Origin of the sequence: Dietzia sp. PP-33, assembly GCF_033790845.1 — a bacterium.
GTDB lineage: Bacteria > Actinomycetota > Actinomycetes > Mycobacteriales > Mycobacteriaceae > Dietzia.
Genome location: NZ_JAMYEI010000008.1, coordinates 114,667 through 170,097 on the forward strand (window position 1 = coordinate 114,667; position 55,431 = coordinate 170,097).

Consider the following 55,431-nt stretch of genomic DNA (forward strand, 5'->3'; position numbering starts at 1 on the left):
GTCTCCTTCCACTTCTCTCCGACGTCGGGCTCATCGACGATGAACACCGGGGCGATGTCCCCGAGGGGGACGTCGTTGTCCTGGTAGTAGTTCCACCACGATTCGCTGACGACAAGCAGGTCAGGGTCGTGGCTCGCGACCTCTTCGAGGTCGGGCTCCGTGCGTGTTCCCGACAGGTGGGCAACATCGTCGGCAAGCGCATCCACGATCGGCCCGCCCTCATCTGAGAAATCACTGGCGGCGATCGGCCATTCAGCCAGAAGCGCGAACTCCAGTCCGGTGCGTGAGTCCAGGACGACGACTCTGTCGGGGTCGGCCGGGAGCTGCGCGCGGTACCCCTCGAACTCGAAGTCGATGGTGTTCTGGCCGTCGGCTCCGCCGGAAGTGGACGCGTCGCCGGTGCTACAGGCGGAGAGTCCGAGGGCGAATGCGGCGGCGAGGAGGGCACCGGCGGTGCGGCTCGTCACTGTTCCCATATGGTTCTTGTCTCCTGTGGTTCGTGGATGATCTTCGAGTCGTCCGCACCGGTCGAGATGCTCGGTACTCCGGCCACCGCCGACGATCAGATCGGGATCCATCGCCGCGGTGTTTTAGTTCTGGACAGCCTCGGCGATGCGGGGAGCCAGGGTGTCGAGGGCGTAGGCGATCGACAACGGGGTGTTGACCGAGATGGCCTGGCGCTCTCTCGGGTCCACGATCAGCAGTGCGGCATCGAAGCGCTCGAAGAGCTCGTTGTCGTGGCTCGGCACGAAGTCCTCGTCGTCGGTCAGGAACAGGACCACGTCGCCGTCGAACAGCTCTACCTCCTCGGCTGACACCTCCAGGGTGAAGCTGGTGCCGTCGTCCCGGGAGCCGATCGCCTCGGGAGCCTGCATCCCGATCGTCTCGATGAACTGTCCGCGGCCATCCCGGTCGTTGTAGACCGCTGTAGTGGCTCCATCAGAGCGAACAACGGCACCGGTCTTCCCCTCCAGCTGCGGGAACCTGGCCTTGGTTTGAGCGACATGCTCCTCCAGCTCGGCGAGCAGCTCGTCGCCAGCCTCTGCCCGACCTAGAGCCCGGGCGAGCTGGCGGGTCGCAACTGCGCGATCCACTTGCCACGGGTTCGTTCCGGCCGGACGAACCACCGTGGGCGCGATCGAGGACAACCTCGAGTACTGCTCGGCGTCCGTGCCCCCCTGAACATCGACGATCAGATCCGGCTCCAACGACGCAAGCTCCTCATAGTCCAGTTCGATGGCTGAACCAAGATCCGCCGCGTCGATCTCACCGGCGGTGTCCTCGGCCCAAGGATGCAGCCCCGCAACACCGGGCATGCGCGTATAGCCGACCGGGTTCACACCGAGGGCGATCGCATTGTCGACGTCCCCCCACCCGAGCGTCACGACCCGCTGAGGCTCGGACTCGACCGTGGTCTCACCGAATTCGTGCTCCACCGTCACCGGAAACGCTGACCCGCCGCCGGCACCAGCCACCTCACCTCCGGGCGCAGGCACAGCGCCCGGACCACAGGCGGACACTCCGATCGCAAGTGCTAACGCAAGCAAGCCACCGACGGTGCGGCGCGTTGTCGTTCTCATAGTGTTGGACTCTCCTGTGGCATGTGGGGCGTTCAGTTCTGGACGGCCTCGGCAATGCGGGGAACGAGGCTGTCGAGGGCATAGGACAGTGAGGCCGGGGTACCGAGGGAGATGGCCTCCCGGTCGAGCCCCGCAACAGGCAGGAGGGTCGCGTCGAAGCGCTCGAAGAGCGGATTGTCCGCAACCGGGTCGTAGTCGGGATCGTCTGCCATGAACAGCACTACGTCTCCATCGAGGATGTCGACCTGTTCCGGCGAGAGCTCAAGACTCAGCTTTGTGCCGAGCTCAGGGGCATTGACCTGTTCCGGTAGGACCAGCCCGATCGATTCCAGAAACGCACCCCGGCCGTCTTGGGGCCTGAAGACGTAGTAGGAGCTGCCGTCGTAGGTGATCACAGCGGCGCCGCGCTTTCCCTGAAGTTCCGGGTTCGCCTCCCGCACCGACTCCTGCTTTCGCTGGAGGTCGTCGAGCAGCGTCTCACCGGCTTCCGGGGTGCCCAGCGCCGTGGAGACCTGGCGGGTGCCCTCTGCCAGCGGGACCGACCATCCTCCCGTCCCGGCTGGTCGCGCCACGGTCGGCGCGATCGCGTCGAGGATCTGGAAGCTCTCCTCGTCGACGCCTGTTCCGTTCACGGCGATGATCAGATCGGGGTCGAGGGCAGCGATCTCCTCGAAGTCGAGCTCGGTGGTGTCCCCGAGATCGATCGGCTCGGCGTCACCGACGAGCTCTGCAGACCACGGCGGAAGCTCCCCATCAGCGAAACCTGAGTAGTAGCCGACCGGTATCACATCAAGGGCGAGGATGCGGTCGAGATCTCCCCAGCCGATGGAGACGACCCGCTCCGGTGCCGACGTGATCGTGGTCTGGCCGAACTCGTGTTCCACCGTCACCGGGAACGCGGAGCCGTTGTCGGCGGCACCGGCGTTCTCAACGCCGTCGGGTTCGTCGCCCGAGCTACAGGCGGAAAGTCCGACGGCAAGTGCTGTTGCGAGCAGGGCACCGACGGTGCGGCGCGTTGTCGTTCTCATAGTGTCCGGGGCTCCTATGGCGTGTGGATGCGAGAAGTTCCGCAGCGGGCGAGATACTCAGTCGTCCGGGGATCGCTTTCGATCTGATCGGGATCCACCGTCGCGGCGTTCAGTCCTGGACCGCGTCGGCGATCCGGGGAACCAAGGTGTCGAGGGCGTAGGCGATCGACAACGGGGTATTGACCGAGATGGCCTGGCGCTCTGTCGGGGTGAGGGTCAACAGTTCCGCATCGAAGCGCTCGAAGAGCTCGTTGTTCTCGCTCGGCACAAAGCTCTCGTCATCGGTCAGGAACAGGACCACGTCGCCGTCGAGCATCTCGACCTCCTCAGCCGACACCTGCAGGGTGAAGCTGGATCCGTCGTCCCGGGCTCCGATCTCCTCGGGGATCCGCATCCCGATCGTCTCGATGAACTCCCCGCGACCATCCCTGTCGTGGAACGCCCAGTAGGTGGTCTGATCGGAGACGAGCACGGCGTTACCCGTCTTGCCCTCCAAGTGCGGGTACCGGGCTTTGGTCTGAGCGATCTCTTCGTCCAGCTCGGCGAGCAGCTGCTCGCCCGCCTCGGTCCGGCCCAGTGCCTGAGCGATCTGCCTGGTCGCCGCAGCGCGACTCACCTGCCACGGATTCGTTCCCGCCGGACGGGCCACCGTGGGAGCGATGGAGGAGAGCCTCGCGTACTGGTCGTCGTCCGTCCCTCCCTGCACATCGACTATCAGGTCCGGCTCCAACGCCGCGATCTCCTCATAGTCCAGTTCGCTGTCCGTGCCGAGGTCCACCGCGTCGATGTCGCCGGCGACCTCCTCGGCCCACGGTTGCAAGCCCGGGAAGTGTGCGCTGCGCGTGTAGGCGACCGGGTTGACGCCGAGGTCGATCGCGTTGTCGACGTCCCCCCATCCGAGCGTCACGACGCGCTGAGGTTCGGACTCGATCGTGGTCTCTCCGAACTCGTGCTCCACCGTCGTCGGGAACGCTGAACCGCCACCGGCGGCTCCGGCGTCCCCGCCGGGTGTGGAGTGGTCGGCGGAACTGGCGCAGGCGGACATTCCGATTGCGAGTGCTGTTGCGAGCAGAGCACCGACGGTGCGGCGCGTTGTCGTTCTCATAGTGTCCGGGGCTCCTTCACTTGTGGATGGTGCTTCCTCGACGGTCACGCCCGAGCGGTATGACCTGTGGCGTTCCAGCGACGGGGTCCGGGACGACTCGGCAGCGCAGTCCGAAGACCTCGTCGACGAGTTCTTCCGTGAGGACGTCCTCGGGGGCGCCGGTGGCCATCACCTCCCCCTCTCGCATCGCGATCAGGTGGGTGGCGTAGCGGGCCGCTTGATTGAGGTCGTGCAGCACCGCCACCAGGGTCCTGCCCTGGTGGTGCAGGTCGGTGAACATCTCCATCAGGTCGATCTGGTGGGCGATGTCCAGGAACGTCGTGGGCTCGTCCAGAAGTAACAACGGGGTCTGTTGCGCCAACACCAGGGCAACCCAGACTCGCTGGCGCTGACCGCCGGAGAGCTCGTCCACCAGACGTGCGGACAGATCAGTGGTTTCAGTGGCGGCCAGTGCGCCGGCGACCGCGTCCTCATCCGCTCTCGACCACTGGCGCAGGAACCCCTGGTACGGGTTGCGGCCACGGGCGACGAGATCGGCGACCGTGATCCCATCCGGCGCGAGCGAGCTCTGCGGCAGCAGCCCCAGACGCCGGCCGACCTCCTTGGCTTTGTACGAACTGATCTCGCGTCCGTCCAGGATCACCTGCCCACCGGTGGGTGCGAGCAGCCGAGACAGGGCGCGCAGCAGAGTGGACTTGCCGCACGCATTGGGGCCGATGATCACCGTGAAGGAGTCCTCGGGGATCGACACCGTCAATCCTGCGGAGATGACCCGTTTGTCGTAACCGATCGTGATGTCGTCGGCGTACAACGGAGAGATGGTCATGGGAGCTTCCTTATCTCGTGGATCAGCAGCCAGATCAGGTAGGTGCCGCCGATGACGACGGTCACCACCCCCACCGGCAGCGGCTGGGGCAGCGCATGCTGGGCGACCAGATCGGAGGCCAGCAGCAGGACGGCGCCGACGACCGCGGCCGGCCAGAGGGTGATCCCGGGCGTGCGGGTGAGACGGCGTGCGATCTGCGGTGCGGCCAGGGCGACGAACGAGATCGGGCCGGCGGCGGCGGTGACGGCGGCCGTCAACGCCACCCCCACGATGATGAGACCCAGTCGAGAGGGTTCCACCCGGATGCCGAGGGCTTTGGCTGCATCGTCACCGAGCTGCAGCTGCTGCATCGGCCGAGCCAACAGGCCGATCACCAGCACGAGCACGATCACGACGCAGGTGGCCACACCTGCCTGCTCCCAGGTGATCCCGTTCAACGACCCGGCACCCCACACCGCGGCGCTCATCGCGACCTCGAGCTCGGCCCGCAACAGCAGCCAGGTATTGACCGCGGTGAGCATCGCCGACACACCGATGCCGACGATGATGAACCGGAACCCGGTGATCCCTCCCCGGTACGCCAACAGATAGACCACCGCAGCGGTGGCGATGCCGCCCACCAGCGCCCCGGAGGCCACCTGGGTGTAGCCGCCACCGAGGACGATGATCACGATGATCGCCCCGGTGTACGAGCCGGTGGCGAACCCGATGACATCCGGGCTCGCCAACGGGTTGCGGGTCAGGGCCTGGAAGACGCCACCGGAGGCGCCGAGAGCCGCGCCGAACACGACAGCGGCCAGAACTCGCGGTGCCCGCCACTCGAGCACCACTGTGCGGGCGAAGGTCTGGTCGGCACCACCCAGCACACTGAACAGTTGGCCGATGTCGATGGCGTAGCTGCCCACGGCGAGACCGACGAGCGCGCCGATGCCGAGCAGCACCCCCAGCGCCGCGCAGACGAGGAGCGCCCGGACCGGGAACCGGACCGAGAATCGGCCACGGCGCCACTGCGTCTGCCTGGTCCCGAACTCCACCCGGGCACCTGAGACGAGCGCGCCATCGGCACCGGGGGGTTCGATGGCGGTGCCGCTCGTCGAGACCCGGGTGACAGTGTCGCTGCTCATAGCCCGCTCGCCTTCTTGCGTCGGATCAGGGCGATCAGGACAGGTGCACCCACGAAGGCGGTGACGATTCCGACGGGCAGTTCACCGGGGCGGATCACCACGCGGCCGAGGACGTCGGAAACGATCACCAGGATCGGCCCCATGACCAGCGAGTAGGCGATGATCCAGCGCTGCTCTGGGCCGGTGATCCACCGGGCCACATGCGGAACCATCAACCCCACGAACATGATGGGGCCCGCGATCGCCGTCGCCCCGCCGGCGAGCAGCGTCACCGCGATGATCACCGTGGTTCGAGTGAACACCACCCGCGTCCCGAGGGACGTCGCGAGATCGTCGCCGAGCGCGATCGCGTTCAGCGAAGACGCCGCACCCATGGCCAGCACCACCCCGACTACCAGAAACGGCAGCACCGGCAACAACACGTCATAGCCGCGCCCGGCGATCGATCCGGCGTTCCAGTTCCGCATCTGGTCGAACGCCTCCGGGTCCAGCAGCGTCATGCCCAGGGTGATGCCGGAGAGCACCGCACCGAGAGCCACACCTGCCAGGGTGAGCCGCACCGGATCCGCCGGGCCGCGGCCGGCCGAACCGATCAGGTACACCCCCACCGTGACCACCAGCGCCCCGAAGAACGCGAACCACACATACCCGCTGACCGAGGCCACCCCGAGAACTGCGACGCCCAGGGCGACGAAGAACGCCGCTCCGGCGTTCACTCCCAGAATGCCCGGATCGGCGAGCGGGTTGCGCGTCAGAGCTTGAATGAGCGCACCCGCCACCGCGAGCCCGGATCCGACCGCGACACCTGTCAGGGTTCGCGGTAGGCGCATCTCCCACACGATGAAGTGCTCGTTCAGCCCGACGTCGTAGTCGCGGAACGCTTCCAGCACCGTGGGCAACGGGATGTCCTTGGAGCCGACCGCCACACTGACCAGCACGGCGACGGCCAGGACGGCGAGCAGGACCACCAGCCCGGCCGACCGACGCGTAGCGGTCCGCGCCACGCCGCGGCGGGAGCCGCGCTGGGGGCGGGCGGGCACGACAGCGCCCTTCGTCATGGTTGTACTCATGGTCAGGTGCGTGCCTCGCCCTGGCGCCAGTAGCCGCTGAACGTGATCAGCTCCTTCGCGACCCCGCCCTCCGCGATGAGGAAGCGGCGGGTCTCCTGCACCAGCGAGGCTTCCGCGCAGACCCACGCATAGCCGATCTCATCGGGCGGAATGCCGTCGAGGACTCGCGGGATCGCCAGCCCCGGTCTGCGTCCGTCCCGGACATGCCAGTGCACGGTGGCCGCGGTGTCGATCGGCTGGATGTCGGACTCGTGCTCCACCTCGATATGCGCCGTCGCCTCGCGTCCGAGCGCCGGGCATCCGGGGGACGGCTCCGCAGAGGCGAGTATCGACGACAACGCGGGCAGCGCGGTCTCATCGGCGAAGAACAGCTGGCGCCCCGCCGACACCGGTGGGCTGTACACGCCGTTGCCCTCCACGAAGCCCGCCACGTCGCCCGGTCCGGCGGCGGCGGCCCATCGACCGCCCGGCCCGCTCGACGCCTCGTCGTCGCCGTGCAGCACTATATCGACATCGATCTCACCGGCCTCCGGCCGATGGGAGCGGACGGTGTACCAGCGCAACTCGGGCCGGAACCGGGCAGGGATGAGCTCCGCCGCTGCACGCGGTGACGAACCGACTAGTGCGCCGGCGGGGAGGGCGAGCCCTTCAAGTCCGGGGATCAGCAGCGCGAAGAAGTCATCCGGGCGAATTGGTTCGTAGTCGGTGAACTCCGGCGCCCGAAGAGTGATCCGGCGCATCCGCGGGGTCAGCGACACCGCCTCCGTCACCGTCACAGCAAAGGCCCGATAGCTGCCGCGCGGCTCGGGACGATGCGCCCGGGTCGGTGGTGAGAGTGTGCCCATCACTCGGTCGCCATCTCTTCGAGACGGCGAGCGATCGCGCACGCGGCCCTGGCCAGCCCCTGGTTCAGGGTGAGATCGACCGAGAAGACGCGTCCGGCCTGCGCCGCGGGAAGGCGTTGGAACGCTGCGGACTCCCCGAGGGCGGGCCGCTCCTCGAAGGCGAAGATCGCCAGGGTGTTGGCATCGGCCACCACATCGAGATTCTCGGCGGAGACCTCGTAGTAGGTCTCCTCCGTCTCCTGCGGATCGAAGAGCGGCACATCGATTCCCAGATCCGCGGCCACCTCGTAGCCCAGGGCGTTGACTATGACGTACATGCCCCCGTCTGGGAGGGCCGTGCCCCAGATGAGGCGCATCTCGGCGAGGCGATCCCCGGAACGACCCCTGATCTCGTCGACGAGGGCGCGGTAGCGGTCGATCTCGCCAGCGATCTGGTCGACCCTGTTCAGCTGTAGAGCCTGATCCCGCATGAGGTCCTGCCACCCGGGCATCCCCGTCTCCAACGCCAGGATCGGCGCGATCTCGCCGAGGCGGGCGTTGCCGTAGAAATCTCCGGTGTAGGCGTTCTGCCTCATCACGATCAGGTCCGGCTCCAGGGTCGCGATCTTCTCGAAGTCCGCCTCGTTGCTGTCAGCGAACTCGAAGGTCTCAAGGTCTTCCGGCACCATCTCGCCGAGCTCCTCGAACAGCGCGCCCTCCCGTCCGAAGTAGAACCCCGAGGCGACCACGGGGTAACCCACCTCCAGGGCGAACTCCAGATCAGCTCTCCCCTCGATCACCACCACACGCTGCGGATTCGCGGGTATGGATCCGCTGAAATCCAGGTAGTCGAAGTCCACCATCTCGGCCGACGCCGCGGGCCTCTCTCCGCGCGGACCGCATCCGGCCACCAGCGCGACCGCCCCGACCGCTCCCAATCCGAGCAGCCGACGGCGGGTGAGGTCGAGACGAGGGTGCACGCACAGTTGCCGCACATCGAGCCGTGCACTCACATGGTCTTGTGGCCGGACCTGCGTGATCACTCGGAACCTCCAGAATAGTTGGGAGCAAACATAGGATAGCCTACCCTTCATAAAAATTGTCTACGGTGCGGGGTCTACGGGGACGTGATGGTGAGAGCGGTCCGGACCGCGTCGGCCCTGCCCCTGTGAGCCTCGGGGATCCGCCCTGGCACCAGAGAGCCGCGTAGCTGCCGCCGGAGTCGAGAAGAGCGTCGTGGGTCCCGATCTCGGCGATGGTCCCGTCTTCCATGTAGACGACAGTGTCGGCGAGGAGACACTGTTCGAGCCGGTGGGCAACGAGGAGCGCGGTGCGGTTGGAGACGAGTGCACCCACAGACTTATCGAGAACCAGGGAGTCGGTGCTGCCTGCTTCGGCTGTGGCCTCGTCGAGGACGACGAGGCCGGGACGCGTCAGGTGCGCCCTCACCAGAGCCAGATGCTGTGCGTGAGCGGCGGGGAGTGGATGCCCACCGTCGCCGAGGATGGTGTCCCCGGCGGCGGGCAGAGAGTGGATCCAGGTGGCGCCGAGCTCGATGGCGGCGTGTTCGAGCTCGTGCTTCGTGGCATGTGGAGCGGCGAGGCGCAGGTTGTCCCATACCGTGCCACGGAAAACGTGGATCTCCTGGCTGACCATGGCCACGCGGGTGTCGCCGGGGCGGTGGACGTCACCTTCGGTGGGGCGGAGGAGCCCGGCGACCAGTTTGGCCACCGTGGTCTTCCCGGCGCCGCTGAGACCGACCACGGTCGTGGTACTCCCCGGCGCCAGGTCGAGTTCCACGTGGTGGAGGACCTCACGGCGTCCCGGATAGGAGAAGCTGACTCCGCTCAGGCGGACCTGCGGCATCCGTTCCTGGCGGCCACCTTCTCGGCGCCGGCTCGCCGATGCCGAAGCGGGGGCGCTACCCAGGACGCCGGTGAGTCGGGCGAGGCTCGCGGCAGCGTTCTGGAGCTCGTCCACGCTGGAGAGCAGGACTCCGATCGGGCCGAAGAGATTGTGGAAGGCCAGGGCAGCTGCGGCCACCGCACCGGCGGTGACCAGGTCAGCGCCGGCGAGCAGGAATCCGGCCGCGAGGACTGCACCCAGTCCGAGCAACTCGGCGACGTTGAGTCCGGCTTGGAAGCCCGTGCGCACACGGGCGGCCTGGCGTTCATAGCCCACGACGGCGCGTGAGGCCCGGGCGAACCGTTCGCACAGAACGGGTTCGGCACCGAGGGCCCGCAGGCTCTCCGCTCCGGCGAAGCCTTCCACCAGGTGCTGTGACCGTTGGCTCTGGCTGGCCTTCAGCTGTCGATAGACCGGCCGTGAGCGGCGCAGGAAGCGCCGCAACGAGAGCAACTGGACGGGGACGGCAATCAGCATGACGGCCGCGAGTCGGGGATCCAATACTGCGACGCCCGCGAGAGTGACCACCGTGGTCAGGGTTGCCGAGACGAGTACGGGTAGCACCCTGGAAGCGGCACTACCAACGGCCGCGGTGTCCTCGGAGACTCGGGAGACCACGTCTCCGCTGCCCGCAGCCTCGATCTGTGAGGAGTCGCTCGTCAGTGCGGCACGCATGACGCTCTCGCGCAGTCGTGCGGTGCGTTCGAGCAGCACCGTTCCCAGCAGTCGTGTGCCCTGCCAGGCCAGAACGACTCCGGCCACCGAGCAGGTGGTCAACAGCGCCAACAGCCAGGCGAAGGCCGTCGTGTTCTGTGTAGTGACGGCATCCACGATCCCGCCCAACGCGAGCAAGGAGACGACCCGCCCGATGGACGCGGCGAGCAACACCAGCAGTGCCACGCTGAGCGCCCAGGCGCGGGGTCGCAGCTGCCGGGCGGCCTCTCGGCGGGTCTGCGCGGCGGTGGCGACCGGCAGCGCACTCACTGTGGAGTCCCCCCTAGGGCGACGCGGTCGCAGTGCGAGAGCAGCTGGGGCTGGGAAGTGACCACGAGGATGCCGCAGCCACTGCTGTGCGCATGCTCCGCCAGTGCCCCCATGATGCGGTCTGCGGTGAGTACGTCCACTGAGGAGAGCGGTTCACGCAGGATCAGGAACGGCCTTCTCTGGTGCAGGGCCCTGGCGAGCAGGATGCGTTGGCGTTGCCCACCGGAGAGGATGCGCGCCTGTTCCCCCAGGGGCGTGTCCACCCCCGCGTCCAAGTGCTCCAGCACATCGTCCACCGCTGTCGCGAGGAGGAGTTGCTCATCGATCTGGTCGGTGAAGAGATTGTCGGCGACTGTGCCCGAGAACACCCGATCCACAGCAGGCTGCGCGAAGACGGCGGCGCGCGATCGCTGGAGATCATCGGGGAGCGGAACCAGACCGGCACCGCCCAGGTCGACGCCGACGAGTTCACCGGGACAGAGTTCTACCGGGATGTCGCCCAACTGAACAGCAAGGCACTCCGGCACGGTGCCGGCCGCGTCTTCGGGCGCCGTCTCGAACCACATCGAGGTCGCGATCCGGGCCGCCGCTGCCCGAGCGGTGGCGACGTCGACGCTGGTGTCGACCAGGGTGGCAAGCGGAATAGGAAGCATCGCGGCGACCCCGACAACGGTCACCAGGTCACCGGCGGTGATGCCACCGGCGAAGGCGGTGGTTCCCGCAGCAACGGCGACCACGATCAGGGCGGCCGCGGCGATTCCCCGTCCGATCGCCGACAACCCCGCTTGGGTTCGCAGGCGGCTCGTCCCCGCGTCGAGCGCTTGGCTGCTGGTAAGTGCGTATCGGTCGGCAGCGTGCCCAGTGGCGCCGACGCCGCGCAACACGCGCATTCCGGCCACCAGATCGGCGGCCGTGGCCGTCGCTTCCGCCAGCTCGTGTTGTTCAGCGGCGACCCGTCGCTGCAGAACCCGACCGAGCTTGCTGACCAGAACCACCTGTAGCAGTGCCAGGGCAAGGACGATCAGCGCCAAGGGCCACGAGATCACAACCAGTACGAGGACGGATGTCGCCAGCGCCACGAGAGAGGCAACCGCCCGCGGTGCCGATATGGCCAGCACACCGACCCTGTCGACATCGAGGGTGGCGATCGACACGGAATGGCCACTGTCGGAGGAGCGCGAGCGGAAACTCACTCCGGTCTCGACCAGCCCGACGCGCAACCGGTGCTCGACCTCGGTACTGAGAGTGACGGAGGCGAGCACCCCGAGGCGCCACCCGGCGATGAGGATCCCAAACACGAGCGCGAGCACGCCGAGCCACGTCAGCAGGTCGCTCGATGAGCCCCTGGCGACAGTGCTCTGAACGATCGCCCCGATCAACACGGGCACGGCGACCTCGGCGATCTGGTGCACGCTGAAACCGGTGGCGGCGGCGGCGAGCAGCCGACGATGACCGCGATCAGCACCGATGCCGGTTCGGAGTATCCGGCGGGCCGAGGTCGTCATCTGCTGCAGGAGAGAACGACCGGACAGGGCGGGGTTCGCCGCGTCATGCGGGAATCTCTGCGAGCACCTGTGCGCCGAGGGCGTCGAGGTATCGCGTGGCGAGCACGTAGTTGAGTGGGCGGCTGGGTGCCGTCAGCTCGAAGGCGTGGCCGGCTTCCACGCTCGGGAGTGTCCGGAACAATCGGTGTTCGAAGAGCGGCGCGAGCGCCTCGATGGTGGTGCCGTCCGGCCGCGTCGGGGACACGATGACGTCTGCCTGACCGAGGATCTCCGGGATCTGCTCGTAGGGGAACGGGGCGAATCCGGTCTCCGGTTCCTCATCCGGGATGCTCGGCGCATAGGTGACGCCGAGGTCCTGATAGAGATCTCCGGGGACGCCGTTGGGATACTGCACGGAGAACTGCTCCTCCTGGACTCCGACCGTGACCAGCGCGAAGGTCTGCCGGTCCAGCTGGTCGGCGTAGGTGTCACGCATTTCGGCAATCTTCGCCTCATACGCTGCGCTGACCTCGGCTAGGGACTCCTCCGCGCCGACGATGTCAGCAAGAGCGTCCACTACTGGTTTCCAATCGCCTCGGTTCTCCCCGAACACGATGGCGGTCGGTGCGATCAGGGCGAGCCGCTCGTAGGCCTGCTCGTCGATCTCGTAGGCGTCCCCGACGATGAGATCCGGCTCGAGCGCGGCTACCGCCTCGAAGTCGAGTTCACCGAACGCGCCGATCGGCTCGGTACCGGAGAGGTAGTCACGCTGGTCCGCTGTGAACTCCTGTTGGTTACGGCTGTAGTCCTGTGCGCCCAGGAGCGGCACTCCCAGTGACATCATCTGCATCGGCGTGTCGTAGGACACTCCGACGATCCGTTGCGGGTCGCCGGGTACCTCCACCTCGCCGTAGTAGGTCTCGACCACACGCGTCTCGCCCCCGGCATCCGCCGATTCCGTGTCCGACGAACAGGCCGACACCAACGACACCGCGACGGCCAGAGCCGCCACCGAGGACGAACGCAGGAATCCTGCGACCGAGAACCTGCCGGACATACTTCCTCTCCCACGCAACTTAGTTAGGTATTGCATCCCTAAGTCTCGCAGGTCTCGCTGTCCGTTTTCTCGCCCATGACCACGCTCGTCGGCCAGCTATGTGCGGAAAACGGCCAACTGGTCTCTTCGGTTGCTACGACAGGAGCCGGGCGTGATCCGAGGGGGTGTGCCCCGTGACTTCTCGGTAGGACTGCGTGAAGGCGCTCACGCTGCGATACCCCAGCCCCCGGGCGACTCCTGCGACGGTGGCACCCGCACGCAACTGCCCGATAGCGGTGTGCACACGCAACCGGCGTCGCCACTGCGCGAATCCCATCCCCGTCTCGGCGACGAAACGCCGGCGAAGAGTGCGCTCTGTCGTCTGGGCGAAGCGCGCCGCGTTCACAACCGACCACTCCCCGCCCGGCTCCTCCTGCATCGCCTCGGCCAGTTCACGCAGCGCCGGGGTGGTCGGTAAAGGCAGGGACCACGCGGCATCGAGTTCGCCGTCGAGGAGATCGAACGCGAACAACTCGGCTCTACGCCTGGTGGCGAGCACGACCTCGTGCACGTCCTCAGGAATCTGGTCGGGCAATCGTAGATGCTCCAACACCTCCTGGAGCAGAGTGCTCAGTGGCAGGGTGAGCGTCTCGCGCCCCGACCACGGCGTGTACTCGGGGCTCAGCCACGTACAGGTCAGCCGTGTCGCGGACAGGTTCACCACTCGGTGCTCCAGGCCGCACGGGACCCATAGGCCATGTCGAGGCGGCACGACGAACCGATGGTCGCCGACATCGACCGTCACGGTGCCATCCACCCCCCACAGCAGCTCATGCTCGGGGTGTCGATGTGCGGACCATTCCTGACCGGGAACGGGCACGATCCAGTTGCTCGCGATCAGGATGGGATCACGGATATCGGACTCAGCGGCCATCGCCCGGGCCACCATGGCCCCGAGGGCCGTTGTTGGCGAGTACTCCGTCACGGCCGAGCCCTTGCCGTCGTCCCGCGCCGAGGCCTGTCCCAACCCCACATCCACGGTCCCACGGTGTCACAGCGGCTTCCCGCTTGGCACCTCGTGTCATCCCCGGCGTATCGTGGGGAGGTTGCGGCGCGACGTCCACTGCCCGCGCACAGCCGTTTCCCGAACAAAGGATGACCGGTACCCATGAGCCCCTTGTCGACCATCCCGCCGACGATCGCCCGGTCGTGGCTGCTCCTGCCCGCCGACAAGTCCGAGCGCTTCGACGCCGCGGTGAGCTCGGAGATGGACGTGGTGGTCCTCGACGTGGAGGACGGCTGCCGCCAGTCGGAGAAGGAGCGCGCGCGTCGCGAGGTCCGCCAGTGGCTCGAGGCCGGCAACCACGCGTGGATCCGGATCAACGACGTCCGCTCCTCCGAGTGGGAGAAGGACCTCATGGCGCTCGGGCACTGCCCCGGCCTCGACGGTGTGATGCTGGCCAAGACCGAGAATCCCGAGCACATCTCACTCACGGCCGCCCGGCTGGCCGAGAACACCCCGATCGTGGCGTTGGTGGAGTCGGCCGACGGTCTGGCCGCGGCCGCGGAGATCGCCAAGACCGACCAGGTGGTCCGGTTGGCGTTCGGGGTCGGCGACTTCCGGCGCGACACCGGCATCGGGTCGTCACAGATCGCGCTGGCCTACACCCGCTCGCAGTTCGTGGTGGCCAGCCGGATCGCCCGTGTGGCACCGCCGATCGACGGCCCCACCATCTCCAACGACACCCAGGTCCTCATGGACGCCGCCGAGCACGCGGTCGAGATGGGCATGACCGGCAAGCTGTGCCTGCGGGTGGATCAGGCCCCGTACATCAACGAGGTCCTGTCCCCCTCCGCCGCCGACGTCTCGTGGGCCGAGTCCGTGATCGACGAGCTCGGCCCCGGGGGCGAGCGGTGCCGCGACGGCGCGGACCTGCCGCGGCTGGCCCGCGCGCAGAAGATCGCGCATCTGGCGCAGGCCTACGCCGTCACGCGCTGACCCACCCCTCGGGGGCCGGGCGGGCCGCCTCAGCGGGGTGAGTCGCCGGTGACCAGCGGGAGCTCCGGGTTACCGGCACAGGCGGTCATGGAGTCGACCAGCATGGTCTGCTCGTCCTCGAGCCCCTCGGCGATGTCCTGGGTGGAGCGGATCAGCTCGGGCCGGCGGGTGCCGGTGAAGGTGCGCGGGGTGGGCTCGGGGACGACGTCGGTGACCTCGTATCCGGCGACCTTCCGGGCGGGGGTCCGCCGTCGAGCATCGTGACGTCGTCGACGCCCTCGAAGTGCAGGTGCCACCGGTCCTTTCGTGAGGGGCGCGCACCGAGGGTAGGTGGACGAACTCCGGCCGGGGGCGATGAATGCCCCCGGCCGGAGTTGTCTGGTGCAGGAGCTCTCAGTGCACGCGCTGCAGCCGCACGTTCGAGAATTCGCCCAGGCCCCAGCGGCCCAGTTCGCGTCCGTAGCCGGAGCGCTTGACGCCACCGAAGGGCAGGCCGGCCATGGTGGTGCCGTGCTCGTTGACGTAGGCCATTCCCACCTCGAGCCGCTCGGCCACCTCGGAGGCCTTGTCGGTGTCGGTCCCCCACACCGAGCCGGAGAGGCCGAAGGGCGTGTCGTTGGCGACCCGCACGGCCTCGTCGACGGAGTCGTAGCCGTACACCATCGCCACGGGGCCGAATATCTCCTCGGTGTAGGCGTCCATCTCCGGAGTGATGCCGGTGAGGACGGTGGGCTCCATGAACGCGCCCGGCCGGTCGATCGCGCGGCCGCCGGTCACGAGCGTGGCTCCCTGCTTGACGGCGCGTTCGACCTGTTCGACCACTCCGTCTCGGGCGTCCTCCGAGGACAGCGGACCGAGCCCGGTCCCCTCGTCGGCGGCCGGGCCGACCTGGGTTCCCTCGTACAGATCGCGCAGCTTGCCCACGAAGTCGTCCTTGAACTCGGATGGGACGAACATCCGCTTGGGCGAGTTGCAGGCCTGGCCGCAGTTGGACAGTCGGGCCTTGCCGACGGTCTCGACCAGCTCGTCCAGGTTGTCGGTGTCCAGGACGATGAGCGGGTCCGAGCCGCCGAGTTCGAGCACGCTGGTGGTGAGGTGCTCCCCCGCCACCTTGGCCACGGCCGAGCCGGCGGCCTCACTGCCGGTGAGCGAGATGCCCTTGACCCGGGGGTCGGCGATCATCTGCGCCACCGTGTCGCTGGAGGCGTAGACGTTGAGGTAGGCGTCCTCGGGGAGCCCCGCCGCGCGCTGGACCTTCTCGATAGCGGCGGAGGAGCGGGCACAGATGCTCGCGTGCTTGAGCACGATGGTGTTGCCCAGGAGCAAGTTGGGCGCGGCGAAGCGGGCCACCTGGTAGTAGGGGTAGTTCCACGGCATGACGCCGACGAGCGGACCGATCGGCTCGGTAGTCACGCGGTTCAGGCGGGCGCCCGGCACGTCCAGGGTCTCGGGCTCGAGCAGCGCCGGGCCGTGTTCGCCATACCACCGGTAGATCGACGCGGCGAGCTGTACCTCGCCCTGCGCCTGGCCGGGGAGCTTGCCCATCTCGGTGGTGATGGCCTTGGCCAGTTCCTCCGCGTGCTCCTCGAAGGCGTCCGCGACCGCCAGGAGGATCCGAGCCCGCTCCGCCACGTCGGTGGCGCGCCACGTGGTGAACCCCTCGGTGACGGTGCTCAGGATGCCGGCGACATCCTCGGTCTGGTCGTACTCGCGGTCGGTGGTGCCGGTCGACGGATCGTGGGTGACGTACATGTGGGTCCTCCCGTGGTTCGCGTCAGCCGGGTGATCGACCCGGCTCTGCTCGCGACGGTAGGACAGCCTGTCCTCGCCTGCATCCGGTCGCACCCGCGGGGCCGGTCGGTGGCGTCGACAGCAGGACCCATCCAGCGAGGGACGACGACCCCACCCACCGTGTGTCACGGAGCGGGGTCGTCGTTCCCGATGTGCCGTGGCAGTCGCGTGCCCGGGGAAGACGGGTCAGCCCCACCCCTGCGCGGCGCGGCGATCGGCATCGGCCATGCCCTGGTTGCCCTGACTCGCGGCGCGAGAGATCTCCTCGAGCATTGCCTGGAGTGCGGCCGCCGCCTGGTCCCAGTCGTTCTGGTGCATCTGGTAGGCGACGGCGGCGTCACCTTCCCATTCGGCGACGAGAGGCGCGAGGTAGGCCTTGAGATCGTCGAGGGTGGTCCGCAACGCGGTGGACGCCGAGCCGACCTGGCCGACGAGCGCCTCGATCGGGCCGTGGTTGTAGGTGATCTGCCCTGAGGTCATGAGAGTTCTCCCGGTGCTGAGATAGGTGGTCAGATGTTCAGTGGGCCGGCCGCGCCGACCCTGCTGATCGCCTGCGCGGAGTCCTGGTCGGCTGCGTCGAAGGATGTGCTGTTGGTCCGCATCGTCTCCGAGATCCCGGAAAGGGCGGTGTTGAGCTTGGTGCTCTGCTGCTGCCACTCGGACATGATCGTCGCGAACCGCGCCTGGGCCGCGCCCCGCCACACCGAGCCCCCGAGCTGGGACACCGAATCCCGCACGTTCCCGAGCAGTCGGTCGATCTCTGTGTTGACGTCGTCGACCCGCCTGGCAGCGGTGTCCATGGTCCCGAGGTGGGTGTTGAAACCGGCCATCTCGTCCTCCCCTTGCGATCTGCGCGGATCCCCCTTCTGGGTCCGTCACAGTGTTCGACGTACCCGGAGCCCTGTTCGGTTCCACTGGTATCGAGGCGCACCCGCTACCCCGTCACGCGCCCTCGTGGAGACGCAGCGCCGTTTCGACCGGCGCGAGTTCAGGCACGACGAAGGAGAGCAAGCGTGCCTGATCGCAGGCGTCCACCACGCGTTCGGCGTTGCGTCCACGGGCCAGGACCTCTGTCGAACCGGTGCCGGCCTCCCGCCGCCCACGCCGGAGAGCGGCAACGGACTCGAGCACCCGGGACACCTCGTCGTCGCGCACAGAATCCCGGCACGGATCCCACCGGTGCACGACGGTCCGGTCGATCAGAGTCAACTCCCCGCGGGTGCGTTCGACCAGACTCACCGTGGTCCCGGACTCGCACGCTTCGACACACACCGCCCAGCGCGCGGCGGACGAGGGCAGCGCCTCAGCCGTCACCAGTGCGGCTCGGACCATCCGGGTCGGTGCGCCCAGACCTCGTGCAGCCGACGCCATCCGGGCGGAACGGGCAGCACCCCAGTGACTGGGGATGATGAGTACCACCCCGTCTCCTGACTCCGCGCCGGCCCACCGGAGCGCCCTGGAGACCGGTGCCGCGAGGAGCTCTGTCACGGGTACGGACAGCCCGGCCACTTCCGTGCGGTCCCGATGCGCGCCGGCGACCGGATCAGGAAGACACCGCTCCGGATGACGGACGGCGACGGCGTCGACCCGGTCGGAACACTCGATCCGGTCCCCTCCGGGCGGCAACACCGAGCCGTCTACACCAGCGAGAACGGACACGGGGGCGACCACCGGGGAGAGCGTCGCCGACGCGGAGGCCGACGCGACCGACAGGCCGGAGCAGGAGAGGTCGACCGCGACGATCGCACCCGCGTCCGCGTCCGGCATGGTCGCATCTGTCTTGGTCGGGTCGGTCACGGCAGCGCGAGCGCCGTCTGCACCAACCGTGGGCCCCCGCTACGTGTGACGAGGCGGCCACGGCCCGCGGGCAGGGGCGCCGGGCGCACCCCGCCGAGCAACGGCCCCTCCTCCCGACTGCCCGACATGATGAGGCCGGCGCCGCCCAGATCCCGGATCCTGCCCACGAACGGGTCGTACAGTGCTCGAGACGAACCCGCACTCCTGCGTGTGAGCACGACCGAGAATCCGATGTCGCGCGCGTGCGGGAGGAACCGGGTCAACGGGGTCAGCGGATTGCCCGCACCGGTGACGACCAGGTCGAGATCGTCGACGAGGAGGTGTATCCGTGGACCGCTCCACCACGAGCGCGCGCGCAGTTCCTCCGGGGTGATGTCGGCTCCGGGCATGCGGTCCTCGAGGATCGAGACCAGGTGATCGACCATCGGCACCAGCGCCGACTCGGTGGCAGCGTAGCCCGCGAGGTGGTCTCCCCCTACTTCGCCGAGCATGGTCCGTCGGTAGTCCACCACGATGAGCTTGGCCGACTCCGCGGTGTTGCCGGAGACCAGACCGCGGGCCACGGCCCGCAGTACGGAGGTCTTGCCGCATTCGGAGTCTCCGAGTACCAACATCAGCGGGTCGACCTCGAGATCCGCGTAGACCACTGTGAGATCGGATTCGTCCACACCGAGGGGAACGCGGGCGCGCGTGCCGTCCGGACCCGGCCTCGACAGACTCGCGAGCTGGGCGTACGGGAGGACCTCCGGGAGCATCCTGACCGGAGCGGCGGCGATCGCACCGACGAGTCCGCGCCACCGTTGCGCCAGATGACGGCAGGCCGAGGCGGTGGCGTCAGCGATGCCTGCCACATCGACCAACCCGTCGAGACGAGGCTGGTAGACGAGCATCTGGTGACGTTCCCGGGTCAGTCCCCGTCCGGGTTCGGCTGGGACCGTCATCGCAGCTCGGCGATCGATCATCGAGTCCGTGGGATCGCCCAGGCGAAGTTCGACGCGGGTGCCGAGCGCGTCGCGCAGTGCTGGCCTCAGGTCGGCCCACCGGGCTGCCGACAGTACGACGTGCACACCGTAGGACAAACCGTCCGCAGCCAGCGCCAGCACGCGCTGCTCGAGGTCGTCGAACTCCGTCCGGAACGCCTGCCAACCGTCGATCACCAGCAGAAGGTCGGGGTACTCCGCCACAGGGCGACCGTCCCTCTCGGTCAGTCTGCGGCGCGCCTGGTCGAGAGAGGTCACATCCTGCTCACGGAACGTCGACTCCCGCCGTCTGAGCTCGACGTCCACCTCGGCAATCGTGCGGCGGATCTTCTCGTCCTCGCCGCGACGCGCGACAGCGCCGACGTGTGGCAACCCCACAACCGACTGCAGCAGTCCACCGCCGAGGTCGACGATGTACACGGAGAGCCGGTCGGGCCCGGTGGTCACCGCGGCGGACAACACCAGAGTGCACAGGGTGGTCGATTTTCCCGATCTCGTTCCGCCGACGACCGCGACGTTTCCGTCCGCGCCCGACAGGTCGACCACCCAGGCGTCTCGGCGCTGTTCGAAGGGCAGGTCGACCTCTGCGATCGGAAACCGCCACGAGGGTGGCCGGTCATCTCCCGCCCCCGACGGCTCGGTGCCCACGGCCGCGTCCAACGGGGCTCCGGTTCCCAGGGGCGGGAGCCAGACCTCGTGTGCTGGTCGACCGTGTCCGGACAACCGCCCGACGAGGACGTCGAGGAGGCTGGACTTCACGTCGCGGCCCTCCGGGTCGGCGTCATCGGGCGGATCCTGGTGGTAGGCGGCCCCACCCCTGGTCACGGGGGTGGGTGCCGCCACCGGCATGTACCAGGATGAGAACAGTCGCACGCTGGCGCGGACGGCCGGTGTGGCGACCCTCGAGCCGTCCAGTCGGCGGTCCTCCCGGTACGGGCCCGAGACGTAGGCGGCGTCGAATCGTACCGGCTCACCGGCATCGATCTTCAGGAACCCGGCGCCCGGCGTCGCCGGGAGATGGTAGGCGTCGGTCACGCCGAGGACGGTGCGCGACTCCGTCGCGGAGAAGGTCTTGAGGGCGATCCGGTAGGACAGGTGACTGTCGAGACCGCGCAGCCTGCCCTCCTCCAAGCGCTGCGACGCCAGCAGGAGGTGGATGTGCAGGCTCCTCCCGAGCCGACCGATCGTGAGGAAGAGTTCGGCGAACTCGGGTTTGGAGGACAGCAGCTCGGAGAACTCGTCGACGACGATCACCAGAGCGGGCAACGGGTCGAGCGACGCCCCTTTGGCCCGCGCCGCCTCGTACTCGCCGACATTGGAGTAGTTGCCCGCCGCGCGCAGCACCTCCTGCCGCCGGTTCAGCTCGCCCTCGAGCGCGTCCCGCATCCGGTCGACCATTGTGATCTCGGCCTGGAGGTTGGTGATCACGGCCGAGACATGAGCCAGTGACTCGAGTCCCAGGAAGGTGGCTCCGCCCTTGAAATCCACCAGTACGAGGTTCAGCGCATCCGGGTCGTGCGTGGCGACCAGCCCGAGGACCAGGGTGCGTAGGAACTCTGACTTCCCACTGCCGGTCGCGCCGATACACAGGCCGTGGGGGCCCATTCCGCCGTGCGCCGCTTCTTTGAGGTCCAGCTCCACGGGCGCGCCATCGGGGCTCACCCCCACCGGGACGCGCAGCCGGTCGCGTTCGCTGCGACGTCGCCATGCCACAGCCGGGTCCACCAGCGCGGCCGTCCCTATCCCCAGTAGATCGGGCAGCCCCGGCGCGCGCCGGGTGGAAGTGGAGCCGTCGGCATTGGTCACGGTGGCAGCGGGACGGAAGCGGGAGAGCGCCATGGCCAGCCGCTCGGCCTCCGGCAGGCTCATGGCGTCGACCCGTGCGATCTCCTCGTCACAGCCCTCGGTACGAACCGATGCCCGCCCGTCGTCGTCCACACGGATGCACAGTCCCCGCCGCGACGCGAGGTCGCGGAGCTGTCCGGCGCGGCTGCCGGAGATCTCGAGCACGGTCATCCCCTCGAGGCCGTCCTCCGCGACGAGGCGCTCTGCGCCGGTGACCCCTACTCCGTCGACGATCATCACGAGGTGCGTGACTCCCGGTCGGACAGCCGCACTCGGGGAGAACGCACGGCGCTCCGCGACGTCCTCGGCGAGCATCGATTCCACCCCGGCGAGCGAGAACTCGGTGAGTCGCACCCGCCCGGCACCGTCCGTGTAGATCGGGTGTTCGTGGTGCGGGAGCCACTTGAGCCACTCCCAGGCCCGACGCGCATGTCCCTCGCTCGCGGCCACGGCGACCCTGACCCGATCAGGCCCGTGCAGCACGACGAGCCCGGCGAGCATCGCGCGGACCGCCGACCGCACCACGTCCACCTCGCCGTCCAACGAGATCGCGGCGAACGCTCTCAACTCCAGCGCGACCGGTAGATCGTCGACCACCGAGTGCACGCGCACGAAACGCCGCATACTCACCACCGAGACCGGTTCCAGGTCATCGACCGCACCGGTGTCGGGCGCTGTCAGTCGGGTCGCCAGCGACTGTCGTCCGGGCCCCACCCGAACGGTGAGGTACTCGGCATCGCCCTCATCCCGCTCCCACATCCGTGGTGTGCCCACCAGTGCGGCCAATTCCACCGGCTCCGGGTGCCGCCACAGCGCGGCCCTCCGCTGTGCGGTCGCGGTCTCACGGACGGTGTCGCGGGTCTGCCCCAGGTAGCGCAGGTAGTCCTTTCGCAATTCGTCGGTCTCGCCGGTCTTGTTCCCGCCGGACAGGGTGCCGGCGAGCATTCCGAGCGCCGACACGGCCATCATCACCGGAAACAGCATGAACATCGGGTTGCGCATCATGCCGGTGCGCATCATCACCAGGACCATGCCCACCACAGCGACGACCAGCACGATCGGCAACACGATCTGGATCAGCGGCCGGGGGGTGGGCCGGGGCAGGACCGGCGGGGACTGGAGCACCAGCTCCCCGGTCGACACAGTCGGGGCCTCGGGCCGGTCGGCGCGGGTGAACACGACGTCCCCCATGTCCGACCCCCTCCCCTCCCGGTTGCCCGCCACCCGCCCCCCGGTGCACCCGACGCCGGACGTGGGCCCCCCACCGATGCAGCTCGCCGTCGACAATGGTCGCCGTACCGAAGGGCGATGTTAGGGCAGTGCACGTCCTGACGGGGACGCCATCCAGCGGTGTCGGCGGCCGGACGGCGCGGGTGACTGGACGAGCGGGAGGACCGGGTGTGACGGAGCAGAGCGGTGTCCGAGGTGTCTCCTCCGGCGTCGAACCACTGGATCAACGGCGGGTCTCCATCGTGTGCCGCACGACCCGTGTGGACCTGAGCCTGCCGGCGCACCTCGAACTCGTCGCGGTGATCCCCGAGGTCGTGGACCTTGTGCGAGAGCGCATCCGCGCGACTGCGGGCCCGGCCTCGGGCATCGACGTCGACGCCAGGATGGGTGGAGGAGCGGGCGGCTCCTGGCAGCTGTCACGACTGGCCGGAGGGTCGTTGGCCGTCTCGGAGACCCTCGCCCAACAGCGCGTCCACGACGGTGAGATCCTCGTCCTGGATCACCGGCCGGTGCCCACGCCCGCGCCGTTGTTCGACGACGTTCTACAGGGCCTCACCGATCCGGACGTCGCGCGCTCCTCCACCTGGAGTCGCCGCGAGACGGTCTACGCCGCGACAGCGACGACGGGTGTACTCGCGGTCGCGGCGGCGACCGCTGTCCTGCGCCAGTGGTGGAGTGCAGGTGGGTTCCTGCCCCCCACCGTCGCGTCCCTGCTCGCCCTGTTCGGGCTCGCGGGGGTCCTCGCGCTTCGAGGCACCACCGCGCCCGGCGCCGCGCACGCCGTGGCCGGGGCGTCCGCAGTCGGATTCACCGTCCTGGCGGCGGCGACGACCGGTTCCGCTCCCGCCGGGGCGGGTCACCTGGTGGGCGGGCTCACGGCGGGCGCGGTCCTCGCCGGGGTGCTGAGGTGCACCGCCTTCCGACCAGGGCCCCCTGCGTCCTACGGGCCCGCCGCGGGATACCTGTCCCTGACCCTGACATCGGCGGTCGGCGCCGTCGCCGCGGTGATCGTCGCATCCACCCGCGTCCCGGCCCACGCCGCGGGAGCCGGGGCCCTGCTCGCGGGCCTGATCCTGCTCACCGCCGCTCCCCGGATCGCCGTCTCCGCAGCCCGGATCCCGATCCCACCGGTACCGGCACCGGGCGAGGGCGTCGAGGCCGGGGACCTCGAGGACATCGACCACGACGTGCGGGGCCGGGATGCCGACGACCGGCGTCCGCGCGGCCCGCTCCCCACCCCGACCGTCCTCCGTCACCGGTTCCTCACGTCTCGCTCCTGGCTCACCGGTCTGCTCGCCTCCGCGGGCACGATCTGCGCGGCGGGGTCTCTGGTCTCTCTGACCGGTGGGCCGGGACCCACTCGGTGGGCGGCCCCCCTGGCGGTGGTCCTGACCATGGTGTTGGTCCTGCGTGGTCTCGGGTACGCCGACCGCGTGCACACCGCGTTACTGCTCGGGTCGGCACTGGTGCTGACCGCCGGCGTCCTCGTCGGTGCGGTCATCACCCAGCCCTCACCGGTCGGAGTCGTGGTCCCGACTGCTGCGGCCGTCGCCGCGGCGGTCGTACTGGCGGCGACTGTGCTCCCCCACGTCACGTTCTCCCCGGCCGCTCTGCGGGCTGTGGGGACGATCGAGGCGATCGGAATCTGCGTGCTCGTGCCACTCGCGGTGGGAGCGATGGACGTCTACTCGCTCGTCCGCCAGCGATGAGATCTGCACCGGGGGTCTGCCTGGTCACCACCGTGGTGCTCCTGACCGCGCATCCGACGGGCGGCGTGGTGGCGCTCGCGGTCGAGCGGCCCTCGATCGACGGACCCGTACCGCAGGCCGGTCCGATCGACCCGGGGTCCGCCCAACCCGGCGGGGTGCGCACGGGTGGCTCGTGCCGCACCACCGCCGCCGTCCTCGATCCGACCTCCCCGTCGGCGTCCGCCACGGCCACCGAACTCGGCGCCGCGTGGATCCACGGGCGGGGCGAGGGGCAGACGGTGGCCGTCATCGACACCGGGGTCAACCGTGGCCCCCGGCTACCCCGGGTGCGTGGTGCCGGCGACGTCCTCCGCGGCGGGGACGGTACCGACGACTGCGACGCACACGGCACCCTGGTCGCCGGGGTATTGGCGGCGAGCGAGGACGAGACGGGACACTCCGGGGTGGCTCCGGGGGTCGAGATCATCTCGATCCGACAGTCCAGCAGCGTCCTGAGGTCGACCGAGAGGAGGGCCGGGAACGCCGTGGCCGGATCCGGGGTGGGAACCCTGTCGACCCTCGCCAGGTCAATCCGGACGGCTGTCGACGCCGGAGCCGACGTCATCAACATCTCCGAGGTCGCCTGCGTTCCCGCCGGAACGGTGCTGGCCGACGAGACACTGGGCGGTGCGATCCGCTACGCCGCGGTCGACCACGACGTGGTGCTGGTGGCGGCCGCGGGCAACGTCGGCGACATGTGTGTCGATCAGAACCCCGACGCCCCCGACCCGGCCACCCCTGGGGACGATGGGTGGGACGGGGTCCGCACGGTCGCCGTGCCGGCCTGGTATGACGACCATGTCCTGGCAGTGGGCGGCGTCGGTCCAGACGGCTCCCCGGCGGACTTCACGCTCCGGGGGCCGTGGGTGGACGTCGCCGCCCCCGCCGTGGGTCTGCGCTCGGTCGGCGCCGACGGCGCGGGCATGTCCGACCTGGTGGTGTCCGGCGACGGGTCCCGCACCGCCATCAGCGGGACGAGTTTCGCCACCCCGTTCGTGGCCGGCACGGCCGCGCTCGTCCGTCAGGCCTACCCCGGGCTCACGGCGCGCCAGGTGATCGCCCGGATAGAGAACACAGCGATCCCGGCGGCCGGTGGGCACGACTTCGCGGTGGGCCACGGCGTGGTGGACCCCGTCGCCGCGGTCACCGGGGTCCGGCGATCCGGTCGCCCCGCGCCCGCGACGACGACCATCGCGGCACCGCAGGCGGACGGGGCCCCACCCGGTCCCGGCACGGGTGGGGTCGTCGCGGCCGGCTCACTCGCGCTCGGGACGCTCGTCCTCGTCGTCGTCGCCCTACTACGACCCAGGGGTCACCGCCGCTGAGTTACGACCACCGCAGGCCGCTACCGCAGTCGACCGCCACCGGGAGCGTCTCCCGCGGCACGGCCGCTCACCCGATCGTCATCCCACCGGCGTCGTGCGCGGGTCGACGGCGCTCTCGAGCGCGGTGCCGTCCCGGCTGACGAGCGCGGACTCCCGGTCCAGCCGGGGCCCGGCAGGCAGCCGGCCGAGGAGTCCGGCGTCGACCGGGGCCGGGCTCCCGCCGACACCGAGGACCGCGGCGGTCTCCGCGTCGGGCACATCGAAACGTACCCCGGTATCCGAGACGATCGTGGTCACCGGTGCCCGGGTGGAGGTCCCCCGGCCGACCGCGGACACCAGCAACCCCCCGCCCGGTATCCCGACGGAGTCGACTGCCGGGCCGCCCCCGTCGGAACCGGCCACCTGCCGCGCCTCATCCGGCGAGGGAGCCGGGGCGCCCGCGACCATGGTCACCCGCCGGACCCCGGCGTCGTCCCCACCGGTGTCGCGGACGCACAACACCGGAGAGTCGCTCGTGGTGAGCACCGTGGGGCGATCCGCCGGGAACGCGTCGACATCCAGCGCCACCGATCGCGGAACCCCCATCCGGTCGGGTTCCACCGACACGACCGCGCCCACGGTCGAGGTGGACCGGATGACATCCGCCACCACCGGACCGACCTCCTGGACACCGTCGGCGAGAGCGACATAGGTCCTGGTCCCCGACGCGGTGTCGACGACGAAGACTTGTCCGATCCGCAGCGAGTCGAGTCCGTAGTCCACCGGTCGGCCCGCCATCTCTATCTCCGGACGGACGACCGGGTCGACCTCGTGCAGCGGATCGATCAACGCCGCCGTGACCGGTCGGGGTTCGACTTGGTCGAGTCCGAGGATCGACAGCAGATCCCCGTCCGACAGATCGATCCTCGCGCGGGAGCCTTCCCTGAGCAGCCACCCCCTGCCGTCCTGGCTGGCCAGTACGATCTCATCGCCGGCGGTGACGCGTCCCGGCCCCGCGGTTCCGTCACGGGCGACCACACTCGTCGAGACGACCCGAGGTCGACCCCGGTCCGCGTCAGCCACCTCGTCGCACACCGTCCATGACACCGCTGCCGCTCCGCTCACGTCGCGGTGCGCGGGAAGCACCGACGGCGCCCCGGGGATGCCGATCAGACCCCCGCGTCGGGTCGCCGCGACATCCGAGTCCCGTACGGTGGCCGGTTCGGCGGGGTGCCCCGCCGCCAGTCGGGCCGAGGCCAGATTGAACACCGGGTGGACGATGTCCCCTGCGCGGACGTACATCTGGCCGGAGTCGCGGCCCACCATGACGACGGCGCGATCGACGTCCGGCGTCGGATCCAACAGCGCCAGGACTGCCGCTCCGGCGCACCCCAGGACGGCCGCGACCGCACCCACCACGAGCCCCGTCGACTGGCGCCTGAGTGGATCGTGGAGCATCCGGACGTCGCGGGCGACCACCGCGTGCCGGGCTCGTCGGGTCAGGAAGCGGTGCCCGTCGACCTGCGCTCTGGTGGTCGGCTTCAGCGGCACGGACCGGCCCCTTCCCACAGATGTGACGCCCCGCGGCGGGGAGTTCGGGGGGTAGGGTACGCCACGATCCCGGCCCCGTGGCCGGTCTTCCCCGGGCGCCCGCAGACGCCCTTCGACCAGGCCAGGAGGACGGGCGATGACGGCTTCTCCCGCCCTCCCCGGCCTCACGGTGGTACTCACGTCCTCCGTGGTGTTCGCGGTCCTCTGTCCTCCGGCCTGGCAACCATGGGTGCAGTTCGCCGTCGCCGCCCTGGTCGCCTGCGTGATCTCCGTCCGTCACCGGGGCCGTCCCCTTCTCACCCGCGCTCCGCGCCGGCGTCGGACGGCGGTCGATGTCGTAGACCTCGTCGCACCTGACCTCTCCCTCGTCGGATGCGTCGAGGGAGACCACGTGCTCACCACCGCGGTCGAGATCACCGCCGGCGCCCTCACCTACACCGACGTCGGCCGCGACGACCCGGCGGATTTCCACGGGACGCGTCTCCCCCTGGGTGTGGTGGCACGTCAACTCGACCAGGGTGGCGTGTTGCTCGAGGGGGTCGACGTGGTGGTGCACGGTCGACGGGCGACGTCGGGCCCCGACGGCGAGGTGTACGGCTCTCTGGTGGGCCCCCTCGCCCTGATCTCGCATCGACGTGTCCACCTGCTCCTCCGGTTCGACCTGGCGCAGCTCACCCGTACGCCGGGCGTGGGCTCCGACACCTCGTTCCAGCAGCTCGTAGCAGTGGCCACCGAACGACTCCGGCGCGCGTTGGTGCACCACGGCGTGCCGAGCCGGGTGCTCGACGCCACCGCTCTCGCGGCGCTCTACCTGGAAGCCGAAACCGAACCGCCGGACGGGGTGGGCCTGCTCGTCCGGCCGGTCTCGAACCCGCGTCAGGTCGTCGACGCGCTCACGGCTGTACGCGCCTCGACCGTGACCGAGGTGCTCCGCCTGCGGAGCGTCCGGGGACGCGGCGACGTGGTCGACATGGTCACCTCCATCGGACTGACCGGGACCACCGCCGAATCTCTCCACGCGTCCGCGGGGGCGTGCCACCCGCTCCCATCAGGTCGAGTCCTCCCGGTACCGGGCGAGGCATTGCCCGGTGCTCTCGCCGGTTCGCTGGTCAGGTGTCGAATCGAGAGACTGGACCTCCTCTCGCCGCCCGCCCACGGCGCCGGACAGATCCTCGGCGCGACCCGCACCGGCTGCGCCTCTGCCCTCCAACTCGCCGGGCCGCACCTGCGATCTGTGCTCCTGGCGGGACGGCCCCCGCTCTGCCGCCAGGTTGTCTTTCGGGCCGTCGCTGCCGGCTACCGGGTGGCCGTGGTGACCGATGTCCCGGTGAGATGGCGACCCCTGTTGGCTATCGCCGATGACTCGCGATACCGGATCGTGGCCCCCGGGGCCTCCGACGCCGGCGCCCCCGTGGACGCCGTGGTGTGGGACGTCGACGGCGCGCTCAGCGAGGGGCGGATCGATGCGTTCGCAGGCCCCGGCGGTCCCGACGTGCTCCCGCCGACCGTGATCCGAATCGAGACGGACTGGGAGGCGGGCGGTGCACACCGGACCGATGCTGCTGCTCGTCCCGACCTCATCCTGGACGGCCGGGTAGAGGGATGGCTCTCGGTCGAACCGCGGGATGGTGACGCTCATCGCGTGGCGGTCGTGGCCGGCCCGGGCGAGGAGAAGTATCTGGGAGCACCCCGCGGGGACGGGGCGGCTCAGCCGGCGTGACCGGCCGCGAACATCGCCGCCCTCGACGCCAGCACCCGTGAGGCCGCCGCCGCGACGGAGAGGCCATCCGGATCCCTGGGCTCGGCACCCGAGGCGTCCAGCAGTTCCAAATCATCGGCTCGTTCCAGGCCATCAACCCCGGAGAACTCCACGTGCGCGACCTCACACCCGCAGGTGCTGCACCTTCCGCCACCCCGGGTCGTCGGTGATCGTCAGGGTCACCTCGCCCTGCTCCCACCCGGAGGTGGCCACGCGCAATTGCTCGTGCGCGGGGGTCGTGGAGTCCACGTAGAAGTGCATGAGCCTGCGGCCGTTGCAGCTCTCCGCACCCACGCACTCGCCGTTGCCCTCCAGGCGGTCGACCAGGTGGTCCTCGAAGTCCCGCAGCCCGGGCAGGGAGCCGGGCCCGGGCAGGCCCCCGTCCTCGACATCCGTATAGGGGACCTCCACCGCCACGTGCCGGTCGAACTCCGGGGCCGAGAGCGCCACCAGGGGGATCCGGACCACGGCCACCATCGGGCCCCGGGGGGTGTCTCCGTGCAGGATCTGCCAGGCGGGCTCGCCCGTCTCGTCGGTGTTCTCCTGCTCGATCTCCCGGAGGATCCCGGGTAGTGCGGAGAGTAGGACGGCGTCGTCCCCCGGGGCGGTGGCGTTGGACCGGATCATCCCCACCCATGTCTCCACCGCGGCCTCACCGCACATGGCGTCGAGCAACAGGTAGGCGGCGATTCCGGCGTCGGCCCCGACGAGGCCCGCGAACCCCGGGTGGTGGACGGTGACGTCGGCCCGGGAGAGCCCGACGTCCACCACCACCTCCGCCTCGTCGAAGCCCAGGCGCCGGTCGCGAAAGTACATCGCGCACCCGGAGACCGGATCACGCAGGTCCGCGAACGACCAGGTGGAGTCGGCATCGGGTGCGATCGCGAGCCACCGGCGCGCGGCCCCCCGGAGCTCGGGGACCCCCGCCGCGGTGACGGTCAGTCGGTGCGCCCCACCGTCAGACGAGGGCACGAACTCCCACGACAGCCCGGGGTCGATGGCCTCGATCAGCGACGTGATCTCGGGGACCACGCGGCGGGCGTCACCGGACTCGAGAGCGGCGGTCGCACGTCGGCGACCGCCCTCCTCCCACCACCGCCAGAAGGTGGTGACGGCCCGGTCCGACCGCAGTCTGGCCGTCTCGATGCGGACACCGGAGAGGTCCAGGGATCTGGAGAGCTGCCGGGGTCGTGCCGCGCCGATCGCCATCTGTTCTCCCTTCGCCCGCCACGGTCCGTCTGCGTTGTCTGACTCCAGTATCCGGATAAGCCGCGTCCCGTGCCCGGAACCGCTCACCCCGACCGGGCCCCCGGACCGGTCCTGTCCCCCTGCAACGGGTGCGCGAGGGCCTGTGCACTGGAAGAGTCGGGGCATGTCCACGCCCCACGGATCCCCCGACGCCCCGACCGGCCCGCGCGTCCTCGTCATCGGCGCCACCGGGTACATCGGCTCCCGTCTCGTCCCACGACTGCTCGCCGACGGCGCCGACGTCTCGGTCCTTGCCCGCACTCCCGCACGACTCGACGACGTGCCGTGGCGGGACCGGGTCACCGTCCACGAGGGCGGCCTCGGGGACGAGGAGGCGATGCTCGACGCGCTCCGCGGCGCCGACGTGGCCTGCCACCTCGTCCACTCGATGGGCCACTCCGCCGACTTCGAGACGGAGGAACGCGAGACCACCGAGGCGTTCGTCCGCGCCGCCGAGACCGCCGGGGTCGGGCGGATCGTCCACCTGTCCGGGCTGCACCCCGAGGACGAGACCGACCTGTCCCCCCACCTGCGCTCACGCGTCGAGGTCGGACGCATCATGCTGTCCTCGTCGGTGCCCGCGCTGGTGATCCAGGCCGGGGTGGTGATCGGCTCCGGGTCCGCGTCGTTCGAGATGATCCGGCACCTGACCACCCGGCTCCCGGGGATGGTCACCCCGAAGTGGGTCAGCAACCGGATCCAGCCGATCGCGGTGCGCGACGCGGTCCACTACCTGGCCGCCGCCACCACGGTTCCGCTCGACGGTGACCTCGCGAACGGTCGCATCATCGACGTGGGCGCGCCGGATGTGCTGACCTACGGGCAGATGATGCAGATCTACGCTGAAGAGGCCGGGCTGCACCGCCGGCTCATGGTCCCGGTCCCCGTGCTCACGCCCAAGCTGTCCTCGCTGTGGATGGGACTGGTCACCCCGCTCGAACCCGCCCTGGCCCGGCCGCTGGTGGAATCGCTGCGCTGCGAGGCGATCGTCCTGAACGACGACGCCGACGAGGTGCTCGGCGCCCCGCCCGGCGGTCGCACGAGCTACCGGGAGGCCCTCCGCGAGGCCCTGCGCGTGCCGCACGGCCCCGCCCGCCCGGCGCTGTGGCCCGCCGCCGACCCGCTCGGTGACCCCGCCCGGCTCCTGCCCAGCGACGCCGACTGGGCCGGGGCCCGCCCGCCCGCCGTGTGGCACGCCCGCGCGAGGCGATGAACACGGTCACCGATGAACGCGGGCAGAATCGATCCCATGCCTGAGCCTGCGCCCGGCACTCTCCTCGGCCGATACCGGCACGCCTTCCGCACCGGCGAGATGGAGACCGCGCCGGTGCCCCCGTCGCGCCGCCGCCTCGTCGTCGTCGTCATCACCCTGGTCCTGGGGACGGCCGTCAGCGCCTGGGCGCTGCACATCCCCGCCGGCGACGCGATGTTCTATCCCGCCACTGCCTTGCTAGCGACGGTGTGGCTGGTGGGGGCGTTCGCCTCCGGCCCGATCCGGGTGGGGTGCGAGCCGTACCGTCCGGGCCGGCCGGTGGCGTCCTCGATCCTCGCCGCCTCAGCACTGGCCGTGGTGTTCTGCGTGGGTGCGGTCGTGGTGGCCCGGATCGAACCGCTCCGCGAGCCGGTGTCCGCCCTGCTCGCCCACGCCACGGTGGGCAACCTGGCGTTGGTGGCCCTGCTCACCGCCGTCAACGGCGCCGCCGAGGAGTGTTTCCACCGCGGCGCCGTGTACTCGGCCACCTCGCGCGTGCACCCGATCCTGGTGACCACCTCGATCTACGGCGTGGTCACCGCCGCCGCCGGCATCCCGTTGTTGGTGGTCGCGGCGGTCGTGCTCGGGCTGGTCACGGCGGTGCAGCGGCGGTGCACCGGCGGGGTGTTGGGACCGATCATCACCCACGTCGTGTGGTCGATGGTCATGCTGTTCGCGCTCTCACCGATCTTCGACGCCGCGAGCGGGTAGCCGCCTAACCCCCACAGCAGCCCGCCCCGGCGGCGCCCGCGCGCCCGGTCCCCGGACCGGGTCGCACCTCCCGCGTGGTGCGGTTCCGGGCCGCCAGGTCCGCCTCCGCCGGGTAGTCCACCCCGACCAGCGACAGTCCACACGCCGGCGCCACCGGGACGGCCGAGGACCGCTGCCTCTCGTGCAGCAACCCCGCGATCCACTCCTGGCCGCGACGCCCCTCCCCCACCGCCATCACCGCACCCACGAGGCTGCGCACCATGGACCAACAGAACGCGTCGGCGCTCACCGACGCCGTCCACACCTCTGACGCCCCGGGCGCGTCCGGCCCGCGCGGGTCCGGCTCGGCTCGCCACTCGAAGCGCTGGAGCTCACGGACCGTCGTGGCCCCCTCCCGGCGACGACAGAACGCCGCGAAATCCTGCAACCCCAGCAGTCGCGAGGAGGCCTCCCGCACGGCCTCGAGGTCGGCCCGTCGGGTCCACGCCGCGGTGTCGCGGGCGCGGGTCGGCTCGGGCCCCCACGGCGCGGTGGTGAGCCGGTACTCGTAGTGGCGGCGCAGGGCGGAGAAGCGGGCGTCGAACTCGGCGGGCACCCAACGGGCGTCCATCACCGCGACGTCGGCGGGCAACAGCCGGGCGAGCCTGCGCACCAGCGCCCCGGGACGCCCGTCGAGAGACCGCTGGTCCAGCCACGCCGGATCCACGTCCAGATGACACACCTGGGCCCGGGCATGGACGCCGGCGTCGGTGCGGCCCGCCACCGTCAGCGTGACGGGATGACGCAGGACCGTACCGAGCTGCTCCTCCAGGACGCCGCACACCGTCCGCAGTCCGGGCTGGCGGGCCCACCCGGAGAAGTCGGTGCCGTCGTAGGCAACGTCCAGACGAACGCGGCGGGTCGGCTCGTCGGCCGCGTGCTCCGACTGGGTGGTCATGACCGTCGACGCTAGCCCACCCGCCCCGGCCGTGGCAGGCTCGGGTCATGCCACGACCGACGAGCAGGGCCGGGCTCCTCGAGGCGGCCACCGGCGAGTACGAGCGACTGCACCTCGCCCTCGGCCGGTTCGAACCCGCCGTCCTGGCCGACATCGCCTGGGAGGCGGACATCGAGGACACCTCCCGGCACCCGCGCGACGTCCTCACCCACCTCCACGCCTGGCAGCTCCTGGCCCTGGGCTGGGTGGAGGCGGGCGAAGCGGGCGGCACGCCCCAGATCCCCGGCGAGGGTCGCACCTGGCGTGAGACCCCGGAGATCAACGCCGAGATCCGCGAGCGTTACCTCGATACTCCCTACGCCGACGCCATCGATCTCCTCGCGGGGAGCCACGCCCGGTGCCTCGCGGCGATCGAGGCGCACACGGACGACCAGCTCTTCACCCGCGGCCGCTACGCCTGGACCAAGAGCACCACCCTCGGCGCCTACCTCGTCTCGGCCACCTCGAGCCACTACGTGTGGGGGCAGAAGACCCTTCGACGGATCCAGCGCGCGCTCCCGCGGCCGTGAGCGTCCACCCCGATGCGCCGCGGTGGTCACGGGGAGGCCGACGGCACCCTGGCGGTCCCGGGGTGGCCGGGGCCCGGCTGATGCGCGTCGGAGCGGCGACGGCCAGGATGGGGTCATGAGCTCCCGCAGCCTCGCCGTCCTCGTCACCGCCGCGCTCGCACTGGGGGCGTGCACACCAGCCGACGACGACGAGGTCCCGCACGACGGTCCGGTCACCGCCACCACCGGAGCCGCACCCGACCGCACCTCCGACGCCGGCCCGGTCTACGCCCGGTACGTGGCCCTGGGTGACTCGTTCGCCGCCCTGGGACCCACCGCCGCGCCAACCAGCGGCCCCGCACGATGCATGAGGTCCACGCGCAACTACGCGTCACTGCTCGCCGAGCGGCCCGAGGTGGGCGAGCTCGTCGACGTCACGTGCGGAGGAGCCGAGACCCCTGACCTGACGGCTCCGCAGAACCCCGGGACGCCCGCCCAGTTCGACGCCCTGACCGGGGACACGGACCTGGTGACGCTCTCGATCGGCGGCAACGACATCGGGTTCGGGACGATGGTCGGGTGCATCGTGCAGACCCCGCGGGTGGAGATCGGAGCCCCGTGTCGGGACCAGCTCGAAATCGCGGTGACCGGGGAACTCGACGGCCTCGGGGAGCGACTGGACAGGGTCTACTCGGGGATCCGCGAGCGCTCCCCCGACGCGCGGATCGTGACCACCGCGTACCTGCCGCTGGTCCCGGACCACGGCACCTGTGAGTTCGTGTCCGGGATGAGCCCGGGCGATGTGACCTGGATACGACACGTCACCGAGCGGATCAACATGATCGTCGCGGACGCCGCGGAGCGCGCCGGCGCGGACGTGGTCATGCCCACCGATGCCGACGAGCGACACGCCTGCGCGCCGGCCACCCACCGCTACACCGACTTCACCGGTGCCCAGACGGGTTCGCACCCGATGCACCCCACCGCCGCCGGGCACCTGGCGATGGCCGAGGCCGTGGGTGCCGTGCTCTGAGGAGGGATGGCCCCGGGGAGGGCCGCCTCCGGCCGCGGCCCCGGACGACGAGAAGGGCCCCGCCCCCGCGTGATGCGGGGACGGGGCCCTTCTCTCCGGATCCGCGAGGGAACCGGCGCGTTCGCTCAGGCCTTGTCGGCGTCCGGGCTCTCCGCGTGGGTGGTGTCCTCGGACACCGACTCGGCGGTCTCCTCGGCGGTGTCCACCTCGGTGTCGTCGGCGGCGTCGACCTGATCGGCGATCGGGCTGTTGGCCTCGGCCTCGGCAGTCACGTCGTCAGTCGTCACCTCATCGGTGGTCGCGTCGTCCGTCGACTCCGAGGCCTTCTCGGCCGTCTTCCGGGAGGCGGCGGCGCGGGTGGCGCGTGAGGCCTCCGCGGACGCCAGCGGCTCGGTGACGAGCGCGATCATCGCCATGGGCGCGTTGTCGCCCTTGCGGTTCTCGAGCTTGACGATCCGGGTGTAGCCACCGTCGCGGTCGGCGACCCGGGGGCCGATCTCGGCGAACAGCTTGTGCAGCACGTCCTTGTTCCGGACGAGCTTGGCGGCCTCACGGCGATCGGCCAGCGTACCGCGGCGGGCCTTGGTGATGAGCTTCTCCGCGTACGGACGAAGCAGCTTCGCCTTGGTCTCCGTGGTGCGGATCGCATCATGCTCGAACAGCTGGGTGGCCAGGTTCGACAGGATGAGCCGCTGGTGGGCCGGGGATCCGCCGAGGCGGGCGCCCTTCTTGGGCTTGGGCATCAGATTCTCCTAGGAATGGTGTGCTGAGAGCTCGTCAGAGCTGCTCGGTCTCGGCGTAATCCTCGCCGCCCTCGTCGGTCCACGTGCCGGTCTCGGCGTCGTAGCCGGCGACCGAGGCGGGGTCGAATCCGGGGGGCGCATCCTTGAGCGACAGGCCGAGCTCCACGAGCTTGACCTTGACCTCGTCGATCGACTTCTGACCGAAGTTGCGGATGTCGAGCAGGTCCGACTCGCTACGCGCCACGAGCTCGCCCACGGTGTGGACGCCCTCACGCTTGAGGCAGTTGTAGGACCGGACGGACAGGTCGAGATCGTCGATCGGCATGCCGTAGGCGGCGATGTGATCGGCTTCGGCGGGGCTGGGCCCGATCTCGATGCCCTCGGCCTCGTCGTTGAGCTCCCGCGCCAGGCCGAAGAGCTCGACCAGCGTCTTACCCGCGGACGCCAGGGCGTCCCGGGCGGTCATCGAGTTCTTGGTCTCGACGTCCAGGACCAGGCGGTCGAAGTCCGTGCGCTGGTGCACACGGGTGGCCTCGACCTTGTAGGTCACCTTGAGGACGGGCGAATAGATCGAGTCGACCGGGATGCGGCCGATCTCGTGGCCCGCGTCCTTGTTGAGACCGGCGGGGACGTACCCGCGACCGCGCTCGACGACCAGCTCGATCTCCAGACGGCCCTTCTCGTTGAGAGTGGCGATGTGCAGGTCCGGGTTGTGCACCTCGACGCCGGACGGCGGGACGATGTCACCCGCGGTGACCGCGCCCGGACCCTGCTTCTTGAGGTACATGGTGACCGGCTCGTCCTCGACGGACGAGACGACCAGGCCCTTGAGGTTGAGGATGATGTCGGTGACATCCTCCTTGACGCCCGACACGGTGGTGAACTCGTGCAGGACACCCTCGATACGGATGCTGGTCACGGCCGCGCCCGGGATGGACGACAGCAGCGTGCGCCGCAGCGAGTTGCCGATGGTGTAGCCGAAACCGGGCTCGAGGGGCTCGAGCACGAACCGCGAGCGGTTCTCGGCGACGACCTCCTCGGTGAGGGTGGGCCGCTGGGAGATGAGCATGTGCTACCTCTTTCGATTCTCGACGTCCGCTATTTGACGTCGTAGTAACCCAGGCGTCGCCGGGGGGCCGCGATGAGCGGCCCGCCCGGCGACGAGGGGGGACGGATCACTTCGAGTAGAACTCGACGATCAGCTGTTCCTGCAGCGGCACATCGATCTGCGCACGCTCGGGGAGCTGGTGGACGAGGATGCGGAGCGTCGTGGGGACGACCTGCAACCACGCCGGAACGGGGCGCTCGCCCAGCATCTCGGTGGCGATCTCGTACCAGTCCATCTTGGTGGACTTGGGACGGACGTCGATGATGTCGTACTGCGACACCCGGTAGCTCGGGATGGTCACCTTCTGGTCGTTGACCCGGAAGTGGCCGTGGCTCACGAGCTGGCGTGCCTGACGACGCGTCTGCGCGAGACCCGCGCGGTACACGACGTTGTCCAGACGCGACTCCAGGATCTGGAGCAGGTTCTCGCCGGTCTTACCCGCACGCCGGTGGGCGTCCTGGTAGTAGCGACGGAACTGCTTCTCCATCACGCCGTAGGTGAAGCGGGCCTTCTGCTTCTCCTGCAGCTGAGTGCGGTACTCGGACTCCTTGATCCGCGCGCGGCCGTGATGACCGGGCGGGAAGGGCCGACGCTCGAATGCGGTGTCTCCACCCACGAGGTCCACGCCAAGACGGCGTGACTTGCGGGTGACGGGGCCGGTGTAACGTGCCATGGTTCTCTACGTTCCTTCCGGCTCAGACTCGACGCCGCTTGGGCGGACGGCAGCCGTTATGGGGCTGGGGGGTGACATCGGAGATCGTGCCCACCTCGAGGCCGGCGGCCTGGAGCGAGCGGATCGCCGTCTCGCGACCCGAACCCGGGCCCTTGACGAACACGTCGACCTTCTTGACACCGTGCTCCTGCGCCTTGCGGGCCGCGTTCTCGGCGGCGAGCTGGGCGGCGAAGGGCGTCGACTTACGCGAACCCTTGAAGCCGACGTGGCCGGAGGACGCCCATGCGAGGACGCCACCGGACGGGTCGGTGATCGAGACGATGGTGTTGTTGAACGTGCTCTTGATGTGGGCGTGGCCCAGCGGGATGTTCTTCTTTTCCTTGCGACGGCCCGTCTTCTTGGGGCCCGCAGCGCGTGACTTGGGGGGCATTACTTCTTCTTTCCGGCGACGGTCTTCTTCGGGCCCTTACGGGAGCGGGCGTTGGTCTTGGTGCGCTGTCCGCGGACGGGGAGACCCCGGCGGTGGCGCATGCCCTGGTAGCTGCCGATCTCGATCTTCCGGCGGATATCGCCCTGGACCTCGCGGCGGAGGTCGCCCTCCACCTTGTAGTTCCCTTCGATGTCGTCACGAAGGACGGTCAGCTGCTCGTCGGTCAGATCCTTGGTGCGCAGATCCGGGCTGATGCCCGTTCGCTCGAGGATGTCGACGGCCCGTGTACGACCGATGCCGAAAATGTAGGTGAGCGCGATCTCCATACGCTTGTCGCGTGGGAGATCGACGCCGGCAAGACGTGCCATGTGGCGTTTCTCTTTCGTCATGCGGTAGGTCTGCTCCCCGACCGTCCCCGATCCGGTTGGTCATCTCGCGATGAGCAGCCGTATGGGGCCCTGGCCTCCGCGTCCAGGGGTGTGGAACCCGCCTCACCTGACTACGGAAAGGCGGCTGGTACGGGGAGTTGTGCGCTTTACTTGTACCGGTAGACGATCCGACCACGGGTGAGGTCGTAGGGCGAGAGCTCCACGACCACGCGGTCCTCGGGCAGGATGCGGATGTAGTGCTGCCGCATCTTCCCGCTGATATGGGCGAGGACCTTGTGTCCGTTCTCGAGCTCAACGCGGAACATTGCGTTCGGCAACGGCTCGACAACGCGGCCCTCGACCTCGATGGCTCCGTCTTTCTTTGCCATGCTTGTTACGGTCCTCCACGTTTCCCCGGGTGACATCTACCGGATTCTGGTGCACTGGTGGGCACACCGACGTATAAGCCTACGTCAGTGGTCGTTCGAGTGCCAATCGGCGCTCGCCCGGTGGCTCACCCGTAGCAGGCCCGGCCCGCCGGTACGCCGTCGAAGCGCTGCTGCAACCAGTTCATCGCCGCCGGCAACTTCTCCACCGCCCCGAGGAGGTGCTCCGGGGCCATCCCCGGTTCCCACGTCAACCTGGTCCCCTCCCGGCAGTACCGCATGGCGGTGTCCTCCGCATCCCAGAACGGGACCAGCGGGTCCGTCCCGGAGTGCCACATGAAGACCGGCACCCGGGGGACGTCCGGTGACAGCCGCACGCTGTTCTCCGCGAACGCGCGCATGAGTCCCTCCTCCGCCATGAGGTCTCCCCCCTGCAGGACCAGTGGTACGGACCGGAAGGCGCCGAAGGTCAGCAGGCTCGCCGTGCACCGCCCCTTCATCTGGTCGAACAGCGCCCAGCCCTCGGGGGTGAGACTCTCCTCCAGCCGGACGTCCTCCGGATACTCCCGAGCCATACCGACCGCCGCGGCGAAGGCCAGCCCGAAGGCGGGGTGCGGCCCGTTCCCGATCATGCGCGCCATCGTGGTCATGTCCGTCGGGATACCACCCTGCGCGACCCCCACGAGGTCGACGTCCGGGGCGTAGTCGTCGTGCATGAGGGAGACCCAGGCGCTGGCGATACCGCCGCCCGAGTAACCGAGGGCACCGAACCGGCTGTGTCGCGAATCAAACCGGGGATCGTCGCGCACCGCCCGCATGCCGTCGAGGACGATGCGTCCGGACAGCTTCCCGCCGGGGTAGGCGACCTTGGGGCCGAGGTGATCGGGGATGATCACCGTCCACCCCTGGTCCAGGCGGACACGCAGGAACGCCATCGCGTTGTCCTGCACGGTCTCCAGGGTCGGGTTGACCAGGGTCTCCGTGGGAGCGCACCGCTGGCCGAGCGCGTTGAGGTAGTGCTGGTAGCTCAGGACCGGTCCGTTCGGGCGGGCTCCCGGCGGCCGGACCACGGTCGCGGTGGCCAGGATCGGCCGGTCACGGGTGTCGGTCGAGCGGTAGGCGATCTCGGTGACCTGATAGCCCTGGAACGCGGGCATCGTGACCACCCGGGAATTGATCACCTGTCCGAGCTCCGCCCCGGCGAGCACCTCCGGGTCGGCGTGGTAGAACGGCGCCGGCTGCGGGTCCTCCATGAGGGACCCCTGCCCGCCTTCCATGAGCGACTGCGCGGCCACCGACGGGGTCGGCCCCGCCATCTGGGCGAGGATCACGACGAGCGCCAGGAACGCCGCCAGCGCGCCGCGCCCCGGGGTGGTGACGGGACGACGCGCGTGGGGGTGAGCGAACATGCTCTGACCTTTCAGGCCGGTGGTCAACAGTGGGAACACCCTAACCTGGCCGTCCGAGCATCTGGTGTACGTGGCCCCGGGCCGCGGTCAGTTCGTCGGTCTGGGCGTGAGCACGCGGGGACCATCAGGGGTGACGGCCACGGTGTGCTCCCAGTGTGACGACGGCGAGCCGTCCACCGTGACGACCGTCCAGTCATCCGTCAGCGTCCGGGTGTCTGTCTCCCCGCCCAGGACGAGCATCGGTTCCACCGCGAGGACGGACCCCTCCTGGAGTCGCGGCCCCTTTCCCGGCTTGCCCTCGTTGGCGAGGAACGGCCACTCGTGCATCTCGCGCCCGATCCCGTGACCGCCGAACCCGTCGACGATCCCCAGGGTGACCCCGTGGCGCCGCTCGGCGCGGCGGGTGGCGGTCTCCAGCGCGTGCGAGACGTCCGTGAGCCGATTTCCCGGCACCATGGCGAGGATGCCCTCCTCGAGGACCTCACGCGTCGCCTCGTTGAGCAGTACGACATCGGGTGCCAGGTCCCCCACGCCGAATGTCCAGGCGGAGTCGCCGTGCCAGCCGTCCAACACCGCGCCGCAGTCCACGGACAACAGGTCGCCCTCGCGCAGGACGGTGTCCGACCCGGGGATCCCGTGGACCACGACCTCGTTGACGGAGGTACAGACGGAACCCGGGAAACCCTCGTACCCCTTGAACGACGGGATCGCCCCAGCGTCACGGATGAGCTGGTCGACCAGCGCGTCGAGATCCGCCGTGCTCGCGCCCGGAACGGCCGCCTCCCGCGCCGCGACGAGTGCCCGGCCGACGATTCGGCCGGCCGCCTCCATCGCGTCCAGCTCGCCCGGGGTGCGGGCGGTGACGACACTCGTGCGCGAGCGACCGAACACGCGGGTCAGCTGTCCAGCGCGGAGAGCGCGCGGGCGTTGATCTCGTCGATCTCGCCGACCGCGTCAACGGTCGTGACCGCGGCGCCGTAGTACTCGAGCAGCGGAGCCGTCTCGGAGTGGTACACCGCCATGCGGTTACGGATCACGTCTTCCGTGTCGTCCTCGCGGCCGCGCGCCAGCATGCGCTGGACCACGGTGTCCTCGTCCACCCTGAACTCGATCACGGCGTCGAGGGACTGACCCGCGTCCGCGAGCATGCGGGTGAGGGCATCGGCCTGTTCGACACTGCGGGGATAGCCGTCGAGGAGGAAACCCTCCGTGGCGTCGGGCTCGCCGATGCGGGCCTCCACCATCCGGTTGGTCACATCGGCGGGAACGAGGTTCCCGGCGTCGATGTAGGACTTCGCCTCCTTGCCGAGGTCCGTGCCCTGGGAGATGTTGGCCCGGAAGAGGTCGCCGGTGGAGATGTGCGGGACGCCGAGCTTCTCCGACAGCAGAGCGGCCTGGGTTCCCTTGCCGGCGCCGGGGGGGCCGAGGAGGACGAGACGCATGGTGAGGACCAGCCTTTCTTGCGGTGTGAGTTACTCGGGGACGCGGGCGCCTACTTGAGGAAGCCCTCGTAGTTGCGCTGCATCAGCTGCGCCTCGATCTGCTTCACGGTGTCGAGACCAACCGACACCATGATGAGCACGGCGGTACCGCCGAACGGCATGTTCTGCATGTCTCCACCCCCGCTGCCCATGTCGAGGAAGACGTTCGGCAGCACCGCGATGAGCCCGAGGTACAGGGAACCGAACAGCAGGATCCGGTTGAGCACGTAACCGAGGTACTCCGCCGTCGGCCTGCCCGGGCGGATGCCCGGGATGAAGCCGCCGTACTTCTTCATGTTCTCGGCCTGCTCCATCGGATCGAACTGGATGGCCACGTAGAAGTACGCGAAGAAGATGATCAGCGCGAAGTACAGCAGGATGTATCCCCAGCTCGAGGGGTTCTGCAGGTACTGCATGATGTACCGCTGCCAGAATCCGTCAGCGGCGGGGTCCGGGCCCTGGATCAGCTGGGTGATCAGGATCGGGACGTACATGAGCGAGGACGCGAAGATCACGGGGATCACGCCCGCCTGGTTGACCTTCAGCGGGAGGTAGGTGGAGGTGCCGCCGTACTGGCGACGACCCACCATGCGCTTGGCGTACTGGACGGGGATCCGGCGCTGGCCCTGCTCGACGAACACGACCGCGACCACGATCAGGACGACCGCGAACATGACCGCGACGAACTTCAGCGTGGACGAGTTCTGGTAGATGTTGATGCCCTCGGCCGGGATCCGCGAGGCGATGCCGGCGAAGATGAGGAGCGACATGCCGTTGCCGACCCCGCGGTCGGTGATCAGCTCACCGAACCACATGACGAGGGCGGCGCCGGCGGTCATCACGATGACGATGGTGGCCAGGGTGAGGATGTCGTCGTCCATGAGGACGGATTCCCCGTTGCCGAGCAGCTGTCCACGGTCGGCCAGGGCCACGATGCCCGCGGACTGCAGGACGGCCAGGGCGATGGTCAGATAGCGCGTGTACTGCGTCATCTTGGCCTGGCCGGACTGTCCCTCCTTCTTGAGCTGCTCGAAGTAGGGGATCACCACGGTCAGCAACTGCACGATGATGCTCGCGGTGATGTACGGCATGATGCCGATCGCGAACACGGACAACTGCAGGAGCGCGCCACCCGAGAACAGGTTGACCAGGGAGTACAACTGCGCGTTGTCTCCGGTCATCGCCGTGTCGAGCAGACCCCGGAGTTTGGGGTAGTCGACACCGGGCGACGGGATCTGCGCGCCGATGCGGTAGAGGATGATGATCCCGAGGGTGAAGAAGATCTTCTTCCTCAGGTCCCGGTCCTTGATCGCGGACGCGAGTGCGGAGAGCACATGTCCTCCTGGTCATGGACGGCCCGTAGCCGCCGCCGTCGTCGAATGCAGATGCGTCGGCAGGGTCGGACCGACGGCAGTCGAGCCGGACCCCGAACGCACAACAGGAAAAACTCTATCAAGATGAGCGCAGGGGCCGGATCCGAGACTCTCGGACCCGACCCCTGCACCCGTCATCCGACCCCTGGCGGGGCCGGCCGGGGACTCAGGCCCCGGCCTCCGACACGCTGCCGCCGGCGGCCTCGATCTTGGCTCTCGCCGAGGCGGACACCTTGTCGACGGCCACGGTCACGGCCACGGAGATGTCTCCGTCGCCCAGGACCTTGACCGGCTGGTTCTTGCGGACCGCTCCCGCGGTGACGAGCTCGGTCTTGCCGACCTGCCCGCCATTGGGGAACAACCGCTCGATGTCGGACACGTTGACGACCTGAAAGACGACCTTGTTGCGGTTCTTGAAGCCCTTCAGCTTCGGGAGCCGCATGTGGATCGGCATCTGGCCGCCCTCGAACGCCGCGGGGACGTTCTTGCGGGCCTTGGTGCCCTTGGTACCGCGACCGGCGGTCTTGCCCCTCTTACCGCCCTCACCGCGACCCACGCGGGTCTTGTCGGTGTGGGCGCCGGGTGCCGGGCGCAGGTGGTGCAACTTGATGGTCATGGCGTCACTTCCGTCTCTTCAACCACGACGAGGTGGTTCACGACGTTGATGAGACCCCGGTTCTGCGCGTTGTCCTCACGGACGACCGTCTTCCGGATGCCCTTGAGTCCCAACGTACGCAGGGAGTCCTTCTGGTTCTGCTTGGTCCCGACGGTGCCCCGGACCTGGGTGATCTTGAGATTAGCCATGATCTAGGCCCCCTGTCCGGCGCGTGCACGCAGCATGCCCGCGGGCGCGACGTCCTCGATGGGCAGGCCGCGGCGGGCCGCGACCTCCTCGGGACGGTGCAGACCCTTGAGAGCGGTCACGGTGGCGTGGACGACGTTGATGGCGTTGTCGGACCCCAGCGACTTGCACAGGATGTCGTGGACGCCCGCGCACTCGAGGACCGCGCGAGCGGCGCCGCCGGCGATCACACCGGTACCCGGCGAGGCCGGACGGAGCATGACGACGCCGGCCGCGGCCTCACCCTGGATCGGGTGCGGGATGGTGGAGCCGATGAGCGGGACGCGGAAGAAGTTCTTCCGTGCCTCCTCCGATCCCTTCTGGATCGCCGCCGGCACCTCCTTGGCCTTGCCGTAGCCGACGCCGACCATGCCGTTGCCGTCACCCAGGATCACGAGGGCGGTGAAGCTGAAGCGCCGACCACCCTTGACGACCTTGGAGACACGGTTGATGGTGACGACGCGCTCGATGAACTGCGACTTCTCGTCGTCGCGGCCACCGCGGCGATCGTTTCCGCCACGGCCACGACCGCCGCCGGCGCCGCCACTGCGGCCGCCCTGGGCGTTGTCGTTGGTGGTGGTGGTCTTGTTGTCCGCGGCGGGTCCGTTGCTTCCGCCGTCACGACGCTGACGTCCCGGCATCAGACGGTCCTTCCGTTAGCGGTCAGTGCAATGTTGTTGGTCATCAGAACTCCAGCCCACCCTCGCGGGCGGCGTCGGCGAGGGACGCGATCCGGCCGTGGTACTTGTTGCCACCACGATCGAACACGACGGCCTCGATGCCGGCGGCCTTGGCGCGCTCGGCCAGGAGCTGGCCGACCTTCGCACTCAGGGCCTTCTTGTCGCCCTCGGAAGCGCGCAGATCGGCCTCGATCGTCGACGCGGCGACCAGCGTGCGGCCGGCCGAGTCGTCGATGATCTGGGCGTGGATGTGGCGCGAGGACCGGTTGACGACCAACCGCGGCCGCTCGGGGGTGCCGGCGACCTTCTTGCGGAGGCGGTAGTGGCGCCGGGCGCGACCGACACGACGTGCTGTCGAGACGTCGGTACCCAGCGGGGAACGCTTCTTTGTGCTGCTCATGGTCACTTACCCGTCTTTCCGACCTTGCGACGGACCTGCTCGCCCTCGTAACGGATGCCCTTACCCTTGTACGGGTCGTGCTTCCGCAGCCGCTTGATGTTGGCGGCGATCTGGCCCACCTGCTGCTTGTCGATCCCGGAGATCGAGAACTTCGTGGCGGTCTCGACGGCGAACGTGATGCCGTCGGGTGCCGCGATCGGCACCGGGTGCGAGTAACCCAGGGCGAACTCGAGGTCCGTGCCCTTGGCCACGACGCGGTAACCCACGCCGAAGATCTCCATCTTCTGCACGTAACCCTCGGTGACGCCCACGACCATGTTGTTGACCAGGGAGCGGGAGAGTCCGTGCAGGGACCGGTTGTCGCGGTGGTCGTCGGGACGGTTCACCGTGATGGTGCCCTCCTCGACCGACACCGTGATCGGTGCGGGGATGTCCTGGGTGAGCTCACCCTTGGGACCCTTGACGGTGACGGTCTGGCCGTCGACGTTGATGTCGACACCGGACGGGACGTTGATCGGAGCCTTGCCGATACGTGACATTTCTCGCCCCCTTACCAGACGTAGGCGAGGACTTCCCCGCCCACCTTCTTGTTGTTCGCCTGACGGTCCGTGAGCAGACCCTGGGAGGTCGAGATGATCGCGACACCCAGTCCGCCGAGGACCTTGGGCAGGCCGGTGGACTTGGCGTACACGCGCAGACCCGGCTTCGAGACGCGCTTGATGCCCTGGAGACTGCGCTGGCGCGACGGGCCGTACTTGAGGTCGATGGTGAGCGTCTTGCCCACCTCGGCGTCGGAGACGGCGTAATCGTTGATGTAACCCTCTTGCTTGAGGATCGCCGCGATGTTGCCCTTGAGCTTGGAATGCGGCATGGAGACGGTGTCGTGGAACGCCGAGTTGGCGTTACGCACACGGGTCAGCATGTCCGCGATGGGATCGGTCATCGACATGGATAAACCATGTTCCTTTCTCGCAACGGTTCCCATGCAACACGGTCCCGGGCGGCCTGTGGGCCACCCGCGTCCGTCGTGGGCCTATCGCGAAGAGTTCGAATGTTCATTTGTGTGGGGCCCGGCATCGGTGACGATGCCGGGGTACCCGCCGCGCGTGGCGCTCTTCTCACCACCTGCGACCCGACGGCTGGGCCGTCTGCCCGTCGCCGGGGACCCGCGTGTGCGGGGCCCCGACGAGGACGGCCGGTCCGGCCCTGACGCGAGGTCAGTCCTCCTTGAAGGGGAAGCCGAGGTGCTTGAGCAGCGCTCGACCCTCTTCATTGTTGGTCGCAGTCGTGACGACCGTGATGTCCATACCCCGGGGACGGTCGACCTTGTCGACGTCGATCTCGTAGAACATGGTCTGCTCGTTGAGCCCGAAGGTGTAGTTGCCGTGCCCGTCGAACTGCTTGCCCGACAGACCACGGAAGTCGCGGATACGCGGGAGGGCGACCGTCGTCAGGCGGTCCAGGAACTCCCACATGCGGTCGCCACGCAGCGTCACACGCGCACCGATGGGCATACCCTCGCGGAGCTTGAACTGCGCGATGGACTTGCGGGCCCGGCGAACCTGCGGCTTCTGGCCGGTGATCAGCGTGAGGTCGTTGAGGGCGCCGTTGATCAGCTTGGCGTCACGGGCGGCGTCGCCGACACCCATGTTGACGACGACCTTGACGACGCCGGGGATCTGCATGACGTTCGCGTACTCGAACGTCTCGTTCAGTGCCGGTCGGATCTCGGATCCGTACCGAGCCTTGAGCCGCGGCGTGTAACCGGTGGGGAGAGCGGTTTCAGTCATGGTCACAGGTCCTTCCCGGTCTTGCGCGAGACACGGACGCGCTTACCGTTCTCGTCGGTGCGGATTCCGACGCGCGTCGGAGCGCCGTCGGCGTCCACGACCATCACGTTGGACACGTGGATCGGGGCCTCCTGGGTGACGATGCCACCGGAGGAGGCGCCGCGCTCGGCAGCCGAGTTGGCGGTGTGCTTCTTGATGCGGTTGACGCCCTCGACGAGGACCTTGGACCGCTCGGGGAAGGACTGGATGACCTTGCCCTTGGCGCCCTTGTCCTTACCGGAGATGACGAGGACGGTGTCGCCCTTGTGAACCTTCATGTCAGAGCACCTCCGGAGCCAGCGAGACGATACGCATGAACTTCTTGTCACGCAGTTCGCGACCGACGGGCCCGAAGATGCGGGTGCCACGCGGGTCGTTGTCGTTCTTGATGATGACGGCGGCGTTCTCGTCGAACTTGATGTACGAGCCGTCCGGGCGGCGGCGCTCCTTGGCGGTGCGCACGATGACGGCCTTGATGACCTCACCCTTTTTCACGTTGCCACCGGGGATGGCGTCCTTGACGGTGGCGACGATGATGTCGCCCACGCCTGCATAGCGACGCTTGGACCCACCGAGAACGCGGATGCAGAGAATCTCCTTGGCACCCGTGTTGTCGGCGATCTTGAGTCGCGACTCCTGCTGGATCATTGTTCTCCTGACCAGGTTTGTTCAGATGTGTGCCGGATTCCGACCCGACACACGCGGCCACGTCACCCGGCGCCGGTCTTGCGACTCGAACATCACGGGCAACTGTTCCAGTGTAGGGCTCCCGGTCTCCCAGCCCCAAATCAGCGTCAGCGACCGGCGGAACCGGCCGACCCGCCGGAGCCGGTCGAACCCGCCGAGCCGGTCGAGCCGAGGGAACCGGCCGAACCGAGGGACCCGGGCGCGTCGACGGAACGTCCGTCCGGTCCCCCGGCGATCGTGCGCGCGTTCGGGGTCGCCGCTGCGAGACCGGACAGGACGTGATCCATGCCCGGCAGCATCTGGGTGATGAACACGGGCCAGTTGTGGATGCCGGTCGGGAGGTAGTTCATCCGCAGGTCGACCTCCGGGATCGCGCCGAGCGCCGATTCGAGTTGCCGCGTGCTCTCGTACGACCCCTTCTCGAGGACGTGCCCGTCGATGAGGACCATCTCGTTGCTGCCGAAGTGACCGAGCTCGGCGGAACCGACCCGGCCCGTGGCCGCACTCAGGTACACGGTCTTGCCTCTCAGTCCGGACGGGTCGGCCACGGTGTCGTGCTCCCGCCACTGGAGAGAACCCCGGGGGCCCCACATGTTGGTCACGTCACCGTTCCGGGCGGCGACGGTCAACCGCGCGTACTGGTACCCGAGTTCGTCGGTGGTGGAATAGGCTCCGCTGACGCCGGCCACCGCGTCGAACATGTTCGGATTCGCGTTGGTCAGGTGCACGGCCGCGGACGCGCCCATCGACACACCCATCACCCCCCAGCTCCCGTTGTGGGCCAGCGGATCGACAGTCCCTGGTCGGCCCTTCGCCAGCAGGAGCGGGAGTTCGTCGACGAGGAAGGTCTCCCACTTGTTGGGCCCCAGGACAGGGTCGTCCGTCTGCCAGTCGGACCACATCGAGGCCGGGGCACCCGTCGGCGCGATCACGTTGACCTCACGCTCGCGCAGCGCGGGGTCACCCCAGCCCATCCCCGTGCTCCATCCCGAGGGGGACTCGCTGCCCACCCCGTCGAGGAAGTACACGTTCGGGGCGTCCACCCCTGCCGGCGCCCGGTACACCTCCACCCGGACCGTCCGCTGCATCGAGGCGGAGGTCACCGTCCACACCTCGGCACGTCGGTCCTGCGGGTTCAGTGAACCCGGGAACAACGGCGCGACCTCCCGGACGGTGGTCTCGGTGATGGATCCGTCTCGCGTGGCGACGGGCCCCGCGGGGGACTGGGAGCTTCCCGGCCGGGGGAAGTCACCGGAGCCCGCGGCGGCGACGGAGCCGAGTACGGACGTCAGCGGTATGGGCGCACCCAACTGGGTGAGCGCGGCCACACTGAGCGAGGGGACCCCGAAGAGGCTGCCGGGGGCGACGCTCGGCGTGAGGGAGGCCGGGTCCAGGCTCTGTGCGCCGGCCGTGGTCCCACCGGCACCGACCAGCAAGGTCACAGCCACCGCCGTGCCTGCCCGGAGAGTGGTCCGGATTCGCCGCCGCCCCTCTCCCCCATCTCGGTCGAAGTCCGGCAATACCGTCATAGGGTGATCCTGTCCTCGTGCGCGACGCGGTCCACGGAACTCCCCGGGCCGCGGGGTGGTCACCGGCTCGACAGCCGATGACACAATACAGAGATGTCGTATCAGGCACCGGTGTTCGTTACAGGTGCCGACGCCGAAGGCCCGGCCCCGAGAAGTCGGGGCCGGGCCTTCGGACGATTCGGAGCGGGATCTTACTTGGCGCGCTCCAGCACCTCTACGAGGCGGTACCGCTTGGTGGCGGACAGCGGGCGGGTCTCCATGATCCGCACGCGGTCGCCGACACCGGCGGTGTTGGACTCGTCATGAGCCTTCACGCGGTCGCTACGACGCATGATCTTGCCGTAGAGCGGGTGCTTCACACGGTCCTCGAGTTCGACGACGATGGTCTTCTCCATCTTGTCGGACACGACGTACCCGATCCGCACCTTGCGGCTGTTGCGCTCGGTGTTCTCGCTGGCCTCAGTCACGGCTGCTTCCTTGTCACTCACTTGGCATCACCCGGCGCCGCCGACAGCCCGAGCTCGCGCTCACGGATGACGGTGTAGATACGTGCGATGTCGTGACGGACGACCCGCAGGCGACGGTTGTTGGTCAGCTGACCGGTGGCCATCTGGAAGCGCAGGTTGAACAGCTCTTCCTTGGCCTCACGCAGACGCGCGGTCAGCGCGTCGGCGTCGAGTTCGCGCAACTCGGGGGCGGTGGTTCCACTAGCCATCAGAACTGCTCCTCCCGGGTCACGATACGAGTCTTGCACGGGAGCTTGTGCTGCGCGCGACGAAGTGCCTCGCGTGCGGTCTCCTCATTGGGGTACGACATCTCGAAGAGGATGCGACCCGGCTTGACGTTGGCGACCCACCACTCGACGGAACCCTTACCGGAGCCCATGCGGACCTCGGCGGGCTTCTTGGTCAGCGGGCGATCGGGGTAGATGTTGATCCACACCTTGCCACCACGCTTGATGTGACGGTTGATCGCGATACGTGCGGACTCGATCTGACGGTTCGTCACGTACGCCGGCTCGAGAGCCTGGATGCCGTACTCGCCGAACGTCACCTTGGTGCCGCCCTTGGCCCCGCCACTACGGCCGGGGTGGTGCTGCTTGCGGTGCTTGACGCGCTTGGGGATAAGCACTGTCACGCCTCCCTGGTCTGATTCTGCGGAGCCTGAGCGGGCGCCTCGGCAGCCGGGCCGGAACCGGCGCGGCCGGTCTCGGTGCTGGTGGCCGTGGTGCCCTGGGCGCCGGAGCGACGCGGACGGCCGGCGCCGCGCTCGCGACGAGGCCCTCGGTCTGCGCCACCGCGGTTGCTGGCTTGGGCGAACTGGTCCGACTCGCGACGACCGCCGACGACGTCACCCTTGTAGATCCACACCTTGACGCCGATCCGACCGAAGGTCGTCTTGGCCTCGTAGGTACCGTAGTCGATCTCGGCACGCAGGGTGTGGAGCGGGACGCGGCCCTCGTGGTAGCGCTCCGAACGCGACATCTCGGCACCGCCGAGACGACCCGAACAGACCACCTTGATGCCCTTGACCTGCGGCTGGCGCATGGCGGATTGGATGCCCTTACGCATCGCGCGACGGAACGCCACGCGATTGGACAGCTGCTCCGCGATGCCCTGCGCCACGAGCTGGGCGTCGGCCTCGGTGTTCTTGATCTCGAGGATGTTGAGGTGGACCTGCTTGGCGGTGAGCTTCTCGAGCTCCCCACGGAGGCGGTCGGCCTCGGCCCCGCGACGACCGATCACGATGCCCGGGCGGGCGGTGTGGATGTCGACGTTGACGCGGTCACGCGTCCGGGAGATGTCCACACCCGAGATGCCGGCCCGCTCCATGCCCTTGGACAGGAGCTGGCGGATCTTGATGTCCTCGGCGACGTAGTCCGCGTACTGCTTGTCGGCGTACCACTTGGACGTCCAGTCCGAGGTGATGCCGAGACGGAAGCCGTGCGGATGGATCTTCTGTCCCATTTAGCGGGCACCTCCCTGGTTACGACGGCCCCGGCCGGTCGAACCGGCCTTCTCGGGCACGCTGGTCACCTCGACGGTGATGTGGCTCGTGCGCTTGCGTACGCGGAACGCACGACCCTGTGCTCGCGGGCGGAACCGCTTCAGGGTCGGTCCCTCGTCCGCGAAAGCGGCCGACACGACCAGGGTCCGCGGATCCAGGTCGAGGTTGTTCTCGGCGTTCGCCATCGCGGACGCGAGGACCTTGCCGACCGGCTCACTGGCGGCCTGCGGCGCGAAGCGCAGGATGTCCAGTGCGTCGGCGGCGTCCTTGCCGCGGATCAGGTCGATCACACGACGCGCCTTCATGGGCGTGACGCGGACGAACTTGGCGGTGGCCCGGGCGGTGAGCGTCTGCTCGTCCTGCGCCGAACCTTCGGCGATCTTTCTGGTATCAGTGCTCATCGACGCTTACTCTTCCGATCGTCCTTGATGTGCCCCTTGAACGTGCGCGTCGGCGCGAACTCGCCGAGCTTGTGACCCACCATGGAGTCGGACACGAATACGGGCACGTGCTTACGGCCATCATGGACGGCGAACGTGTGGCCGATGAAATCTGGCAGGATCGTCGAGCGACGCGACCAGGTCTTGATGACCTGATGAGTGCCCTTGTCGTTCTGCACGTCCACCTTCGCGAGGAGGTGTTCGTCGACGAACGGACCCTTCTTGAGACTACGAGGCATCCTAGTTTCCCTCCTTAACGCTTCTTACCGGTGCGACGGCGACGGACAATCATCTTGTCACTCGCCTTGTTGGGCTTGCGGGTCCTGCCCTCGGGCTCGCCCCACGGGCTGACGGGGTGACGTCCACCGGACGTCTTGCCCTCGCCACCACCGTGCGGGTGGTCGATGGGGTTCATCACGACGCCGCGGACGGTCGGGCGAACGCCCTTCCACCGCATGCGGCCGGCCTTACCCCAGTTGATGTTTCCCTGCTCGGCGTTGCCGACCTCGCCGATCGTGGCGCGGCAGCGTACGTCGACCCGGCGGATCTCACCGGACGGCATGCGGAGGGAGGCGTACGCGCCCTCCTTGCCGAGCAGCTGGATGCCGGCACCGGCCGCGCGCGCCATCTTGGCACCGCCGCCGGGGCGGAGCTCCACCGCGTGCACGACGGTGCCCGCGGGGATGTTGCGGAGCGGCAGGTTGTTGCCGGTCTTGATGTCGGCACCGACGCCCGACTCGATCCTCATACCCTGCTTGAGATTGCGCGGGGCCAGGATGTACCGCTTCTCGCCGTCCGCGTAGTGCAGGAGGGCGATGTTGGCGGTGCGGTTCGGGTCGTACTCGATGTGCGCGACGGTGGCGTCGACGCCGTCCTTGTCGTTACGACGGAAGTCGATGACGCGGTACTGGCGCTTGTGTCCGCCACCCTTGTGACGGGTGGTGATGCGACCGTGTCCGTTACGACCGCCGGTCTTGTGCAGTGGACGCAGCAGCGACTTCTCGGGCGTCGAGCGCGTGATCTCGGCGAAGTCCGAGACGCTCGAGCCGCGACGGCCGGGCGTCGTGGGCTTGTACTTGCGGATAGCCATGAGGTTCTCTCGTCCTTAACTCTTCCCGCCGTCAGGCGGTCAGACCCGGGATCTCGATGGGCTTGCTGTCAGCCGCGAGGGTCACGATGGCGCGCTTGGTGCTCTTGCGCTGTCCGAACCCGGTGCGGGTGCGCTTGCGCTTGCCCTGACGGTTGGCGGTGTTCACGGACTCCACGGTGACGCCGAAGATCTCCTGGATGGCGATCTTGATCTGCGTCTTGTTGGCGTCCGGGGCGACCAGGAACGTGTACACGCCCTGCTCGAGCAGGCCGTAGGCCTTCTCGGAGACGACGGGGGCGAGGATCACGTCCCGGGGGTCGGCGACGGTGCTCACTTGTCGGCCTCCTTCGCGGCGGTGTTCTTCGTGCCTGCGGCACGCTGGCTCGCCTGCGTGACGAACGCGTCCAGAGCCTCCACCGTGAACACGACGTCGTCTGCACGCAGGACGTCGTAGGTGTTGAGCTGATCCGGAGCGATCGGGTGGACGTGGTCGAGGTTGCCGACCGAACGCCACGCGGCGGTGTCCTCGCGGCTCACGACCACCAGGAACTTCTTGCGGTCGGACATGCTCCCGAGGAAGTCACGGACGCCGGCCGTGGAGGGCTTCTGGCCCTCGACGAACTCGGTGACGACGTGGATCCGCTCGCTCGCGGCCCGGTCCGAGAGGGCGCCACGGAGAGCGGCGGCCTTCATCTTCTTGGGGGTGCGCTGCGAGTAATCGCGCGGCTTGGGGCCGTGCACCGTGCCACCGCCCGTGTAGGCGGGGGCGCGGGTCGAGCCCTGACGGGCGCGACCGGTCCCCTTCTGGCGGAACGGCTTGCGCCCACCGCCACGGACCTCGCCGCGGGTCTTGGTCGAATGCGTCCCCTGACGGGCCGCGGCGAGCTGCGCCACCACGACCTGGTGCATCAGGGACAGGTTGGGCTCCACGCCGAAGATCTCGGCGGGCAGCTCGACCGACCCGTTGGCCGAACCGGCCGGGGTACGGACGTCAAGCTTGAGATTCACGGTGTTCTCCGTCGTGGTCATGCGCGCGCACCGCCCTTCACTGCGGATCGGACCATCACGAGGCCGCCGTTGCGGCCCGGGACTGCACCCTTGATGAGGAGGACGCCGGCCTCGGCGTCGACCTTGTGGACCTTGAGGTTCATCGTGGTCACGCGCTCGTTGCCCATGCGGCCGGACATCTTCTTGCCCTTGAACACGCGACCGGGAGTGGACGCGCCACCGATGGAGCCCGGACGCCGGTGCACGGCCTGCGTGCCGTGTGAGGCGCCCTGACCATGGAAGCCGTGACGCTTCATGGTGCCGGCGAAGCCCTTGCCCTTCGAGGTGCCGGTCACGTCGACGAACGCGCCGTCGGAGAACGCGTCCGCGCCGATCTCCTGGCCGAGTTCGAAGGCCGCGGCCTGCTCGGCGTTGTCGAGCCGGATCTCCGCGAGGTGGCGACGCGGGGTCACACCCGCCTTGGAGAACTGACCCGTGACGGGCTTGGTGACCCTTCGGGGGTCGATCGCGCCGAAGGCGATCTGTACGGCGTTGTAGCCGTCGGTCTCTTCTGTACGGATCCCGGTAACGACACACGGCCCGGCCTTGATGACGGTAACCGGGACGACCCGGTTGTTCTCGTCGAAGACCTGGGTCATGCCGAGCTTCGCGCCCAGGATTCCCTTGATCTCGGTAGTACTCATCTGTTCACTGTCTCCGCTGCACGTTGCTTGCTGACCGCTGCTCGGTCGGAGGTCACTGGATGTTGACGTCGACGCTGGCGGGCAGGTCGATGCGCATGAGCGCGTCCACGGTCTTGGGCGTGGGGTCGAGGATGTCGATCAACCGCTTATGCGTCCGCATCTCGAAGTGCTCGCGCGAGTCCTTGTACTTGTGCGGCGAGCGGATGACGCAGTAAACGTTCTTCTCTGTCGGCAACGGCACCGGGCCGACGACACGAGCTCCCGTACGGGTGACCGTCTCGACGATCTTGCGCGCCGAGGCGTCGATGGCCTCGTGGTCATAGGCCTTGAGCCGGATGCGGATCTTTTGTCCCGCCACTTCGTCCTCATTCTCCCCCCGCCCGTGAAGGCGGCTGTCGTGAGCGCCCTCGCTTCGCGGGGGACACTTCTGTGTTCGCTGGTCATACGTGACACCGTCAGACCGTCGATCACCCGGTCACATGCATCGGTGCTCTGTCGTGGAGGACCTCCGTCGCGCGCTCACGAACGTGACACGACTCAGGGACCTCCAGAGGACGGAGTGCCGCACTCCCGCGGGGCGAGGGTGACGGCGGAACCGATCCGCTGCCGCTGTTGACGTGTCACGACGCGTCCACGCGGTCGGGCGTGTCGCCCTCCCACTTTTCCGGCGGGTGATCGCTCACCCGCCACGTCGTGCTCGCCCGACCAACCCGGCTGTCCGCGGGACCCAGGGGTCCACACGAGTTCGCCGTCTTGTCCGGGCAACTCGACCAGTATGCCGTACAGGGGCGCCGGGAACAAAATCGGAGGCCTCGGCGGTGACGAAGCCGCGCGGCGATCACCACGATTTCTGTACCGTCGAACCATCAGCGCCCACGCGCCACGTCCCCCCAGGAGAGCAGAACGTGAACAGCCGACGCGAGCCACGCGACCCCGCCGCCTACAAGCGGGACAGGCGCCAGGCCGTCCTGCGCCACCATCCCGACAAGGGTGGCGATCCGGACGAGATGCTCCGCGCGCTGCAGGAGGTCGACCGTCGCCATGGGCTCGCCGCCGGCAGACGCCCGGACAACGCTGCGACGGCAGAGCAGGTCGCCGCTGTGGCCGTGACCGCTCTCGCTGGCGTGGCCGCGGTCGGGCTGTCGGTGGCGATGAGCGTCATGGGGCGACGACGGTAGTCGCCGCACCCGTCCCCGCGGACGACTGAGGGGCGCCCCACCTCGCGGTGGAGCGCCCCTCACTCTTGTGGTCCGGACGTGCCGTCCGACCCGCAGGGTCAGTCGATCACTTGACGATCTTGGTGACCTGACCGGCGCCGACGGTGCGGCCACCCTCACGGATCGCGAAGCGCAGGCCCTCGTCCATGGCGACCGGCTGGATGAGCTCGACGCTCATCTCGGTGTTGTCGCCCGGCATGACCATCTCGGTGCCCTCGGGGAGGGTCACGACGCCGGTCACGTCCGTGGTGCGGAAGTAGAACTGCGGACGGTAGTTGTTGAAGAACGGCGTGTGACGGCCGCCCTCGTCCTTGGACAGGATGTACGCCTGGCCCTCGAAGTTGGTGTGC

At 69.0% G+C, this 55,431-nt stretch carries 64 protein-coding genes (2 of these 64 cut by a window edge); 9 read left to right on the top strand and 55 right to left on the bottom strand.

Going from position 1 to position 55,431, the window contains the following annotated elements; all coding sequences use genetic code 11:
- The 13 genes from NJE57_RS14410 to NJE57_RS14470 form a co-directional block, all read right to left on the bottom strand.
- Positions 1–578: the 5' portion of an ABC transporter substrate-binding protein gene (locus tag NJE57_RS14410; protein WP_319029208.1), read on the bottom strand. 481 nt of this gene lie to the left of the window's left edge; only the first 578 of its 1,059 coding nucleotides appear in the window; the start codon lies at positions 576–578; its stop codon lies off the left edge, out of view.
- A gap of 12 nt (positions 579–590) precedes the next feature.
- The gene (locus NJE57_RS14415) at positions 591–1,475 is read right to left on the bottom strand and encodes an iron-siderophore ABC transporter substrate-binding protein (protein WP_319029210.1); all 885 of its coding nucleotides are present in this window, start codon (positions 1,473–1,475) and stop codon (positions 591–593) included.
- A gap of 137 nt (positions 1,476–1,612) precedes the next feature.
- On the bottom strand, positions 1,613–2,608 hold the full coding sequence (locus tag NJE57_RS14420; protein WP_319029211.1) for an iron-siderophore ABC transporter substrate-binding protein: 996 nt from the start codon (positions 2,606–2,608) through the stop codon (positions 1,613–1,615).
- 109 nt (positions 2,609–2,717) lie between these two features.
- Entirely contained in the window at positions 2,718–3,713 is a 996-nt protein-coding gene (locus tag NJE57_RS14425; protein WP_319029212.1) for an iron-siderophore ABC transporter substrate-binding protein, read from the bottom strand.
- A 16-nt stretch (positions 3,714–3,729) separates the two neighbouring features.
- A complete protein-coding gene (locus NJE57_RS14430) occupies positions 3,730–4,539 on the bottom strand; it encodes an ABC transporter ATP-binding protein (RefSeq protein ID WP_319029213.1) in 810 nt (269 codons plus the stop codon).
- Positions 4,536–5,663 (bottom strand): FecCD family ABC transporter permease, encoded by a 1,128-nt coding sequence (locus NJE57_RS14435; protein ID WP_319029214.1) that lies wholly within the window; start codon positions 5,661–5,663, stop codon positions 4,536–4,538. Before NJE57_RS14435 ends, NJE57_RS14430 begins: the two co-directional genes overlap by 4 nt.
- The gene (locus tag NJE57_RS14440; RefSeq protein ID WP_319029215.1) at positions 5,660–6,721 is read right to left on the bottom strand and encodes a FecCD family ABC transporter permease; all 1,062 of its coding nucleotides are present in this window, start codon (positions 6,719–6,721) and stop codon (positions 5,660–5,662) included. The genes NJE57_RS14435 and NJE57_RS14440 overlap by 4 nt, the downstream gene beginning before the upstream one ends.
- A gap of 14 nt (positions 6,722–6,735) precedes the next feature.
- Complete coding sequence (locus NJE57_RS14445; RefSeq protein WP_319029216.1) at positions 6,736–7,503, bottom strand: siderophore-interacting protein; 768 nt, start codon at positions 7,501–7,503, stop codon at positions 6,736–6,738.
- 74 nt (positions 7,504–7,577) lie between these two features.
- Entirely contained in the window at positions 7,578–8,537 is a 960-nt protein-coding gene (locus NJE57_RS14450) for an ABC transporter substrate-binding protein (RefSeq protein ID WP_319029217.1), read from the bottom strand.
- A 103-nt stretch (positions 8,538–8,640) separates the two neighbouring features.
- Positions 8,641–10,446 (bottom strand): ABC transporter ATP-binding protein, encoded by a 1,806-nt coding sequence (locus NJE57_RS14455; RefSeq protein ID WP_319029218.1) that lies wholly within the window; start codon positions 10,444–10,446, stop codon positions 8,641–8,643.
- Positions 10,443–11,951: an ABC transporter ATP-binding protein gene (locus NJE57_RS14460; RefSeq protein ID WP_319029219.1), complete on the bottom strand. Its 1,509-nt coding sequence runs from the start codon at positions 11,949–11,951 to the stop codon at positions 10,443–10,445. Before NJE57_RS14460 ends, NJE57_RS14455 begins: the two co-directional genes overlap by 4 nt.
- 43 nt (positions 11,952–11,994) lie before the next feature.
- Positions 11,995–12,987, bottom strand: coding sequence for an ABC transporter substrate-binding protein (locus NJE57_RS14465; protein ID WP_319029220.1), 993 nt, complete (start codon positions 12,985–12,987; stop codon positions 11,995–11,997).
- Between the two features lie 133 nt (positions 12,988–13,120).
- The gene (locus NJE57_RS14470; protein WP_319029221.1) at positions 13,121–14,005 is read right to left on the bottom strand and encodes an AraC family transcriptional regulator; all 885 of its coding nucleotides are present in this window, start codon (positions 14,003–14,005) and stop codon (positions 13,121–13,123) included.
- 129 nt (positions 14,006–14,134) lie between these two features.
- Between NJE57_RS14470 and NJE57_RS14475 the strand changes: the two genes are divergently transcribed.
- Positions 14,135–14,965 (top strand): CoA ester lyase, encoded by an 831-nt coding sequence (locus NJE57_RS14475; protein ID WP_319029222.1) that lies wholly within the window; start codon positions 14,135–14,137, stop codon positions 14,963–14,965.
- Positions 14,966–14,994: 29 nt separating this feature from the next.
- On the opposite strand, the gene NJE57_RS14480 is transcribed toward NJE57_RS14475, so the two are convergent.
- The 6 genes from NJE57_RS14480 to eccCa form a co-directional block, all read right to left on the bottom strand.
- Positions 14,995–15,261 carry a hypothetical protein gene (locus NJE57_RS14480; protein ID WP_319029223.1) on the bottom strand — a complete coding sequence of 89 codons (267 nt, stop codon included), beginning with the start codon at positions 15,259–15,261 and terminating at the stop codon, positions 14,995–14,997.
- A 97-nt stretch (positions 15,262–15,358) separates the two neighbouring features.
- Positions 15,359–16,717 (bottom strand): NAD-dependent succinate-semialdehyde dehydrogenase, encoded by a 1,359-nt coding sequence (locus tag NJE57_RS14485; protein WP_319029224.1) that lies wholly within the window; start codon positions 16,715–16,717, stop codon positions 15,359–15,361.
- 225 nt (positions 16,718–16,942) lie between these two features.
- Complete coding sequence (locus NJE57_RS14490; RefSeq protein WP_319029225.1) at positions 16,943–17,236, bottom strand: WXG100 family type VII secretion target; 294 nt, start codon at positions 17,234–17,236, stop codon at positions 16,943–16,945.
- A 29-nt stretch (positions 17,237–17,265) separates the two neighbouring features.
- Entirely contained in the window at positions 17,266–17,586 is a 321-nt protein-coding gene (locus tag NJE57_RS14495; protein WP_319029226.1) for a WXG100 family type VII secretion target, read from the bottom strand.
- Between the two features lie 112 nt (positions 17,587–17,698).
- Positions 17,699–18,553: a hypothetical protein gene (locus tag NJE57_RS14500; RefSeq protein ID WP_319029227.1), complete on the bottom strand. Its 855-nt coding sequence runs from the start codon at positions 18,551–18,553 to the stop codon at positions 17,699–17,701.
- Positions 18,550–22,569 (bottom strand): type VII secretion protein EccCa, encoded by a 4,020-nt coding sequence (gene eccCa / locus NJE57_RS14505; RefSeq protein ID WP_319029228.1) that lies wholly within the window; start codon positions 22,567–22,569, stop codon positions 18,550–18,552. Before eccCa ends, NJE57_RS14500 begins: the two co-directional genes overlap by 4 nt.
- A 209-nt stretch (positions 22,570–22,778) precedes the next feature.
- Here eccCa and eccD point away from each other — a divergent pair, with 209 nt between their 5' ends.
- Positions 22,779–24,317, top strand: coding sequence for a type VII secretion integral membrane protein EccD (gene eccD, locus NJE57_RS14510; RefSeq protein WP_319029229.1), 1,539 nt, complete (start codon positions 22,779–22,781; stop codon positions 24,315–24,317).
- The gene (gene mycP / locus NJE57_RS14515; protein ID WP_319029230.1) at positions 24,314–25,681 is read left to right on the top strand and encodes a type VII secretion-associated serine protease mycosin; all 1,368 of its coding nucleotides are present in this window, start codon (positions 24,314–24,316) and stop codon (positions 25,679–25,681) included. Before eccD ends, mycP begins: the two co-directional genes overlap by 4 nt.
- Positions 25,682–25,759: 78 nt before the next feature.
- Here mycP and eccB read toward each other — a convergent pair whose 3' ends face one another.
- A complete protein-coding gene (eccB, locus tag NJE57_RS14520; protein ID WP_319029231.1) occupies positions 25,760–27,211 on the bottom strand; it encodes a type VII secretion protein EccB in 1,452 nt (483 codons plus the stop codon).
- Positions 27,212–27,347: 136 nt separating this feature from the next.
- On the opposite strand from eccB, the gene NJE57_RS14525 reads away from it, so the two are divergent.
- Entirely contained in the window at positions 27,348–28,931 is a 1,584-nt protein-coding gene (locus NJE57_RS14525) for a type VII secretion protein EccE (protein WP_319029232.1), read from the top strand.
- Here NJE57_RS14525 and NJE57_RS14530 read toward each other — a convergent pair.
- A complete protein-coding gene (locus NJE57_RS14530) occupies positions 28,919–29,083 on the bottom strand; it encodes a hypothetical protein (RefSeq protein ID WP_319029233.1) in 165 nt (54 codons plus the stop codon). The genes NJE57_RS14525 and NJE57_RS14530 overlap by 13 nt on opposite strands.
- 10 nt (positions 29,084–29,093) lie before the next feature.
- Entirely contained in the window at positions 29,094–30,179 is a 1,086-nt protein-coding gene (locus NJE57_RS14535; RefSeq protein WP_319029234.1) for a DUF695 domain-containing protein, read from the bottom strand.
- A gap of 163 nt (positions 30,180–30,342) precedes the next feature.
- Between NJE57_RS14535 and NJE57_RS14540 the strand changes: the two genes are divergently transcribed.
- Positions 30,343–31,431: an NAD(P)H-binding protein gene (locus NJE57_RS14540; RefSeq protein ID WP_319029235.1), complete on the top strand. Its 1,089-nt coding sequence runs from the start codon at positions 30,343–30,345 to the stop codon at positions 31,429–31,431.
- A gap of 36 nt (positions 31,432–31,467) precedes the next feature.
- Positions 31,468–32,181 carry a type II CAAX prenyl endopeptidase Rce1 family protein gene (locus NJE57_RS14545; RefSeq protein WP_319029236.1) on the top strand — a complete coding sequence of 238 codons (714 nt, stop codon included), beginning with the start codon at positions 31,468–31,470 and terminating at the stop codon, positions 32,179–32,181.
- A 4-nt stretch (positions 32,182–32,185) separates the two neighbouring features.
- On the opposite strand, the gene truA is transcribed toward NJE57_RS14545, so the two are convergent.
- The gene (gene truA, locus NJE57_RS14550; RefSeq protein ID WP_319029237.1) at positions 32,186–33,118 is read right to left on the bottom strand and encodes a tRNA pseudouridine(38-40) synthase TruA; all 933 of its coding nucleotides are present in this window, start codon (positions 33,116–33,118) and stop codon (positions 32,186–32,188) included.
- Between the two features lie 47 nt (positions 33,119–33,165).
- On the opposite strand from truA, the gene NJE57_RS14555 reads away from it, so the two are divergent.
- On the top strand, positions 33,166–33,687 hold the full coding sequence (locus NJE57_RS14555; RefSeq protein ID WP_319029238.1) for a ClbS/DfsB family four-helix bundle protein: 522 nt from the start codon (positions 33,166–33,168) through the stop codon (positions 33,685–33,687).
- Between the two features lie 115 nt (positions 33,688–33,802).
- Positions 33,803–34,699, top strand: coding sequence for an SGNH/GDSL hydrolase family protein (locus NJE57_RS14560; protein WP_319029239.1), 897 nt, complete (start codon positions 33,803–33,805; stop codon positions 34,697–34,699).
- 125 nt (positions 34,700–34,824) lie between these two features.
- Here the strand turns inward: NJE57_RS14560 and rplQ are convergent, their stop codons facing one another.
- The 31 genes from rplQ to rpsJ form a co-directional block, all read right to left on the bottom strand.
- Positions 34,825–35,442 (bottom strand): 50S ribosomal protein L17, encoded by a 618-nt coding sequence (gene rplQ, locus NJE57_RS14565; protein ID WP_319029240.1) that lies wholly within the window; start codon positions 35,440–35,442, stop codon positions 34,825–34,827.
- A gap of 34 nt (positions 35,443–35,476) precedes the next feature.
- Entirely contained in the window at positions 35,477–36,511 is a 1,035-nt protein-coding gene (locus NJE57_RS14570; protein ID WP_319029241.1) for a DNA-directed RNA polymerase subunit alpha, read from the bottom strand.
- A 106-nt stretch (positions 36,512–36,617) separates the two neighbouring features.
- The gene (gene rpsD, locus NJE57_RS14575) at positions 36,618–37,223 is read right to left on the bottom strand and encodes a 30S ribosomal protein S4 (RefSeq protein WP_319029242.1); all 606 of its coding nucleotides are present in this window, start codon (positions 37,221–37,223) and stop codon (positions 36,618–36,620) included.
- Between the two features lie 22 nt (positions 37,224–37,245).
- Complete coding sequence (rpsK, locus tag NJE57_RS14580; protein ID WP_319029243.1) at positions 37,246–37,653, bottom strand: 30S ribosomal protein S11; 408 nt, start codon at positions 37,651–37,653, stop codon at positions 37,246–37,248.
- Complete coding sequence (gene rpsM, locus NJE57_RS14585) at positions 37,653–38,021, bottom strand: 30S ribosomal protein S13 (RefSeq protein WP_319029244.1); 369 nt, start codon at positions 38,019–38,021, stop codon at positions 37,653–37,655. Before rpsM ends, rpsK begins: the two co-directional genes overlap by 1 nt.
- A 167-nt stretch (positions 38,022–38,188) precedes the next feature.
- Complete coding sequence (gene infA, locus NJE57_RS14590; protein WP_010541191.1) at positions 38,189–38,410, bottom strand: translation initiation factor IF-1; 222 nt, start codon at positions 38,408–38,410, stop codon at positions 38,189–38,191.
- Between the two features lie 125 nt (positions 38,411–38,535).
- Positions 38,536–39,816 (bottom strand): lipase family protein, encoded by a 1,281-nt coding sequence (locus NJE57_RS14595; protein ID WP_319029245.1) that lies wholly within the window; start codon positions 39,814–39,816, stop codon positions 38,536–38,538.
- 87 nt (positions 39,817–39,903) lie between these two features.
- On the bottom strand, positions 39,904–40,707 hold the full coding sequence (map, locus tag NJE57_RS14600) for a type I methionyl aminopeptidase (RefSeq protein WP_319029246.1): 804 nt from the start codon (positions 40,705–40,707) through the stop codon (positions 39,904–39,906).
- A gap of 5 nt (positions 40,708–40,712) precedes the next feature.
- Positions 40,713–41,258 (bottom strand): adenylate kinase, encoded by a 546-nt coding sequence (locus NJE57_RS14605; protein ID WP_319029247.1) that lies wholly within the window; start codon positions 41,256–41,258, stop codon positions 40,713–40,715.
- A 50-nt stretch (positions 41,259–41,308) separates the two neighbouring features.
- The gene (gene secY / locus NJE57_RS14610; RefSeq protein WP_319029248.1) at positions 41,309–42,631 is read right to left on the bottom strand and encodes a preprotein translocase subunit SecY; all 1,323 of its coding nucleotides are present in this window, start codon (positions 42,629–42,631) and stop codon (positions 41,309–41,311) included.
- Between the two features lie 205 nt (positions 42,632–42,836).
- Complete coding sequence (gene rplO, locus NJE57_RS14615; RefSeq protein ID WP_319029249.1) at positions 42,837–43,286, bottom strand: 50S ribosomal protein L15; 450 nt, start codon at positions 43,284–43,286, stop codon at positions 42,837–42,839.
- Positions 43,283–43,474: a 50S ribosomal protein L30 gene (rpmD, locus tag NJE57_RS14620; protein WP_319029250.1), complete on the bottom strand. Its 192-nt coding sequence runs from the start codon at positions 43,472–43,474 to the stop codon at positions 43,283–43,285. Before rpmD ends, rplO begins: the two co-directional genes overlap by 4 nt.
- A gap of 3 nt (positions 43,475–43,477) precedes the next feature.
- A complete protein-coding gene (gene rpsE / locus NJE57_RS14625; protein WP_319029251.1) occupies positions 43,478–44,152 on the bottom strand; it encodes a 30S ribosomal protein S5 in 675 nt (224 codons plus the stop codon).
- Positions 44,153–44,195: 43 nt separating this feature from the next.
- Positions 44,196–44,591 carry a 50S ribosomal protein L18 gene (gene rplR / locus NJE57_RS14630; protein ID WP_319029252.1) on the bottom strand — a complete coding sequence of 132 codons (396 nt, stop codon included), beginning with the start codon at positions 44,589–44,591 and terminating at the stop codon, positions 44,196–44,198.
- Between the two features lie 2 nt (positions 44,592–44,593).
- The gene (rplF, locus tag NJE57_RS14635) at positions 44,594–45,130 is read right to left on the bottom strand and encodes a 50S ribosomal protein L6 (RefSeq protein WP_319029253.1); all 537 of its coding nucleotides are present in this window, start codon (positions 45,128–45,130) and stop codon (positions 44,594–44,596) included.
- Positions 45,131–45,141: 11 nt separating this feature from the next.
- On the bottom strand, positions 45,142–45,540 hold the full coding sequence (gene rpsH / locus NJE57_RS14640) for a 30S ribosomal protein S8 (protein ID WP_319029254.1): 399 nt from the start codon (positions 45,538–45,540) through the stop codon (positions 45,142–45,144).
- Positions 45,541–45,808: 268 nt separating this feature from the next.
- Entirely contained in the window at positions 45,809–46,381 is a 573-nt protein-coding gene (gene rplE / locus NJE57_RS14645) for a 50S ribosomal protein L5 (RefSeq protein WP_319029255.1), read from the bottom strand.
- A 2-nt stretch (positions 46,382–46,383) separates the two neighbouring features.
- Positions 46,384–46,698: a 50S ribosomal protein L24 gene (gene rplX / locus NJE57_RS14650; protein ID WP_319029256.1), complete on the bottom strand. Its 315-nt coding sequence runs from the start codon at positions 46,696–46,698 to the stop codon at positions 46,384–46,386.
- Position 46,699: 1 nt separating this feature from the next.
- The gene (gene rplN, locus NJE57_RS14655) at positions 46,700–47,068 is read right to left on the bottom strand and encodes a 50S ribosomal protein L14 (protein ID WP_319029257.1); all 369 of its coding nucleotides are present in this window, start codon (positions 47,066–47,068) and stop codon (positions 46,700–46,702) included.
- Between the two features lie 146 nt (positions 47,069–47,214).
- The gene (locus tag NJE57_RS14660; protein WP_319029258.1) at positions 47,215–48,555 is read right to left on the bottom strand and encodes an alpha/beta hydrolase family protein; all 1,341 of its coding nucleotides are present in this window, start codon (positions 48,553–48,555) and stop codon (positions 47,215–47,217) included.
- A gap of 272 nt (positions 48,556–48,827) precedes the next feature.
- Positions 48,828–49,103 (bottom strand): 30S ribosomal protein S17, encoded by a 276-nt coding sequence (gene rpsQ / locus NJE57_RS14665; RefSeq protein WP_413464418.1) that lies wholly within the window; start codon positions 49,101–49,103, stop codon positions 48,828–48,830.
- A 17-nt stretch (positions 49,104–49,120) separates the two neighbouring features.
- The gene (rpmC, locus tag NJE57_RS14670) at positions 49,121–49,351 is read right to left on the bottom strand and encodes a 50S ribosomal protein L29 (RefSeq protein WP_017838199.1); all 231 of its coding nucleotides are present in this window, start codon (positions 49,349–49,351) and stop codon (positions 49,121–49,123) included.
- Positions 49,351–49,767: a 50S ribosomal protein L16 gene (gene rplP, locus NJE57_RS14675; protein ID WP_017838198.1), complete on the bottom strand. Its 417-nt coding sequence runs from the start codon at positions 49,765–49,767 to the stop codon at positions 49,351–49,353. The genes rpmC and rplP overlap by 1 nt, the downstream gene beginning before the upstream one ends.
- A 2-nt stretch (positions 49,768–49,769) precedes the next feature.
- Complete coding sequence (rpsC, locus tag NJE57_RS14680; protein WP_319029260.1) at positions 49,770–50,603, bottom strand: 30S ribosomal protein S3; 834 nt, start codon at positions 50,601–50,603, stop codon at positions 49,770–49,772.
- Complete coding sequence (gene rplV, locus NJE57_RS14685; protein ID WP_319029261.1) at positions 50,604–51,044, bottom strand: 50S ribosomal protein L22; 441 nt, start codon at positions 51,042–51,044, stop codon at positions 50,604–50,606. It lies immediately after the preceding gene.
- Positions 51,041–51,322 carry a 30S ribosomal protein S19 gene (rpsS, locus tag NJE57_RS14690; RefSeq protein WP_007628126.1) on the bottom strand — a complete coding sequence of 94 codons (282 nt, stop codon included), beginning with the start codon at positions 51,320–51,322 and terminating at the stop codon, positions 51,041–51,043. The genes rplV and rpsS overlap by 4 nt, the downstream gene beginning before the upstream one ends.
- Before the next feature lie 14 nt (positions 51,323–51,336).
- Positions 51,337–52,173, bottom strand: a complete 837-nt coding sequence (gene rplB, locus NJE57_RS14695; RefSeq protein ID WP_319029262.1) for a 50S ribosomal protein L2 — start codon at positions 52,171–52,173, stop codon at positions 51,337–51,339.
- 31 nt (positions 52,174–52,204) lie between these two features.
- Complete coding sequence (gene rplW, locus NJE57_RS14700; RefSeq protein ID WP_319029263.1) at positions 52,205–52,507, bottom strand: 50S ribosomal protein L23; 303 nt, start codon at positions 52,505–52,507, stop codon at positions 52,205–52,207.
- Positions 52,504–53,202 (bottom strand): 50S ribosomal protein L4, encoded by a 699-nt coding sequence (gene rplD, locus NJE57_RS14705; RefSeq protein ID WP_319029264.1) that lies wholly within the window; start codon positions 53,200–53,202, stop codon positions 52,504–52,506. Before rplD ends, rplW begins: the two co-directional genes overlap by 4 nt.
- Positions 53,199–53,864 (bottom strand): 50S ribosomal protein L3, encoded by a 666-nt coding sequence (gene rplC / locus NJE57_RS14710; RefSeq protein WP_319029265.1) that lies wholly within the window; start codon positions 53,862–53,864, stop codon positions 53,199–53,201. Before rplC ends, rplD begins: the two co-directional genes overlap by 4 nt.
- Positions 53,865–53,916: 52 nt before the next feature.
- The gene (rpsJ, locus tag NJE57_RS14715) at positions 53,917–54,222 is read right to left on the bottom strand and encodes a 30S ribosomal protein S10 (RefSeq protein WP_003938093.1); all 306 of its coding nucleotides are present in this window, start codon (positions 54,220–54,222) and stop codon (positions 53,917–53,919) included.
- 547 nt (positions 54,223–54,769) lie between these two features.
- Between rpsJ and NJE57_RS14720 the strand changes: the two genes are divergently transcribed.
- Positions 54,770–55,042, top strand: a complete 273-nt coding sequence (locus NJE57_RS14720; protein WP_319029266.1) for a hypothetical protein — start codon at positions 54,770–54,772, stop codon at positions 55,040–55,042.
- A 106-nt stretch (positions 55,043–55,148) separates the two neighbouring features.
- Here NJE57_RS14720 and tuf read toward each other — a convergent pair whose 3' ends face one another.
- On the bottom strand, positions 55,149–55,431 hold the 3' portion of the coding sequence (gene tuf, locus NJE57_RS14725) for an elongation factor Tu (RefSeq protein ID WP_319029267.1). 908 nt of this gene lie beyond the right edge of the window; the window shows 283 of its 1,191 coding nt (coding positions 909–1,191); its start codon lies off the right edge, out of view; it ends in the stop codon at positions 55,149–55,151.

What these genes read in the sequence shown, in the direction of transcription:
- rplB (WP_319029262.1), bottom strand. Translation starts at nt 52,173, where the DNA reads ATGGCTATCCGCAAGTACAAGCCCACGACGCCCGGCCGTCGCGGCTCG.
- rplO (WP_319029249.1), bottom strand. Translation starts at nt 43,286, where the DNA reads ATGACCATCAAGTTGCACCACCTGCGCCCGGCACCCGGCGCCCACACC.
- rplV (WP_319029261.1), bottom strand. Translation starts at nt 51,044, where the DNA reads ATGAGCACTGATACCAGAAAGATCGCCGAAGGTTCGGCGCAGGACGAG.
- NJE57_RS14495 (WP_319029226.1), bottom strand. Translation starts at nt 17,586, where the DNA reads ATGGCCGGTTTCAACACCCACCTCGGGACCATGGACACCGCTGCCAGG.
- mycP (WP_319029230.1), top strand. Translation starts at nt 24,314, where the DNA reads ATGAGATCTGCACCGGGGGTCTGCCTGGTCACCACCGTGGTGCTCCTG.
- rplR (WP_319029252.1), bottom strand. Translation starts at nt 44,591, where the DNA reads ATGAGCAGCACAAAGAAGCGTTCCCCGCTGGGTACCGACGTCTCGACA.
- NJE57_RS14490 (WP_319029225.1), bottom strand. Translation starts at nt 17,236, where the DNA reads ATGACCTCAGGGCAGATCACCTACAACCACGGCCCGATCGAGGCGCTC.
- NJE57_RS14435 (WP_319029214.1), bottom strand. Translation starts at nt 5,663, where the DNA reads ATGAGCAGCGACACTGTCACCCGGGTCTCGACGAGCGGCACCGCCATC.
- NJE57_RS14460 (WP_319029219.1), bottom strand. Translation starts at nt 11,951, where the DNA reads ATGACGACCTCGGCCCGCCGGATACTCCGAACCGGCATCGGTGCTGAT.
- rplC (WP_319029265.1), bottom strand. Translation starts at nt 53,864, where the DNA reads ATGAGTACTACCGAGATCAAGGGAATCCTGGGCGCGAAGCTCGGCATG.
- NJE57_RS14430 (WP_319029213.1), bottom strand. Translation starts at nt 4,539, where the DNA reads ATGACCATCTCTCCGTTGTACGCCGACGACATCACGATCGGTTACGAC.
- NJE57_RS14555 (WP_319029238.1), top strand. Translation starts at nt 33,166, where the DNA reads ATGCCACGACCGACGAGCAGGGCCGGGCTCCTCGAGGCGGCCACCGGC.
- rplE (WP_319029255.1), bottom strand. Translation starts at nt 46,381, where the DNA reads ATGACTGAAACCGCTCTCCCCACCGGTTACACGCCGCGGCTCAAGGCT.
- NJE57_RS14425 (WP_319029212.1), bottom strand. Translation starts at nt 3,713, where the DNA reads ATGAGAACGACAACGCGCCGCACCGTCGGTGCTCTGCTCGCAACAGCA.
- rpsH (WP_319029254.1), bottom strand. Translation starts at nt 45,540, where the DNA reads ATGTCGATGACCGATCCCATCGCGGACATGCTGACCCGTGTGCGTAAC.
- NJE57_RS14570 (WP_319029241.1), bottom strand. Translation starts at nt 36,511, where the DNA reads ATGCTCATCTCCCAGCGGCCCACCCTCACCGAGGAGGTCGTCGCCGAG.
- eccCa (WP_319029228.1), bottom strand. Translation starts at nt 22,569, where the DNA reads ATGGGGGACGTCGTGTTCACCCGCGCCGACCGGCCCGAGGCCCCGACT.
- NJE57_RS14605 (WP_319029247.1), bottom strand. Translation starts at nt 41,258, where the DNA reads ATGCGTCTCGTCCTCCTCGGCCCCCCCGGCGCCGGCAAGGGAACCCAG.
- rpmC (WP_017838199.1), bottom strand. Translation starts at nt 49,351, where the DNA reads ATGGCTAGTGGAACCACCGCCCCCGAGTTGCGCGAACTCGACGCCGAC.
- rpsD (WP_319029242.1), bottom strand. Translation starts at nt 37,223, where the DNA reads ATGGCACGTTACACCGGCCCCGTCACCCGCAAGTCACGCCGTCTTGGC.
- rplN (WP_319029257.1), bottom strand. Translation starts at nt 47,068, where the DNA reads ATGATCCAGCAGGAGTCGCGACTCAAGATCGCCGACAACACGGGTGCC.
- infA (WP_010541191.1), bottom strand. Translation starts at nt 38,410, where the DNA reads ATGGCAAAGAAAGACGGAGCCATCGAGGTCGAGGGCCGCGTTGTCGAG.
- NJE57_RS14420 (WP_319029211.1), bottom strand. Translation starts at nt 2,608, where the DNA reads ATGAGAACGACAACGCGCCGCACCGTCGGTGCCCTGCTCGCAACAGCA.
- NJE57_RS14440 (WP_319029215.1), bottom strand. Translation starts at nt 6,721, where the DNA reads ATGACGAAGGGCGCTGTCGTGCCCGCCCGCCCCCAGCGCGGCTCCCGC.
- rpsM (WP_319029244.1), bottom strand. Translation starts at nt 38,021, where the DNA reads ATGGCACGTCTTGCCGGCGTCGATCTCCCACGCGACAAGCGTATGGAG.
- NJE57_RS14545 (WP_319029236.1), top strand. Translation starts at nt 31,468, where the DNA reads ATGCCTGAGCCTGCGCCCGGCACTCTCCTCGGCCGATACCGGCACGCC.
- rplX (WP_319029256.1), bottom strand. Translation starts at nt 46,698, where the DNA reads ATGAAGGTTCACAAGGGCGACACCGTCCTCGTCATCTCCGGTAAGGAC.
- rplQ (WP_319029240.1), bottom strand. Translation starts at nt 35,442, where the DNA reads ATGCCCAAGCCCAAGAAGGGCGCCCGCCTCGGCGGATCCCCGGCCCAC.
- NJE57_RS14535 (WP_319029234.1), bottom strand. Translation starts at nt 30,179, where the DNA reads ATGGCGATCGGCGCGGCACGACCCCGGCAGCTCTCCAGATCCCTGGAC.
- rpsS (WP_007628126.1), bottom strand. Translation starts at nt 51,322, where the DNA reads ATGCCTCGTAGTCTCAAGAAGGGTCCGTTCGTCGACGAACACCTCCTC.
- rplD (WP_319029264.1), bottom strand. Translation starts at nt 53,202, where the DNA reads ATGACCACGACGGAGAACACCGTGAATCTCAAGCTTGACGTCCGTACC.
- NJE57_RS14560 (WP_319029239.1), top strand. Translation starts at nt 33,803, where the DNA reads ATGAGCTCCCGCAGCCTCGCCGTCCTCGTCACCGCCGCGCTCGCACTG.
- NJE57_RS14475 (WP_319029222.1), top strand. Translation starts at nt 14,135, where the DNA reads ATGAGCCCCTTGTCGACCATCCCGCCGACGATCGCCCGGTCGTGGCTG.
- rpsE (WP_319029251.1), bottom strand. Translation starts at nt 44,152, where the DNA reads ATGCCGGGACGTCAGCGTCGTGACGGCGGAAGCAACGGACCCGCCGCG.
- truA (WP_319029237.1), bottom strand. Translation starts at nt 33,118, where the DNA reads ATGACCACCCAGTCGGAGCACGCGGCCGACGAGCCGACCCGCCGCGTT.
- NJE57_RS14525 (WP_319029232.1), top strand. Translation starts at nt 27,348, where the DNA reads ATGACGGCTTCTCCCGCCCTCCCCGGCCTCACGGTGGTACTCACGTCC.
- rplF (WP_319029253.1), bottom strand. Translation starts at nt 45,130, where the DNA reads ATGTCACGTATCGGCAAGGCTCCGATCAACGTCCCGTCCGGTGTCGAC.
- NJE57_RS14485 (WP_319029224.1), bottom strand. Translation starts at nt 16,717, where the DNA reads ATGTACGTCACCCACGATCCGTCGACCGGCACCACCGACCGCGAGTAC.
- NJE57_RS14540 (WP_319029235.1), top strand. Translation starts at nt 30,343, where the DNA reads ATGTCCACGCCCCACGGATCCCCCGACGCCCCGACCGGCCCGCGCGTC.
- NJE57_RS14465 (WP_319029220.1), bottom strand. Translation starts at nt 12,987, where the DNA reads ATGTCCGGCAGGTTCTCGGTCGCAGGATTCCTGCGTTCGTCCTCGGTG.
- rpmD (WP_319029250.1), bottom strand. Translation starts at nt 43,474, where the DNA reads ATGGCTAATCTCAAGATCACCCAGGTCCGGGGCACCGTCGGGACCAAG.
- NJE57_RS14595 (WP_319029245.1), bottom strand. Translation starts at nt 39,816, where the DNA reads ATGTTCGCTCACCCCCACGCGCGTCGTCCCGTCACCACCCCGGGGCGC.
- rpsC (WP_319029260.1), bottom strand. Translation starts at nt 50,603, where the DNA reads ATGGGACAGAAGATCCATCCGCACGGCTTCCGTCTCGGCATCACCTCG.
- rpsK (WP_319029243.1), bottom strand. Translation starts at nt 37,653, where the DNA reads ATGCCCCCCAAGTCACGCGCTGCGGGCCCCAAGAAGACGGGCCGTCGC.